We start from the raw sequence: 46,877 nt of genomic DNA, 5'->3' as shown, positions 1-46,877 counted from the left end.
GGGCGGCAGCGTGGCGAGGATCTCGTCCGGGGTGGGGCGGCGCTCCGGCTCCTTGGCCAGGCAGGACTCCGCCAGGTCCCGCACCAGTCCGGACAGGCCCGCCAGGTCCGGCGGCTGCCGCAGGACGCGGTAGAGCAGGGCGTGCAGCCCGTCGGCGCCCGAGCTGAACGGGCGGCGGCCGGTGGCCGCGTACGCCAGCACCGAGCCGAGGCTGAACACGTCGCAGGCCGCGGTGACCTGACCGCCCTGGACCTGCTCGGGAGCCATGAAGGGCGGCGAGCCGACCAGGGCGCCGGTCCGGGTGGCGACGCTCGCGTCACGGCGCGGGCGATCCCGAAGTCGATCACGCGGGGGCCGTCGTCGTCACCAGCACGTTGGACGGCTTGAGGTCCCGGTGGATCAGGTAGCAGGCGTGCACGGCGCGCAGCGCGCGGGCGAGCCCGTCCGCCAGCGCCAGGACGGGCGCCTCGGGCAGCGGGCCGTGCTGTTCGACGGTGTCGGCGAGGGTGGGGCCCGGCACGTAGCCGGTCGCGACCCACGGGTTCGCCGAGCCGGTGCTGGCGTCCAGGACGGGCGCCGTTTATTTGCCGCCGACCCGGCGTGCGGCCTCCACCTCGCGGCGGAACCGGCGCAGGAATCGTCCGCGCCGACGCCGGCGGCGGTTCTCTGCGACAGAGCCATTAGCTGGACAGACCCGACGGTGACGGCCAGGGCCCCGTAGATCGGCCGGTTGGCGACCTGCCCATCGCGGATCCCGTGCAGACCCGCTTGACCTCGCCACCTGAGGTGATGTCTCGGTAGGGTGACATTCCTGCTTCGGTGACATTCTGAGTGCTGGAGACGTGGGGCGGTGTGGTGATTAGTCCGTATGTGCGGCGGTTGAGGCTTGCTGCGGAGTTGCGGGAGCTTCGAGAGCGGGCCGGTGTCTCGGCTCAGGAGCTGGCCAAGAGGTCCGGGGTGTACCGGCAGATGGTCAGCAAGTTGGAGAACGCGCACGTTCCGCCGGGTCAGGAGGACGTCCAGAGGCTGCTGGAGACCTTGGGTGTCGAGGGTGACCAGTGGACGCAGCTGGTGCGGATCACCTCTGAGGCGGCGTCGCATGGGTGGTGGGAGTCGTCGGGCATTGGGGAGCGGCAGGCGCGGTTCGCCAACCTGGAGGCCGGCGCCGCGGTGATTCGGGAGTACCAGCAGAACTTGATCCCGGGGTTGCTGCAGACCGAGGAGTTCATCTCTACGCGGTTGGCCAACAGCGAGTTGCCGTTGCCCTCGGACGCCGAGGTGAGCGGGGTGCTGAAGGGCAGGGTCGGGCGGCAGCGGATGCTGCATCGCCCGAACGGCCCGGCGTACGAGGTCATCCTGGATGAGGTGGTGTTGCGGCGGCGGTCGGTTCCGCCGGAGGTCTTCCGGAGGCAGATCGAGCGCATCATCGAGCTGGCGGACGAGAAGGAGCAGATCACGGTTCGGGTGTTGCCGGTGGATGCTGAGATCCCCGGCTACAACATTCCGGAGTGCTCGTTCTCGATTTACACCTACCCGGATAGCGGTGATCCGGTCGTGGTTGGGCTGGAAGCGGTGGCCACTGATCTGGTGCTCACGGATCGGGAGCAGACTGGGCAGTTCGAGATGGTGTACACCGGTTTGGTGAGTGCGGCGCTTTCGGTGGAGAGGTCGCGCGAGATGCTGGCGCAGGTAGCGGAGTCCCTGCCGTCGCGTTAGGAAGGCGACAATGAGCGGTCCCGAGCGTTACACCGGGTGGCGCAAGTCCTCGTACAGCGGTACGGGCAACAACTGTGTTGAGGCCGGGCGGGCCTTCGGACGTTCAGACGTTGGTGTCCGGGACTCGGCGCTCGTCGCGGGCGGTGCCGTGCTGGAGTTCAGCGTGGGTGAGTGGGGCGCCTTCATGGTCGCGATCAAGGAAGGTCGATACCGCCTGCCGTAGTCGGCGAGTGCTCGTGTGACGGGTCGGCGCATCTCGCGCCGGCCCGTTTTTTCGCATTTGTGTAATGACTTCTTTGCGGACTGTCGCCAAAGCCCTTGCCTAATGACGGGGACAGTCTCAGACTAGTGACTGTCATGGAGATGGGACTGTAAGTAGTCAGCAGGGGTGTGCACCTTGCTCTGCGTCTCTTCTCCGCTGCGGTGACCAGTCAGGAGTCTCAAGAGATGTCCGTATCAACTACCGCTGTCCGGCGTCGCCGGACGGTTCCGGCCGGCAGGCGACCGCCCGACCACGACGGCGGTGACGACTACCGAGACAGCATCGGCATGGCCGCGCTTTCCACCTCGATCCCCCTCGTCCGCTCCTTTGCGCGGGCCAAGCTCGTCTCCTGGGGGTTGGAGACCGCCTATGGCTGGCAGTGCCAGCAGGTGCTTTCAGAGATGGCGACGAACGCCTTCGACGTCAGCGGCCAGGCGGCTCCCGCGGAGCTGAGCGCTCTGGACGATCGTGCCTTGGCGATGATCCTCGTCCAGCTCCGCGTCTCGGCGGGCCACCTCATCGCGGAGGTCCGCGACCCCAGCGATGCCCGCCCTGAGCTGGTCGCTCCTGGCGTCGACGATGAAGGCGGGCGGGGACTGCACCTCGTCGAAGCCCTGGCCACCACGTGGGGCTGGTACCCCGTCACCAGCGGAGCCACAGTGACCGGCAAGGTCGTCTGGGCATCGTGGCTGCTCGCACCAGAGACGGACGCATCGTGAACTGGTTCCGGCTCCACTGGCGCCGACGCGGCGGCAAACAGCGATCATGCGAGCCGCCGGCGACGTTGGCGCTGCTGCTCCCTGACGACCTGACCGAAGGCGAGTTCGCCGATGGGATTCAGCGGGCACTCGTCCACTCTCGTGATGCTCTGGCCGACCAGGCGCGCCACAACGCCGAGCTGGCCGAGCAGGAGCAGCAGGACGAGGTTCGTCGCGCTTACCTGATCGGCGGATCGGAGGCGTTCAGCGAGGCCGCTGCCCGTATTGACGCCGCTGTCGCTGGCGTTTTCGAAGTCAGCGCTCAGCGTCCGGACCGGCGCTGAAAACAGTGTGTGGGCTGGGAAGAAGCGAGCCCCAGCCCACACCCAACCTGCCGCTCTCAGGGCGCCGAACCGAGTGCACGGAGCCTGACGATCGCCTGGTCACGCGTGAGCAGATGTAGGTCGTGGGCGGGTGGACGCCGAGGGCCATCGGTGTCGATGAAGTGGGTAGGGCCGTACGGCCACGGCCCGTTGAACAGCGTGACGAGGTCGGTCGCGGGCTGGCTTTCCAGCGTCTGGTGGACGACGTCGGCGTCGGCTCCCGGCGTCGCCAGCCACAGGATCGGAAACTGCTTCTCCGGTCCGGTGGCGCTGATGTGCCGTGGTCTGCTTTCGAGGTGTTCGATCGCGTCCTCCAGAGTGCCGGTCACATGCAGGACGGAGGCGAAGCGCGACGGGAGCCGGGAGGACGCGGCGCCGAGCAGGCGCTCCAGGTCATCGCGCGCGATGACGACCTCGCATCGCTGCGTGCGGGCGGTCAGGGCGTCTACCAGAACAGAGCGGAGCAGCCGCTGGGCGCCGGGCCCGATGACGCCGGCCCCTTGGGGGTGGCTGAAGGCGCGCGCCAGGACGGGCTCAGGAACAGGCTTGCCGCGGCGCGGGTTGCGTCGCTGGACGGTGAGGCTGGTAAGCCGACGAGCCAGGTGCGCGTGGGTGGCTCTGCGCAGTCGATTCATATCTCACTCCGGGTCGATCGGTGGCGGGGCACCTTGATCAAACCGGGAACTGCCAGGTCACAGGCCTGATTGAAACGCCTCATGGTCGCAAGTGACCAGCGTTCGGCAACGCGATCCAACGATGCTGGAGCACCAGAAACCGCCTACGCCAGCGGTCCCTGAGGGCCTCAGGCTCGGTAGCCGGGGGCGATGGCGACTTCGCTCATTGATGCCAAACGCTCATCCACCATTCTGGCGACGCTACTCACTTGCGTGGATACTCTCTGTCACGGGAGGTGTGGGTGAGTACGGAAGCCGAACAGACAGCCACCGGTCTGCTGAAGGGGATCGTTGCCGATGAGTTGCTCGGTCCCTACATCCAGCTGCTGGCCTCGGACGGCTGTCTGCCCTCGGAAGCCGCAGACATGCTCGGCGGGCCTCAGATGGTAGAGGCGTTGAAAGAAGCCGGGCTGGCTTATGTCATGCCGTTGGGGATGGCGGTTTCACCGCGGTTGGTCGCCACCGCTCCGGATCTCGCTCTGCAGGAAACACTTGCGGCCTTGTCCCGCAAGCTGGTCGCCGACCAAGAGCGACTACTGGACGGTCAGCGCCGCATGGTCGAGATGCATCCCTTCCCCGGAGTCATGGAAGGACAGGCCGGTCAGCTGGTGCGGATCCTCACAGACCGTACCGAGATCACCGACACCTCTCGCTCACTGCTGGGAACGGCACGGCGGCACTGGCTGACCCTGGAGAACTTCGCCATGGAGCGTCCCCTGGAAGAACTGGCCGGAATGCCGCCCCTTCCCGCGTTCGAAGGCAATGTCGTGAGCCGGACCGTCTACCAGGCGTCCTGCGCCGAACACCCCGTCGGCATCAAGATCATCCAGATGCACGTCGAGGCCGGTGAAGAGGCCAGGATCCTGCCCGAGATCGGTATGAAGATGAAGCTGGCCGATGAGGCGGTCGCGTTGCTGCCGCTGACTCCGACCGGATTGCCGGGTGCACTGCTGATCAAGTCCCCGGTGATCCTCGCCGCATTGCGCGAGTACTTCGAACTGCTGTGGCAGCGCGCGGTTCCGCTCGGCGAGGCCGAGCCGGAGATGCCGCTCAAGCCCGTCGAGATGGCGGTCCTGCGGATGCTGGCGCAGGGAATGAGCGACGACGGTATCTCCCGGCGGATCGGTCAGAAGACCAGCAGCGTGCGACGGCACGTCAGCGCGATCGGCAAGCACCTCGGCACCACCAGCCGCACCGCGATGGGCTCTGCGGCCGCCCGACGCGGCTGGATCGATTGACCCCGACCCGTCTTAGAGAGCAGGAGCGATGCCCGACTACCTGGATTTCGTGCCCACCGAGCGTTTCCGCGGGCAAGTGGTCCTGTCCCCGGACGCCAAGACCGTCGCCTACTGCAGCAACGCCACAGGGTCCTTCGACCTGTGGACGATCCCGGCTGCCGGCGGGGCACCGCACCGGCTGACCCAGCTCGAAGACCGGGCGGTGCGGCAGATCGCATGGTGGCCGGACGGCAAGAGCCTGGTCTTCACCGCCGACCGCAATGGCGACGAGGAGTACCGCATCTACTGCGTCGGCTCAGACGGCCATGACCTCACCGAAATCAGTACTGGCCCAGACTGCCAGCGGGTCTTGGCCGACGTCCCGTTCGATGCAGCAGGGCGGTATCTGTTCTATGCGGCCAACGACCGCGACCGCACCGTGCAGGACATCCTCATCCGAGACCTGGTCGACGGCACCGAACGCCGCATCATCCCTCCGGACGGAGTCAAGTTCAGCCCGACCCGCACTTCTCCCGATGGGCGGTGGCTGCTGGCCGTCGGCATCCGCTCCAACACGGACATCGCCACCTATCTCATCGACCTCACCAATCCCGATGCAGAAGCCGTATGCGTTACCGCCGAACACGGGAACGGCTACTTCGTCCCAGGACCGTGGACACCGGACTCGGGCGCCTTCTACCTGTGCACCGACATGTGGGGCGAGTTCACCTCCATCGGCCGATACACCCTGAACAACGCCTCCCTGGCGCGCATCACCGCTGACGACTGGGACGTCGAGCACATCGAAGCTGCTGGCGACATCCTCGTCTGGTCCATTAACCACGGCGGACGCTCCGTCCTGCGGGCCGCACGGAACGGAACCGAGGTTGCGCTTGCTGACGTCCCCCAGGGAGTCATCGATGCGATCGCACTCAGCCCGGACGGCGAACGGATCGTCCTGGAGATCGACACAGCTGCCCGGCCCAGCGAGATCGGCGTGCTCGACCCGGCGGCTGGTTTCCGCTACCTCACTGACGCCCGCCCGCCCGCGGTTCAGGTGATCGATCCCGTCGAACCCGACCTGATCACTTACCGTGCCTCCGGCGGACGTAACGTCCACGCCCTGCTCTACCAGCCGCACACGCCCGGCCCCCACCCAGTCCTGCTTTCGGTGCACGGTGGCCCAGAAGCCCAAGAACGTCCCGAGTACGCCTATTCCGGCCTCTACCAGTACCTCCTTCACCAGGGCATCGCGGTGTTGGCGCCCAACATCGCCGGCTCTACCGGATACGGGCTCACCCACCAGAAACTCATCTATCGCGACTGGGGTGGGATCGATCTGGACGACCTGGACCACGCCGTCCGCCACCTGCACACTCTCCCGGGCATCGACGCCGACCGCATCGCCGTCATGGGCGGCTCCTACGGAGGGTTCGCCGCCCTGTCCTGCCTGTCGCGGCTGCCGTACCGGTGGGCGGCCGGTGTGTCCTTCTGCGGCCCGTCCAACCTGGTCACCCTGGCCCAGGCCTGCCCACCCACCTGGAGACCGACCGTTGACGCAGTCCTCGGCAACCCCGACACCGACGCCGAAGAACTCACCCGCAGGTCCCCGATCACCTACGCCGACGCCATCACCGCGCCACTACTGGTCATCCAGGGCGCTCACGATCCGCGCGTCCCCCAGGACGAGTCCGACCAGATCGTCACCAGGCTCCGCACCCGCGGCGTCGACGTCCGCTATGACATCTATCCCGACGAAGGCCACGGATTCACCAACCGCACCAACGAGATCAAGGCCTACGGCGACATCGCGCAGTTCCTACTCACCCACTTGACCAGGGGGTAGGAGCCGCCATGTCCGGTCTGCTATCGCCGCTCGCCCTGTTCCGGAACCCGTCCGTGGCACCCCTGTTCATCTCACGCGTCCTGTCCAGCGCGAGCGTCGGATTCGGGCAACTCGCCCTGGCTTGGGGCGTGATGAACCTGGGCTACGGTGCCAGAGGCCTGTCGCTGGTCATGGCCTGCAACGCGTTTCCGGCCCTGCTCATCATCTGCGGCGGGGTCGCCGGAGATCGCTTCCGTCGGCACCACGTGCTCCTGGGCGCCGAGACGCTGGCCAGCCTCTCTTGGCTGGGCATCGGTGTCGCATTGTTCACCGGAAAGGCGCCCCTGGCGCTGTTGTGCGCGCTGGGCGCCATCGGCGGCGTCGCCACCGCGATGTTCCTGCCCACGCTGCGCGGCATCATCGCCGATCTCCTCAACTCGCCGGACCGGCCGGCCGGCAACGCCCTGGTCAACCAAACCCAGTCGATCGGCCTGCTCATCGGCCTGATCTCGTCCGGAGCCATGGTTACCGCTGTAGGCCCGGCTTGGGCGGCCTCGATGCGGGGCGTCCTGTGTGCGCTGAGCGCCGTGCTGCTTAGCCGGCTGGCCACCTCGCGTCCCAGCAAGCCCGGCACCGGACCTCTGCGTGACTTGTGGGACGGATGGCGCGAGTTCGGGAGCCGCCCATGGGTGTGGATCATGACCTTGCAGTACACGGCGATTACCACCGCGGTGGTCTGCTACACCAAGATCGCGGGCCCGCTCTACGCCACCGATGGGCATGGTGGCGCTTGGGCCTGGGGCCTCATCCGCGCTTGCGAGCCCCTCGGGGCAGTGATGGGCGCATTGGTCGGCGCCCGGTGGCAGCCCGGCCGGACGATTCCCGTGGCCGCGCTGCTGCCCATGTCGGTGGCATTGCCGATGCTCTTGATGGGAAGTGGAGCGCCCTGGCAGTTGATCGCCGTCGCAGCAGTGATGCCCGGGGTGTTCCAAGCCATCTACTACGTCCTGTGGACAACAGCTTTGCAGGAACGATTCGCCCCAGACGTACTCGTTCGCGTCAACAGTTGGAACATGGTCACCAGCTACGTACTCATGCCATTGATCATGCTGGCATCCGGGCCACTGGCCGGCATCTTCGGCCCCGAGAAGCTTGCGTTCTGGTCAGGAGCCACGGCTGTCATCGCAACGCTTTCCACGTTGGTCGCCTTGCGTCTCCTTCATCAGAAGCCCTTGGCGAGAGGCGAAGGCGAAAAAGCTATCGCATGAGCCTCTAAGATTGGCTGATATCGACGTATCGGATATGAACACCTGCCCAAGAACGTGATTTGAGGTTGCCGCTTGCGTTCTCTCGAAGAGAAGGCCTTTCGTCTACTCAGCGGCGTCGTGGAAGCTGATCTCCTCCATTTGTACCTCCGGCTCCTCGCTACAGGCGGATACCCGGCCGACGAGGCCTCAGGTTTCCTTGGAGGAACGGACGAGGTAAGCAGCTTGGTCCACGCTGGCATGGCCCAGGTCCATGAACCAGCAGCCGACCATCCATCCCGCCTGATACCTGTCCCGATGGACGTGGTGCTGCAGCACACGCTCGTCGGCCTCGCCCAAGAGGCACTGGCCGACTACGAAAGGCTCCTGGGTGGATACCAACGAATGTGCGATCTCTCGGCAACCACGAGCCCAGTGGCAGAACCGTCAGTGGGGCAACTGGCGAGGCTCATCACCGACAGCGACGAAGTCAGCAGGCTGACCAGCACGCTCCTGGGCTCAGTGCAACGCGAATGGCTGACCCTGAGCAACCACACGCCGACTGAAGCCGTGGAAGGAGTCAGCGGCGCCGTGGCGCCCTCCCCCATAGAACGCGGCGCCCGATGCAGAGCGATCTACGACGCTGACTTCCTGCAAGAAGCAGCCACACGCGACAAATTGGAGGTAGTAGCCGAGACGGGGACGCAGGTCCGAATACTTCCGCGTGTTCGTATGAGCCTGGCACTCGCCGACGAGGCAACCGCGCTTCTTCCTCTCACGTCGTCCGAGACAGCTGGTGCGCTTTTCGTCCAGTCCCCAGTGATCGTGGGTGCACTCCGCGAGTACTTCGAACTCCTCTGGGAAAAAGCCATCCCCTTTGGCGGAACCGGACGCAACAGCACTGGCCTCCCAGAGATCCACATCAAAATCCTGCGGCTCCTCGTGCAGGGCCTGTCAGACGAGGCCATCTCAAAGCGAGTGGACTTGAGCCTTAGTACCGTCCGCCGACACATCAAAGCCCTTCGGGAAAGCCTCGGAATCAAAACGCGGTTTCAGTTGGGAGTAGTCGCCGTCCAGCAAGGCCTGGTGGACTGACTCCAAGTGCCAACGAGACGGCCGCCTGCGGTTGAAGGTATTGCTCAGGGTGCTGGAGTGCTGGTCGCCGACTTGGCGGCGGTGTCGTAATGGGCTCCGGGACCAGTGGCGTCGAGAAGAGAGAGGGGAACGCCCTGCCGTGACCGGCGGCGGTCAGGCGCAGCTTCTTGATCTTGCGGTGGTGCACCACGAGGGATCCAGCACCGCCGATCCCGCCACCAGCCTCAGGTGCGTACGTCCTCGGCATTGCCCTGTGAGCGACGATCCGGAAGTCTATCCTGCGGGTTACCCCAGGCTCTGGTTCAGCGGACCGGTGCAGAACTGGCACCTGACTTAGTGATGTGGGGTCACAGTCTTCAGGGCGAAGCGCCTGTTCAATGGACCTGTTAGGCGTGACTTGTGTCCGGTGCCTGGACCTTGATCGCCAGCCGGGGAGGCGGGTCTACGGGGTGGAGCCCGAGGACGTACCGCCTTTTCGGCATGTCAGCGGACCTACCGATCTTCCTTCACTGCGGGCTATTTTCCAAGATAACTCGCTGTCTGTCGCGCGCCGGAGGGCCAAGGAGGCTCCACCCTCCGATTCCCTCAGCACCTGTGGGCATCAGCGGCGGGTCAACCCCGCGTCCGATTGTCCAGGCACCGGCACAAGAGGAGATCGCCCTTGGCCCCACAGGATCCGAGCATGGGCGTGGTCATCGCCGTCATAGTCATCGCACTGGGGCTCTTCGCGCTCATCGGTTTCATCGTGCACCGCGCTCTCACCGCACCGGCACTACGGCCGGTAGCGGTACTCACGGCCGCCGCCGCCGTCCTGACAGCGGTCGGCAGTGTCATCGCCGTTCTCCCGGTCATCATCCGCGCCCTCAACGGCGGCTAAATGCCTGAGGGGACCTCACACCAGGGAGGACGCGGACGCGGCCCTGCGGACGCGTCCTCCCTCCGGCGCGGATTCTGGTTTGCGCTCGATTCCGAGCAGCGAGCCGCGCTTGGCGAGGCGGCGCGCTCACGCTCCTACGCTCCTGGTTCACCCTTGGTACACCAGGGCGACGAGTCCAATGACGTGACCATCATCGAGGACGGTTGGGCTAAGGTGACCTCGACCACCGAAGACGGTCATGACGTCGTCCTGGCCGTTCGCGGGCCGGGGGATCTCATCGCCGAAAGTGTGGTCTTGGGTGGCCGGACCCGTTCGGCGACAGTAACGGCACTCTCCCCGCTCCGCGCCCTGATGTTTCCCGCGGCCCGATTCACTGCCTTCTTGAAGTTCCACCCCGAAGCATGGCGATTGGTCAGCGGGACGTTCGTCCAACGACTCGATGAAGCCGACCGACGCCTAGAAGCACACCTAACCAGCACAGGGACCCAACGTCTGGCACTGCTGCTCGTCGACCTAGCTGAGGAATCAGCCCTGCGCAGCCCGGCAGGCGCAGACGGCAGCATCGATATCGCGCCAACTCTGTCCCAGACGGAGATCGGCAGTTGGGTCGATGCCTCCCGCGAAACCGTCGCGCGAGGCTTGGCGCTCCTACGCCGCAGAGGCTTGGTCCGCACCGGCCGGCGGAAGATCACCGTAGTTGATCAACATGCGCTACGGGCCTTCGCTCAAGGCATTCCGACCGCGAGTCACCATGACGATCACTAAAACCACCTGTCGACTTCCCCGTACCGCGAATTCCACGAGCCGCTGCTGGCCCCCGCAAGATCATCCGTCGACTGCGTGCCGGAGACTCCAAGACGTCCGAGGACGAGGAAGGACGCCCCTCCTTGCAGGACCTCATCGCGAGACGACACGCCGATGGGCAAGCTGGTCGCCCGCGTGATTACAGGGCAGTATGGAGCGTAAACAGTCTTACATCGCCTGACTGGGCGCCAAAGACTGTGACCTGACCCTTATGGAAGGAGTGCTGCATGGTCGAATCCCTTTCGACGTTGGAGAGCACCTCACGTGAACGATCACGAGACCCGTACCAACGAGGACATCGAGCGACTCGCCGGCGAGTTGCATGAGCGTGTCCGAGCCCTCAACCACGCGACGCAAGGCTCGCCGGGGCTGTCCGAGCCTGCCGCGGCGTACACGGTGCTGGGGAACCTGGCGCAAACCTCCTTCCGCCTGGCGCAGACGGCCGAGCAGATCGACGCGTTCCTGACGCGGGAGCTCGACGCTGACAGGCTCGGACATGACCGCGGTGACGATCCCATTCCCGCCGTGACGGCGGCGCACAACGCGCTCGGGCGAGCGACTGAGCACGCGGCCGACCTCGGTGAGAGCCTCCGGCGAGCGGCCAGCGCACTTGCCCCCGTCCACGCCGTGGACGATGGCGAAGAGCCGTCCCTGGACCAGCACGCCGTGGCGAACCTGTCGGAAGGGGAGGAGCCGCAGGTAGGTCCTGCGAGTGAGGACTTCCCTAAAACGATCAGCGAGGTTCTCCCGAATCCGACGCCCGCCGAGGACGTGCCACCAGAGCTTCGCTCGCCACCACAACCGCCGTCGCCGCGCCGCGGCCGGTGAGCCGGGGACGTGCTCGACGGCGCGGACGCGTCCAGGTGCCGGAGGCGGCACGCTGCACTGCACGAGGAAGAGTAGATCTGAATGGCGCCCGTCAGGCGCGTTCAACTCACTCTCCTTTTCGGTGTGCAGTGCTCGCGACAGCGCCCCCGGGACGTGGCCCAGCTCGAGGATGCCTACGGATGTCCGACATGCCGAGCTGCAGTCCGCAAGGTAGGTCGGAATGGCGATGGCTCGGGAAGCCCGGACCTACCTTGGGTCTTCGGTGCGGCTGTCCAGGTATTCGATCAGCCGGACTTCGCTGCACTTCAGCCGCTCCCGCTGTTCGGGCGGGAGGGACGCCAGCACATCGGGCAGCGTTCTGTTGCGCGGCACATGGACCATCGCGCCGGTGTAGATGCGGCAGCCGGAACACCATGAGAACCCGATACACCGTTCATAGTGCGGAGACTCGGCCGGGTAGAAGCGGTACTGGTACGAGCGCACGGCCGTCCGGCAGACGGCGCAGACCCAGCGGCCCCCTCGCGGACGGTGTCCCACGTGCTGACCTTGCGCCAGCGCTGCGGGCCGGAGGACGCTCTTCAATTCGCCATGTGAGGCATTATCCCTCAGCCGGCCGCTAGGTCGACGTGGACTCCGCAAGGGGCGTGCAGGCCAGCCGGTGGACCACGTCGACCTGGCCGTTGGCAATGAAGAGCTGAACGCGGCGTCCGCGCCGTAGGCGCAAGTCCGGATCGCAAGGGTTCGCGTTCGCGCCGGTGAACAACGTGCATGAGCGCAGGTGTCCGCCGGGCTCGGCTGGCGCGGAGCAAGAAATGGAAATCCTAAGGATTTGGCATGTGGACCGGGCGCGGTCCACATGCCGGCGGCGGATCGAGCGCGATCCGAGTGGAGGCCAATGACAGAGGATGCTGAGGGCTCGTCGCCCCAGAAAGCGACTCGACGGAACCGTAGGGCGCACCGTACGCCGAGGCGTGGTCGGGCGTTGTTCGTCGCGTTGTCTGACGACGAGCATGCCTTGCTGGTGGCGACTGCGGGACGGGAGCGGCTGGCGACGGGAGCCTGGGCGGCCCAGGTGCTGCTGGCGGCCGCGGGCGATATGGAGCGGGTCGAGTACGTCGAGTTGCGGGAGACGCTGGCGACGGTGATGCACGCGGCGGGGCAGGCTCGGCGGATCGGGGTGAACCTCAACCAGGCGGTTGCAGCATTGCATTCGGGGGAGCCGCCGCCGCAGTTGCGGTGGTATGCCGAGGCGGCGGCGCGGACCGTCGGGAAGCTCGATGACCTCGCTGACGACCTGCGTCGGCGTCTTCCTTAGCGTGGCGGCGAGCGTTGATCGGGAAAGTGCAGCGCGGCAAGCGGGTGCAAGGCCTGGTCCGGTACCTGTATGGGCCCGGACGGTGTGAGGAGCACCGCGACCCCCATATCGTGGCCGGGTTTCGGACCCCTGGCGAGTTGGAACCGGAGTTGCGGGCGGATGGCCGACGGGATTTTCGCCGCCTGGACGGTCTGCTCACTCAGCCCCTTGCTCTGCTGGGGGAGCGGAACTACCACAAGCCGGTGTGGCATGTATCGGTGCGGGCGGCGCCGGAGGACCCGATCCTCAGCGATGGGCAGTGGGCCGAGGTCGCGCATGAGTTGATGTCCCGCACCGGATTGGCCCGGGACGGAGACGAGGACGCCGTCCGCTGGGTCGCCGTGCGGCACGCCGACGACCACATCCACGTCGTTGCCACATTGGCGCGCGCGGACGGGATCCGGCCGGAGGTCTGGAACGACGGCTACCGGATCCGGGACGCCTGCCGGGAGGTGGAGCGGCGGTTCGGGCTGCGGTCCACGGCTCCGGCGGACCGGACGGCGGCGCGGCGGCCCAAGCGCGCTGAGATCGCGAAGGCCGCCCGTGCCGGGCGCGATGAGCCGGTGCGCGGTGTCCTGCGGCGGCATGTTGCCGCCGCGGCGGCGGGTGCGCGGACGGAGGCCGGTTTCTTCGCCGCGCTGGAGGCTGAGGGCGTTGGGGTGCGCAAGCGTTACAGCACGCGGTTCGCCGGACAGGTCACCGGTTACGCCGTCGCGATGCCCGATGACGTGGGGCCGTCCGGTCAGCCCGTGTGGTTCGGCGGCGGGAAGCTCGCCAGCGACCTGACCCTTCCCAAACTCCGATGCCGATGGAGCGTGGAGGGGCACGGTCGTCCAGGGCCTCGTCCGCTGTCTGGACGGCATCTGTCGGCGCGGACGGCCCGCGCCGTTGTGCGGACGACCGTCCGCCGCGCGGCGGACGAAGCCCGAACGGCTGAGGAGTTCCTCGACCTGCTCCAGCGGCAGGGTTTGCTGGTCAAGCCTCGTTACAGCCGGCTGGAACCCGATCAGATCACCGGCTACGCGGTCGCGCTGCCCGACACCGAAGAACCTGTCTGGTACACCGGGGGCCGACTCGCTGAGGACCTCAGCCTGCCTCGACTCCAGCACAGGTGGAGCGCCCAGGAGCGGGGCACCGGTATCGAGGAGGGCGAGCTGACATTCGAAGAGCGTCAGGCGTTCTACGACGATGCCGCCCAGGCCGCCGCATACGCCACGTCTCAACTCCGTCGGCACCTGGCCACTGATCCTTATAGGGCCGCGGATGCCTGCTGGGCAGCGTCCGATGCCCTGCACGTGGCCGCCAAGGTCACCGGCAACCCCCATCTCGGGCACGCCGCCGACACCTACGACCGTGCAGCCCGCGCCCCCTACGGCCGTATCCCTCGTGCCAGCGCGGCGGGCAACGCTCTGCGCACCACGGCCCGGCTGCTGACGCTGGCGGGGACGCAAGATCGCGGCACCGTATCCATCCTGCTGCTGGTCAGCCGGTTGATCACTCTCCTGGACACCCTCGCGCAGCTGCGGATACTTCAACAGCGTCAGGCACAAGCCGACGCGGCACGTGCCGCGAGCCAGCACCTGAGCCGTGCGGCGGCGGACGCCGGGCCGGCGGCATGGCACGAAGATCTGGTCCAGCCGTCGCAGTTCCAGTTGGCCATGGCGGCCTTCCCGAACCCATGGGCTCCGGCGAGCGGAGTCGCCGCCGACGGCTTGGGCCCGGCTGCAACGCGCCCGCCGACAAGTCAGCGCCGCACCCTCTGAACCCGGTTGATCGCTCATAATGGTTCAACACGCCGATCACGTCTTTTGATTGACGGACGTCGCCACGTGATGCATCTTCGTGGTCAAGAACTTTAGTTGATGGCCACTCGGGTCGTCGGCTGACATCACCGGGGGACGCGATGCAGACGCAGGCAATGACCACGCAGGCTGAACTGGAAGAACGGCGTGCCCGTCTCCTCCGGCTCCACTACGAGCTGCGGCGGCTCGGGGCCTGCGCACGAGCCCGCAAGCCCCGCAACGGACGCTGGCGTCTGCGGATCCGTCACAACGGGTGGTCGGAGACCGTCCTGTGCGCCGGAGCCGACGGCGCCTACGCCTACGTCACCGCCCACGGCCGGCTCCTCGGCACCACCGACGAGGCCCGGCACGTCGCCCGAGTGCTGATCTGGATGGTCGAGAGGCGCCTTCGGTGACTCCGCTCCGGCAACCAGAAGCAACCACACGCGCCAACGCCCCGAAGGAGGCTGCGCGAGCGCCTCGGGACACCGGGGTCGTCAAATGGGTGGCCGCCGGAGTCGCTCCACTGATCGCAGCGCTCGCGGTACTCGGCGGACTCGGTTCGTTCACCACCATCCGGGAGATGGCCGAGCCGCACTTCGGAGGACTCGCGTGGATCGTCCCCGTCGGCATGGACGTCGGGATCCTGGTCCTGCTGGCCTGGGACCTGCTGATGGAGTACCTCGACCTGCCATGGCCGGTCCTGCGCTGGGTCGCCTGGCTCTACATCGCCGGGACCGTGCTGGTGAACGTCGCGGCCGCGCACGGGAACTTCGCCGCCAGCGTCATGAACGCCGCCATGCCCGTCCTGTTCATCACGGTGGTCGAAGCCGTGCGGCATCTGATTCGCCAGTGGGTCGGCCTCACCTCCGCCAGCCGAGTCGAACGGGTACCTGCGGCACGCTGGGCGCTCGCTCCGGTCTCCAGCCTGCTGCTGTGGCGCCGCATGATCCTCTGGCACATCACCGAGTACCGGCAGGGCCTCGACCTGGAGTACCGCCACCTGATGGCTGTTTCGCAGCTGCAGCAGGAGTACGGCAGGTGGTCCTGGCGGTGGCGGGCACCGCTGGACGAACGGCTCGCGCTCAACCACCTCCCGTCCCAGCACACCGCGTACGGCGCTCCCGGTGAGGACGAGGCGGACGACAGAGAGCAAGAAGATCAGCTGATTGCCATCGCCCGGCAGCTTCAGCGCGAAGTAGAACGCGAAGGCGTCCAGCTCAGCCGAGACCGACTCGGCCGCCGCCTACGCGAACTCGGCTTCACGATCGCCAACCACCGGCTCACGCAGATGATCGCCGCGGTCCGCGACGAGGCCGCCAGGCAGGAAGCGCCATGACGACTTCGGCCGGGGACGATCTGCGCGCCCAAGAAGAGGAGCAGCAGCGCCAGCTCGGGGTCCTCCAAGGAATTGCCGACCATGCTGTCGCTCGCGTTGCTGACGGGCGTCTGCGATGGGATGTGTGGCTGGAGCAGGCGAGCCGTCATGGACGCTATGGATTCACCAACACCCTGCTGATCCCGGCCCAGCGTCCCACGGCGAGCGACGTCCGCTCCTACGACGCGTGGCAAAAGCAAGGACGGCAGGTCCGCCGCGGAGAGACGGGGATCCGGATCATCTCCACGCGAGGGAAGCCGCGCACCGTTTTCGACATCGCGCAGACCGACGGCCACACGATCGAGAGGCCTGAGCTCACTCCGGCAGAGGGGCTGCGGCGGCTCTCCCAGCTCGCAGCCGACCTGGACTTCTATGTCGACCGCGGACAAGGCTGGACCTACCTGGGACGCCCCGGGCGGCGCATCAAGGTCGCTCCGGAACTGGACGACACCATTGCGGCGACAGTACTCGCTCACCAGCTCGCCCACGCCCTACGACCTGGCGGACGCATCGACCCGGTCAGTGACTACTCCGCCTCATGCCACGGCGTTCGGCGGGTCTTGGCAGATTCGGTCGCCTACATCGTCCTCGCCGAGCTTGGGCTGGACATTTCGCGTCTGTCCTTTCCACCGTCCCAACGGTGGGCGGGAAAGGATGCTCGTACAGACTCGTTCGCAGCCATACGCGCGGTCGGAGACCAGATCGTCCGGACGAGCACCCGACTCAAGCGACGGCTCCACGACCTCTCCGAGACGGCCCCGCCCACGGCCGCGCCGAGGGAAACCGCGAAGCCCGACCGCTCCCAGATGTCCTCCCCACCGGCCGAGTCCCCACAACAAGCATCGGCCGGCTCCACATCGGAACTCCACGCCGCGCTCGCCGACACCCACCGCTTCTACCGGCGGAACCTTCAGGGAAGCTGGGGAACCCGCTACCTCGCAGGGCGGGGCTTCACCTCGGCGATGCAAGAGCAATGGGAGATCGGTTTCGCACCCCGAGCTTGGCGTTCGCTGCTTCGTCATTTGCGGGAGTTGGGGCACAGCGATCAGACGCTGATCGAAGCAGGCTTGGCGAAACAGAAGGACGGCGGTGAGCCCTTCGACCTGTTTCGAGACCGAGTCGTGTTCCCCCTCCGGGACAGGGGCGGAGAGGTTATCGGCTTCATCGGCCGTCGCCGTGACGACGCCCAAGGCCCGAAGTACCTCAATACTCCCGAGACGGCGCTCTTCCACAAGGGCGACGTGCTCTTCGGCCTCCATGAGGGCCTTCCACAGTTTGCACGTACCGCGCGTCCCCTTCTTGTCGAGGGGCCGCTCGATGCGATCGCGGTCAACGTCGCTATGCCGGACCTATATGCCGCCGTCGCGCCCTGCGGCACAGCGATCACCGCAGAACAGATCAAGGGAATCGGCGTCCACACCGACCTGGAAGCTTCCGGATTGGTGATCGCGCTCGACGGTGACCCTGCTGGACGAGTCGGGGCAGTCCGAGCCTGGCGCACACTCCACCGCATCACAGGCCCAGTCGAGGCGGCTGTTCTTCCCCAGGGGCAGGACCCGGCCGAGCTTCTGTCGCCGACGAGCCACTCAGGTGTACGCGAGGCGTTACTATGTGTAACTCCCCTTGCTGACCTGGTCGTAGATGAGAGTATTCAGCGATCCGGGGGAGCGCTGGAGTTCGTCGAGTCCCGCCTGGCCGCCGCCCAAGCCGCCGCAGCATTGATCGCCGAGCTGCCACCCGATCAGATCGCCCGGCAGGTAACCCGGGTCGCCGTTCGCACGGGCGTGGACCCAACCGACGTCACCACCTTCGTCGCTTCAGCGATTAGCCCGGACCCATCTGCGGACGCCTGGTCACCTCAGCTTCCCAGCCCTGACAGGCAGAACACCGAGCGCCGAAACCCTTCTCACCCGGCGTCACCCAAACGCACCAATCGGAGGACGACATGAGCCAGCAGCACCCCGACCCGATCGGCGAAGGACTCCAGCACGGAGGACAACGACTCGTTCAGATCGTCTCGGCCGCCGTGGGCGTCCAACAAGCGGTCGCCCGGCGCCGGCACCGGTTGAAAGCGCTCCAGCAAGCTAAGGACGAGCAGGCCCAACGGGCAGAAGCGAAGGCTCAGAGGGCAGCAATGGCAGAAGCCCGCTCGCGTTGGGGACGCGCCCACGACCGCAAATGGCTACGTCAGGCAAACCTGTTGGACGTCGCCGAAGCGTGGGCAGCAGCCGTCCCGCACGCCTCAGGCAACGCTTCCGCCGCTCTGGCCGCCCGCAAGTGTGAGGAACGGCTACGCCACCTGCACCCACACGCGATGAGCCACTACGACCGGTTCCGCAGCGAAGGCAAGGACCCGCTCGACGCAATGACCGAGGCAGCCCCCTTCTTCACCCGAGACCCGAACGTCCGCACCGGTGACCCGGCTGCCCAACGCGGAGAACTGCTTGAAGGCACGGGCGCAGAATGGGCGTCACGATTCCACGGCCCCGAGCGCGGCGACTGGGAAGAGGCTCGCCGGGAGCAGCGCGCGAACCAGATCGCGAACGAACTCAGGACCAAGCTCCGCCTCCACGGGCACGAGCCCCAGCCCGAAGAGCTGCGCACGGTTCTGGAGATCACCACGAACCTGCCCGAACACATCATCGCCAAGGCCGTCCCGGCGAGCCCACGCCCAAGCCGAGGCTCAGATGTAGGGCGCGCTGCAGAGGACTTCCCGCTCTCCATCGACGAGGCGCTGGAGATGAGTTCAAATCAGTCTTCAGGGACACCGGCCACTCACCGGACACCCACCCAGGCACCCGACCGGAACCGTCGGCGAAACCTCTGAAGGAGGAAGAGAGATGACCGCACTACAGAGCAGCGTGTTCGTCTGGCTCGCGCTGATCGGCTTCCTGGTGTTCCTCGCGGTGCTGCCGACACTGATCGCGATCGGCCGCGGTGTCGACGACATCGGCTACATCGTCCTGGTCAACGTGATCTGCTGCGCGACCGTCTTCGGCTGGCCCATCGCTCTGATCGCCGCCATCATGTGGCCACGTCGCTATCCGCGTCCGTCGCGGCGGCCGCCGCATCCTCCGCCCCCGCCTTCACTCGACCGTTTCCGGAGCCGCCTCCAGGAACGAGGTCCGAATGCGTGATGCCACCGCCATCGACGAGCCGCGCCACCCTGCGTCAACGGCGGCCTAATTCGGGCTCTAGTACACATTCCGGTCGGTCACGACGGCGGCGCCGCACTCGTCACCCCTGACACCATGGTCGCGATCAGCGAGGAACGCCTCAACCGCCACCGCTACAGCCCCGGCTGGCAGGCCGCCCTCCTGTACTGCCTGCGCGCTGCGCAAATGACCCTGGCCGACATCGACCTTGTCGTGGTCAGCGGCATCGGCCGTGTCCCGCCCGACCCCGCCGACACCGGGCTGCAGCACCTGGGCATGGACCCGTCCCGCATCGCCATCGTCGACCACCACCTGTCCCACGCCTACACCGCCTACTGCCTCGGCCCCTACGACGAGGCGACGATCCTGGTCGCCGACGGAGCGGGCAACAACGCCGACACCGAAACCCACTACGCCGCCACCCCCGACGGGATCCAACGGCTCAACGGCCACGACCCGACCCGAAGACGCGCGAGCGGGATCGGCGCCACCTACGAAGCATTCACCGAATACCTCGGCTGGTCCGCCCAAGAGGCCGGCAAGACCATGGCACTGGCCAGCTCCGGCGACCCGAACGCCTTCCCCGAACCGCTATTCGACCTGAACGGCACCCGCGTTCACGGACGGCTCACGGCCACCCACGCCATCGGCGTCGTCGACCTGGCCGCGCGCACCGGCTGGGACTTCGGCCCGCCCAGCAGCAAAGGCGGCCACCAGCACGGCATCGACGCCGCCGCCTACCTGCAGTCCCAAGTCGAGCAGACCCTGTCCGCCCTCGTCGAAAACGTGATCGCCGAGACGGGGATACCCAACCTGGCCATGGCGGGCGGGGTCGCCTTGAACTGCGTCGCCAACGACCGGATCCGCCGCCTGCCGTCAGTGTCCGGCCTGTTCGTCCCGCCCCCGCCTCCGACCGCGGACAAGCCCTCGGCTGCGCCCTGTACGGGCTTCATCAACTCACCGGACAGCTCCCACGCCGCCCCATCGCCGACGACTGCTTCGGCCGCCCCTACACCGACGACGAGATCGAACTGGCGCTGAACCGAGACCCCCGCTCCGGCCTGCTCGAACGCGCCGCTACTCCCGTCAGATGGAGCAGGGAGAGCGACATCGCCCAGACCGCAGCGCAACTCCTAGCGGACGGCAAACTGATCGGCTGGCACGACGGCGGCAGCGAACTCGGCCCCCGCGCACTCGGCCACCGCTCCATCCTCGCCGACCCGCGCACCGCCGCCGCACGCGACGCCCTCAACCACCGGATCAAGCACCGCGAACCCTTCCGCCCGTTCGCACCCGCCGTCCTGGACTCCGACGCCACCGACTGGTTCGACCTGGACGCCCCCTCACCCTTCATGCTGCTCGCCCCAACCCGTCCACCACGACCGCACACACCTAGTCCCCGGCGTCGTCCACGTCGACGGAACCGCCCGTGCCCAAACCGTCGATCCCGCCGCCAACCCGCGCTTCACCGCGCTCATCCGCCACTTCGGGACCATCAGCGGCGTCCCGGTCATGCTGAACACCAGCTTCAACGACCGCGAACCGATCGTCGAAACCCCTGCCGACGCCCTGGCCACCTTCCAAGCCACCGACCTGGACGCCCTCTGCATCGGCGACTACCTCGTAGAAAAGAAGCCCTGACCAGCAGAAGGCGACCTGCGAAAATAGGCCCATGGCCACCGCCCGTACCCGCGAAGCCGCCCGCGTGATCGTCCTCAACGACAACGATCAGGTCCTTCTCCTGCGCTACGACGAAGGCACAGGCGTGTTCTGGGCGACCCCGGGCGGCGCCCTCGAACCCGGCGAGACCGGCGCCCAAGCCGCCCGCCGCGAACTCCACGAAGAACTCGGAGTCCAACACATCAGCCTCGGCCCGCAACTCGCGACCCGAGCCAAGGAACACCTCGTCCACGCCGAAGCCGTCCGGCAGGTCGAACGGTACTACGTGGCCCGCATCAACATCGCCGAAGTCGACCCCACCCAGGCCACCCAGACCGACGACATCCTCGCCTGGCAGTGGTGGTCCCTTCCCGACCTCGATCAGACCCAGCAAACCGTCTACCCCCTGGGCCTCACCACGCTCATCCAGCGCTACCTGACAGACGGAGCTCCAGCCACCCCGGCCGCACTTCAGGGATAGCTGACCCCGGTCCAATGCCCGACGTTCCCGCCGATGTCCAGGCCACCTACCGGCACCCTGCTGGCAGCCGGGTTCGACAGCCGCCCTGTGCGGTGACCATGACGCCCCATGACCCGTGGAGCACGAACCATCAGTTCGTCCCGTTCCCACATCTATTCATCAAGACTCCGACAAAAAGGGGTGGATGCGGATGCCAGCTTTATCTCTCATCCGCTGCTGCCGCCTCGTCGGTACGGCTGAGGCGTTCGAGCACCGCCCGTCTGCCGTCCCACAGCCAAGAGGAGTCCGGCAAGATCTTCAAGCTCTCGTCGTAGCAGGCCAACGCCTCGTCCAGCTGTCCGAGTGTCGCCAAGGCGGCGCCCTTCTGCCCCCAGGCCCAGCCCGTCCAGAAGTCATCGGGCTCCGCCGCGGCGAGGGCACGGTCGGCGCAGGTGAGCGCTTCCTCGTGCCGGTCCCACGCGCGCAGCGCGAACGACTTCTTGGCCCAGCTCATCGCCAACCCCGGATCCAGCTCGATGGCGTGGTTGTAGCATGGCAGGGCCTCGTCCGGACGGCTGAGCTCACGCAGGCTGTCGGCCTTGTTCAGCCACGGCTCCGGCACACTCGGGTCCAGCTCGATCGCGCGCTCATAGCAGGCCAGCTCCTCCGCATCGCGCCCGTGCAGCCGATAGTGGATCAGACCCTTGTAGACCAGCAGGTCGCACCAGTCCTCGCCCGTCCGCTGAAGGTCCACGCAGCATTTCATGGCCCGTTCGTAGCGCCCGAGATCGAATGCCGCCCGCAGGATGTTCCAGCACACATCCCGGTTGTCCGGCTCGATCTCAGCCGCCCGTTCCAGGGCATCCATGGCGTCGGCCGGACGCGACAGCGCTAGTAACACGCATCCCTTTTCCAGGAGGGCCGGGGCGTAGCGAGGCGCGACAGAAAGGGCCCGGTCCAGATCCACCAGCGCGTCGGCCTGCCGATTCTGCCGCCGCCGCAGCAACGCCTGGCCGAGAATGTTGTTCTCGTTGCGCGGGTCCAACTCCAGAGTGCGGGCGTACGCCTGCTCCGCTTCCTCGAAGCGATCCAGTTCCCGGAGCGCCACCGCCTTGCCGTTCCACACCCTTACGTCATCTGGCCAGATCACCAAGCCCTCGGTGTAGCAGGCGAGTTGGGCCTCGTGGCGGTCCAGTTGGCCCAGCACCCAGCCGGTGTCCAGCCACGCGTTGACGTCCGTGGGGTCGAGCTCTCGCCATCGCTCGAAGCACGGCAGGGCTTTCTCGAAGTGGCCGAGCTTGATCAGGGTCCCGCCCTTCTGAGCCCACGCCGTGGGGTCGTCGGGCAAGGCATCTATGGCACGGTCGATCCAGGCGAGCGCCTCCTCGTGTCGGCCCAGCTCCCGCAGTGCGCGTGCCTTCCAGTTCCAGGCCCGGACGCCGCCTCGATTGAGTTCGACGGCCCGGTCGTAGCAGGGTAGGGCCTCCTCCAAGCGGTCGAGCACGTGCAGTGCCTCGGCCTTTTGTGACCACGCCCAAGCCCTCATCGGATCGAGTTGGATCGCGCGCTCGTAGTAGGCCAACTCCTCCTCGTCGCGCCCATGCAGATTGCCCTGGATCAAACCCTTGAACACAAGCAGGTCGGCCGTGTCCCCACTCTGCCGATGAGCCTTCTCCCAGTACTCCAAGGCTTGCTCGTAATGCCCGAGATCGAATGCGACCCGCAGGATGGTCACGCAGACATCCCGGTCGTCCGGCTCGATCTCAGCCGCCAGCTGCAAGACGCCAAGGGCCTCGTCCGGACGCGACAACTCCAGCAGCGTGATTCCTTTGTTGTAGAGCGCATCAGAAAAGCGGGGTGCGATGGCCAACGCCCGGTCGAGGTCCACCAGCGCATCGGTATGCCGTTTCTGCCGAATGCGCAGCACGGCCCGGGACAGCAGGATGTTCTTGTTGCGTGGGTCCAGCTCCAAGGCTCGGGCGGCCGCGTCCTCCGCTTCCTCGAAGCGTTCCAGCTCACCCAGGGTGCTCGCCTTCTGTCCCCAGGTGACACTGGTGTCGGGTCGGAGCCGCAGAGCGCGGTCATAGCACTCCAGAGCTTCCTCGCGCCGCTCCAAGCGATAATTGAGAAGGTTTCCCCGGACCAGCCACGCACTCGGCTCGTCCGGGTTCAGCTCAACCGCGCGGTCGTAGGCGGCCAGCGCTTCGCTAGGCCTGTCCATGCCGCGCAGGGCCATGCCGCGCACTTGCCACAGCTTGCTGCGGGTGACATCACTGTCTCCGTCCTGCTCGGCCGTCTGCAGGCCGTGCTCTACCGCCTCCAACGCCTCGTCGTCGCGGTCCAGTCGCTCCAGCCCCACCGCCCTGGATACCCAACCTTCGGCGGTCAGGCGTGCCGGCTCGGGGGGTGCCGGTGCCGGGCGGTCCAGCACCTCGCGGTACACCCCGTCCAACAGTTCACGCACAGCCACGAAGTCAGGCGGGCGGTTCTCCCGATCCGGATCGGTGCACGCTCGGACCAGTTGGTAGAGCCGGGTGCGGCGGGTGCGGCGGTCGATGGTGCGGTCGATGTACGCCTTGGCCCGCCCGTTTGCGGGCGGCAGCACGCCGGTGACCATCTGGAAGAGCACCACGCCAAACGCGTACACGTCAGCGCGGGTGTCCAGAACGACTCCGGGGACGAACTGCTCGGGTGCCATGTAGCGCGGCGTGCCAGCCACCGTCGTATACAGGGCCCCCGCCTCGGCAGGCAACTCGTCCAGACCAGAGAGACCCGCGTCGTCGGACTCGAAAGCACGGGCCAGACCGAAGTCGGTCACCCGCAGCGTGTAATCCTCCGTCAGCAGGCAGTTCGCCGGTTTCACGTCCCGGTGTACCAAGCCCAACTGATCGTGGGCGTGGCGCAGCCCGTCGCACAGGTGCCGGGCAAAACGCAGCGCCTTCGCGGGCGGCAGCGCGCCGTCCGCCATCAGGCCTGCCAGGTCGCCGCCCTCGGCGTACTCGGTGACCACACAGGGCAGCCCCTCGATCCACTCCACGTGGGCGGCGGGAGCGATGTGCCGGTGCGGGCGCAGCCGTACCCAGGTCAAAGCCTCACGCTCGAACCGTGTCCGGTCCGCCTCACTCCACAACAGGCGGGTGTCGTAAGTCTTGAGCACCTTGCGCTCGCCAGTGTCGCTGGCGCGGACCACGTAGACGACACCGAATCCACCGCGGAGCACCTCCAGCACGGTCCAGTGGCCGATGTGCCGACCGCTGCCCAGCCGCTGGCCGACCCGGAAGTTCTCCCGTCCCTGCTGGCCTGGGAGCATGCCGCGCAAACCGGCCTCGGCGCCCGAACAGGACGGCTCGACGGACAGCGCATGGGCGTAGGCGCGGCGCGCCATCTCGGTGCGGCCGAGACCACGCAACGCGCCAGCGAGTTCGACGTGTGCCGCCGCCCTGTCCGGCCGCAGGGCCACGGCCTCGCCCAGCAGACGGCTGGCCTCCTCGAACCGGCCGGCAGCCAGCGCCGCCCGGCCCAACGCAACGTAGCGTCCGTAGTCAGCTTCGGCGTCGACGGTGTCCATGCCCTCTACTCCTGCCGCACCGACCCGGTCTGCTCGATCTACTCAGCGCCGCCGCGATCCAGAACCCAATACGAATCCATCAGCCCGCGTCCTCGCGGCTCCGGCGCTGGCCACCCCTCCCACTATGCGGGACCCAGGCCTGCCGAACCACCCTAAGCGCAGAACTCGGTGCATCCGGTACCCCGACAAACTTGGTGTGACGTTGCCGACCCACCTAAATCAGAGGGCTGCTCCGGATCCGGCTTTCCAGCAGCGTCGCTCCAGGAACACCACGGCGCTTGTAAATGCTGAGGGTAGAACGGATGGACACCAACGCCGACCTGCTCCGTGCGGAGGCCATTCCTTCGGCCAGATCCATCGCTCGGCTCCATGCCGCTACCGCCTCGTTGGCCCGCACTGTGTGGCGAGGCAGCCCCCGAGGTCCATAGGGGTGAGTAGGTGCACGTGGGGAAAGGCGGCCGGGTCCCAGGAGGTGAAGGCGGCGCAGTGCCGTACCTCGGTGCCAGCGTGGTCTCCGAGTTCGGTCAGGGTCCTGGGGGTGGGGGTCCATGGTTCCGGCGGCCGGTCCCTAGTAGCGAGTATGTGGGCTGAGGTTCGCCGTCTCGGCCGAGGGCGTCTTTGGCGGCCAACAGTCTGTGTGCAGCTTGGGAGTTCTTGCCCAGGCCGCGTACGCCCAGGGCGCAGCGTTGATCTCCGCCATGAGTGTCGCTGCTGATGGTCTTCGTCCAGCCAACGGTCGAGACATAAGACCCGGAATCATGATCGAGAATCTATTCGATTGTGGTCTTTCTGGGTCAGATCGCGCGCCACCGAGCACCTCGCGGCCGTCGACGACCTAGTCCTGCACTGACGAAGTGGGCCCCGGCCGGCACTGTGGTTGCGAGGTTCATCGGGGTGCTAAGTAGTGGTGTAGCTGCCAGCGATGTCGGGGCGGCCTACCGGCGTCGGGGACCAGCGAGAGCGCGACAACATCGCACGAGACACGTCGGCTTATGATCCGTCGTGGCGTTCACTGGAGAGTGTCTCGTCGGTCTTGATCAAGACTCCAGTGTCGGTGCGCCGGTAGGTGCGGGTGGCGTTCTTGGCGAGTTTGGCCTCTACGGCGTCGTCGAGGTCGATCCCGCGCATTTCGGCGATGCTGACGAGGAACAAGAGTGTGTCGGCGAGTTCTTCGCCGAGGTGGTCGGGGTTCTTGCGAGCGGCTTCGAACGCTTCGGACAGCTCTGCGTGGGCGAGCGCGAACTCCAAGGGCAGGTCTGTGGTGTTGAAGCCCTTGGCGACCTTGTTGTCCCACGTCAACTTCTGGATGTCACGCAGCTGCATCGGGGCCCCTGGAGTGCTGGTGATGCTCTCGGTGCGGTTGGGGACCGACCCTACAGGCGCGACAAGTAGCGAGGGTGTGAGTTGGGTGAGATGTGTTGTTGAGCAGGTCAGGCGCGGATCAGGGGACGATGGTAGTGGTGGGAGCGTGCGTCGTGAGCTTGGCGAAGACCTCGTCGTAGCTGCTCACGATTGCGGTGAGAAGGGTGATTTCGGGGGCGATGCCATCACGTCGGCGGAGGCGGTCCGCGATGACTTCGGGCGGGGCGGTCACGTGGACGAGGAGGCCTCCCCGGGAGCCGACGACGGCGGCAAGGTCGCGCGCCTGGGCGAGGGTGAGGCGGGACCGGCCGTGCAGGAGCGGCCCGTACACCAGTTCGCTGATGAAGGAGCGGTCCAGGACCAGCCGTCCGGGCAGGGCGAGGAGGTTGTAGTAGCGCTCCGCCAGGTCGATGCCGTCGGGGGTGCGGGTGGCGTGGGTGAGGTGGTATCCGTGCTGTTGGACGAGCTTGCCGGCCAGAGTGGTCTTGCCGACGCCGTCGCAGCCTTCCAGGACGATGACTTCGTGGCGGGCGGCCCAACCCGCCAGGTTCGCGCTCATCGCCCCGCAGTCAGGAGCAGGAGGTCTTCGGGTTGCTCGAAGGTTACTGTGAGCCCGTATTGGATCATCAGGTTGCGGTAGTTGGGTTCGCGGCCGTCGGCGAAGGTCCACCAGCTGCGCGGGGTCGGCGCGTAGACCGGCCGTCCCGCCGCCGCGCAGGCTCCGATGACCAGGGCCGCTCCGGGTGGCGTTTCGGGTCCGCGCACGTCCACGATCGCGATGCTGGACGTGGCCAGGGCCGCCCAATCTGATTCAGCGCGATCTAGGGTGCTCCCGCCGTCTTCGAACCGGCCGGCGAGGTGGATGCCCCAGCCGGCGCTTTGCAGAAGCTCGGCGGTGTCGAGTACTCGGGCGTCCAGGCTGTAAGGGGACGGTTCGAGGTAGGCGGTGCGCCGCCTCCCGTCGCCTTTGGGGAACGGTGACCGGGTCTCGGGTGGTGTGTGAATGGCGTGGACGGTCTGGTCTATGAGGTCGTCGACAGTGGCCAGGTTCTGGGCGAGGAAGGCGGCGTAAGGAGCGGTCCGGGGGACTGGTGCATGCCCGAGACGGTGCGCTCTGATGACGGCACAGGTGGTGACCGTCAGGAGCGGGTCAGGGAAAGGTAAGCGGGTGCGGCCGCCGGGGGAGGGCCCGTGGGTGATGAAGTCGCTGGTGACGGCAATGACGGGGATGCCGCGGGCGGCGGCGTAGCCGATCTCCATGCAGACGCCGTCGTCGAGGCTGGGCCCGTGGAGAAGCGCGGCCATCGCGGTGATGTCGTCCAGGCGTTGGGTGTCGAGTTCGAACAGCCGCCGGCCTTTGACTTCGGCGATGAGGTTCTCCTCGTCGGTGTCGCAGAACGGTAGGAACACCGAGCCGGGTCCGTGTTTCTCGGCCAGGCGTTGGGCGAGGGCGGCGGCCAGGGCCCGGTCGTGGGCGGCGAACAGTCGGTGGGCGACGTAGTACCGGGTCACTGGGGGAGTCCCTTCAGGTGCGATATCGAAGACCTGGGGATGCGGCGCGGTGGGAGGCAGCGGTGACCGCGCCGGTCAGTGCGTCGTGGTCGCTGGCGCCGGAGGCTGTGAGGGCGAGGAAGGTTCCGGTGAGGGTGTCGCCGGCTCCGGTGACTTCCCGTGTCGAGATCGTTGGGGGAACAGCTGTCGCGGTCTGCGTGCCGTGCCGGCGCAAGACGGCTTCGTGTGGACCGTCGGACACCACCACGGCGGGCAAGGTGGCGAGGTCGATATGGCGGGCCAGAAATTGCTGTTCGGCGGTGTTGACGAAGACCATCCGCGCGAAGGGAATCACTGCCTGGGCGGCGGCTATCTGCTCGTCCGCGCTGGCCAGGTGGAAATCGACGCTGAACTGTCGCGCGAGCTCCAGCAGCCGGCGCAGGATTTGGATGGTGTCGAGAGGGCGGCGGCAGGCGACATGCCACTGATCGACCTCCGCGTCTTCCAACGCAGTCAGCGCGTGGCTGGTCAGGTCGGCGGCAACTCCATAGTCGCTGTGCACGCTGACGACCCGGCCGTCGCGGTCGTAAGTGAGGTCGAACCGGCAGTCCAGGCCACGGACGGTTGATACGTGGCGTAAGTCCAGGCCGTCCAGGCGGGGATCGCTGCGCAGGCGGGCGAGACCGTCGCCGACGATCGCGACTGGCCGCGCGAGCAGGTCGGCGCGTGCGGCGGCGAGCGCGACGTACAGGGCTGCGCCGCCGAGAAGGCGGTGCGTGCGGCGGCCTGGGTAGCGGGCGGTGTCGATGGAGATGTTCCCGATCACGCCCAGGACGGTCATGGGATCGGTCCGGTGTGGCGGCAGTCCAGGAGATCGGGACAGACCGGCCGCCGAGTGCACAGGCGGACGCTCGTTGGTTTGTTGAGGTAGAGGCGCTTGAAGTAGATGAGGACCAAGTGCAGCCACCAGGTTGGTTCCGCCTGCTCGGGCAGCGTGACCGCGTAGCCGTGCTGGGTGATCAGGGCGCGGTATCGGGGAGCGTGGCGGGTGGCGCAGGCTTCCAGCAGGCCCCGCATGCGTTCGTGGGCGTGGGGTACCTTTTCCAGCCGAATCCCGAGCGTGGGGGCGAGTAGATCGACCATGCCGGAGTCGACCGGGATGATCCCGCAGTGATAGCCACGGGAGTACAGGGCGGCGCATTGGGCGATCTTGTAGGAGGCGCCGGTCACGTTGTCCGCAAAGTCATTGATGAACTCGGCGGCGGGTCGCCTTAGCGCCTCGTCGAGGCCTCGCTCGTCCAAGAATCGGCGCAGGGAGTGCAGGTAGCCGATGCGCGTTTCGGTTAGACCGATGGATCGGACGACCGTGGTGATACGGGTGTCGTCCATGGCGGTCAGCTGGTCCCAACCGTGGGAGTCGGCCGCCTTCACCACCGCGGCGTAGGTGTCGATCATCGTGTAGGAGACGCGGCTGCTCCAACCGGCGACCAGCATCCGTATCCGCGGGTCGGTGACGAACGTCGGCCACCACCGGTTGTCGTCATGGTTGGCCTCTACGGCCCCTCGCACGTCCCGCTGCGCGGCGGCCACGGTGACCATGTCGGTCACCCGCTCGGCCAGGTCCGTAGAGAACGTGGTCGGTCGCTGAATAGGGGTCATGGTGCCTTCCTGGTGGCGTGCATGCAGATCGCGAGGTTCGAGGAGATGAGCGGGCGGCCCAGCGTGCGACGAAGCTGCTGCAGGGCGATGCGCGTCGGCCAGGCGGTGCAGGACAGGACGACCGCGTCCGCTCTGTCCACGGACCCGTCGATGAGGCCGTGGACCAGATCGGTGATCTGAGCGGGGGCGAGGTCGGCGTACCCGTCGTCCAAGTCGAGAGACGCCGAGCCGGTAACCGTGATTCCTGCTGCACTGAAGGCCTCGACCTCGATCGCGGTGACCTGTTCGGGGTAGGGGGTGGCCAGCGCAATGGAGCGAGCCCCGAACTGGTCGAGTGCGGCGAGGAGCGCGTCGAACGCGGTGATGACCTCCACTGGTGCGCTGGCCGTCGCCTGCTTCACCGCGTTCTGCTGGGTGAACGATGCCGACGTGCAGGCCAGGTAGATGCGCTGGAGCGGTAGCCGGGACAACTGGTGGAGCCCGCCCGGTGTGGCCTCGATCAGCCCGGTCAGGAAGTCGCCGGTCAGCGCGGTCTCCTTGTTTGGTGGGGCTAGGCGGGCGTAGTGCCATACGACCTGCCTGTCCGTCCAGTCCGGGAGCTCGGTCTCCACCATGACGTTGGCCCACGGCACCAGCACCCCCATGTGGTCGACCGGGCCTTGCGGCCTGCGCCGCGGGCGACGCAGGTTGTCAGGCCGCGGCATCGCCGACCCGTTCCTGTGGGCGGCCATAGAGGAAGCGAGGCCCGTGCCCGGTGACGACCATGTCGCTCGGCGCGTAAAGCGGCCACGCTTGATCGGGATCGATGATCTGGATGGAGTACGAACCCAGCCGGCGGTGCCAGGTCCCAAGATCGTTGACGAAGAAGGCGTGGGTGCCGGCGATACGCTGCCCCGTCGGGTAGACGCGCTTCTTCATGGGGGCGTCGAAGACATGGGCGATGTCGGCATTCCAGGTGGCGAAGTGCTCGGCCGACGGCGGCGGCTGTAGGTCGTTGAGCGCCGCGAGCGGGGTCCCGGGGTAGGCCCGCGCTTTACGTACGTTGATGCGGTGGCACATCAGCCCGGCATCCAGGATCCCGGTCAGGCCGGCGAGGTTCTCGTAATGGGTGCGGTGGGTCTCCCCGGGCAGCCCGTAGATGAGGTTCAAGCCGGGCAGCAGCATCGGGAGCCCACCTGGCCCCATCTCGGCACCGACGGTGTTGACGTGCTCGATCGCGCGCTGGAGGATCTTGGGGGTGCAGGTGAGGGTGTTCGCCTCGATCACCACCGGGTCGAATGACTCGATGCCCATCGGCGCGCAGTTGCCCTCGCTGCAGTACCGCGTGACCAGCCCGGCGATCTTCGCGCCCGCCGGGGACGCCACCGCAAGCGGATCGGCGTTGTCGATGTGCAGCACCTCCAGCTCCGGCGCGGTCTGCCGGATCCCGGCCAGCAGCGACTCGATCACCACCGGATCCCGATGGGCGTAGGAGAAGAAGCAAGTCTGCTGTCCCAGCCGGAAATGCCGCACCCCGGCGGAGTACAGGGTGGCGACCTCGGCCAGGACGTCGTCGACCGATCGGAAAGCGACCTGGGCGGCCTTGACCGGCTCGTTGCAGAAGTCGCAGAAGCGGCGCCGGGTGCAGCCGCGGTAAAGCTCCACCTCGGCCACCGGCGTCCAAGCCAGCTGGCTGATCAGTCCGTCCAGCGGTAACCGATCGGCGGCGAGCTGCTCATACAGCGCGGCCTGACGGCTGCCCAGGAGCAGGTTGCCGGAGGTGACGGTGTGGGTGTGGACGGCGTCGAACAAACCGCCGTAGGCAGCGGGATTGTCCAGAACGTAGGAACCGAGCGGACCGAGCAGGACCCTGCGACCGCGAGTGCAGGCCAGGGCCCGAGCGATCTCATCGGTGGAGCCGTTGACCGCTTGAAGGTGCACCGACGGAACTGCGTCACCGCCGATGACCACGGTCACCTCGGCGTCGGCGAGCAACTCCAGCGTCTGCTCCCGGTTTACGGTCGCCGAGTAGGTCAGTGGATCCGAGAGCGGCGGCTCCGTGAACGCGCGGCCTCCGTTCAAGGTCCAGCGCACGTCATCGATCGTCAGATAGGCCACAGCTGCACCAGGGTGCGCGGTGGCCAATGCTTGGTAGGCGGTGCGGGAGTAGGTCGACAGGTAAGGCGGGACACCGAGCCCCGACGGCTCGACGGTGTAGCAATCGAGAATCACACACGTCTGCGGGTTGGTCGGCATGAGTGTTCGCCTCTCATCCGGTTCACCTGGTGACCGCGACGGTACGCCGGGTGAGCCCCGGTGGTATCGGCTGCATTGAAGAGTTGGCGGATTGGCCGTTTGCTGCCACCGCGATCACCGCGTGGATCTGTGCAGTGCTGAAAGCACGTCGTGAAGATTGATGTCGGTATGGTCTTTGAACGACTCCCACGCGTTGAGCGTGTCGGCAACTGCGGCGATAACCTCGGCGGGCAGTCCCACTTCACTGAGCGCTTGAGCGGTATCGCGCATCTCTGGCTCCCAGCGCCATGCACGGCCAGCGAGAGCCGGAAGCCTCGTAGGTTCGGCTGCGGGGTGCGACCACCCCTGGACGCTCTCGGTCAACGCCTCGCCCACCCCATAGTCGGCAGCTAGGGCGTGACCGAGGGCGGCGAGCACACGGGAGCCTTTCTGAACTACCGCTTGCGCTGTCTTCAACCCAGACGCCTGGCCAATCTGCGGGCCGAGCGTACGAAACTCCACAGCCGTACCGGCGAAGAGGTCACCGAGCAGTGCGAGGGATTCTTCCGGGCCAGAGGCGAAGAAGCGGGTCGGCGCGGCGGGATGGCGCTCTACTGGGGGTGCACCAATCACGCAGCCATCCACGACCTTAACGTCGGTCATTATTGAGGCGATGGCTTCCACTCGACCAGGCTTGATCGCATTTGCTTCGACATAGACGCCTTTGAAGTCCTCAGCCCGCACGGCTTGGGCTGTTGCTTCGGCGTAGGCAGGCGGCACGAGCGAGACGATCACCTCACTGGCCTCGACCAACTCCGTCAACGATCTTGCCTCAAGTCCCGCCTCACGGGCCCGGTCCAGCGATGCGTCGCTGCGCCCGTCGGGGCACCACAAAACACGCGACCCACCCAAGCGAAGCTGAGCGCCGATGGCGGCACCCATCTGCCCTGGGTGCAGCAGGCCGATAATCCTCGTCACGCGTTGACCTCCGCCTGGGGCAGGCTCAGGCTCTGCCGAGAGTAGTGGATGTAGTCATGCAACTCCTCGCGAACTTCACGCAGTGGCTGAATAGCACGACAGGCCGGTTGCTCCAGAATCGCGGTGAGTTGCAGCATGCGTCGCACTATGATCTCGATGCGCCTTCGCTGCATGGCAGAGAAGACAGGACGCAAGTTCGCCTCGATCCCATCGTGTTCACCACGCAGAAGCCGCGCGGTGGCCAGATCTAGGAGGGTTAGACTCATTTCTCCACTGCGTCGACGCTCGTCCGCTTCTACTCCGTAGAGCTCCAAGGCGCTGAGTGCAGCGTCTTCGGCTTGGGCGGCACGTTCCCTCATCCCCAAGCCGATGTGCGCGGAGGCGGTCCAGAACCATGACTTCGCTTGGGGGAAGGTCAGGATACCCGGAAATTCATCGCGTTGATCGTCCTGGCGCAGCTCTTCGACTTTGCGCAACGAGGCATCGGCCTTGCTTATCTCGCCCAGCTGCGCCAACGCGCGGGCGCGAATGCCATAGGCGCGAAGCAATGTTGTTCCCTGTGCGCCGGTGAAGCTGCAGGCATATGCTGCATGTTCTGCTGCATCGTGGGGGCGACCGTCCCAGTAGGCGATGAGCGCGTGCAAGCTCCTTGACCATGCGCGCAGGGTTGCATCCCCCACTAGTTCGGCGTGGAGGTCGGAGACGCGAAGGTGGGTCTGCGCTGCGGCCATGCCACCAAGATCAAAGCTGGCGTTGGCCATGACGACTGACAACCAGCCCGCGATGCGGTGCAAGTCATGGATCTGCATGGGTCTGTGGCACTGCTCGCGCAGGGTCCACGCCCGTAGACGCAGTTCCTTTGCCCTCATCAGTGTCGGCAGGACGGGGGTATAGGGGTAGGCGCCGGCCACGGCATGCAGCGCGGCTTCCAACTCGTCGATGGTGTAGGACCCGATGGGGGTGTCCATGCGGGCCCCGTAGCGTTGGGATTCCTCGGCACACACCGCCACGGCCTGCTCGGGCATCAACGGCCGCGCATGTTCCTGCCGAACAGACTGGGCCTCTACTTGGCGGTAACTGGGAGCAAAGCCGAGACACACAGCATCGCTCGCAAAGAAACGCGAGAGCAGGTCGAGGTTGTGCGGCCCCGGACGGCTGCCGGCCTCCCAGTTCTGCCAGCTCCGAATGTCAAGCCCGGTTGCAGAATGTCCTTGCTCGATCTGCCACCGACGAATGGCGTCTACCGCGTCATCGACGCGCCGCCAGCCGTGGGCCAGCCGCATCGATTTGAACCGCGTGTGATGACAGTGCTGTCGAATCTGGTCAGCCAGCCCGTGTGGATCAACCTCCTCCTGCCCGCGCTCGGCTAGGACTCGTGCGCGCAAGTCCAGGGCGCACTGGATCGGGTGCGGCTCACGGCTGCTGTCGGACATCATCCTCGCCTTCGCCGGAGGTCAAGGCCACGACCAGATTCTACTTCGAAGAGCCTCATTCCGCATCTACTGAAATAATCATTCACCACTTGTGAACTATTTTTTCGCCGAGAGCGCGAACGATCTTCACCCCTCTGGAAATTAACTCTCGCTAGATGCCCTCAGAGCACACCTGGTCTAATCCTTGAGAATCAGGCATCTCCGCAGCAGAGAAGGCGGTCTCATGGGTCCCCGAGCCAGGACGTTTGCTGGCAGGCCGGTCAGTTTTGTCTCGGCTCGTCAACGGGGTGTCGACGTTCTGCGTGAAGTGGACTGTGGCGATGAATCACTGGAGGCCGCCGCCCACCCTTCGCAGGGCCACTCAGGGCGAGCGCGGCGTCAGGGAACCGTCCTTAAGAACCGCCCCTCTCGGGTCCTTCGCTTCGTCCGTATTGAGGACCCGACGATAAGTCGGTTCCCGTGCAGAAACCGCTCCGCCATCGACGCCGGCCAGCCGAGCGTGGGGCCTGTATGTGGCTTTCTGCTCGGCGGCAAGGGGCAACTACCCGCCGACCGCAAGTTCGTGGAGCTCACACTCACTCCGGCTAATCCGCCTGCGGCCGTCCTCGCAAGTCCGGTCCTGTCGGTATCCCCACACTCACCAAGAGAAGCATCCCGCCCCGCGCGGAAGTGTCACTGGGTGTGCTCCCTCCCCTGGATGGGCCGTTCGCACCAGGCCCGCACGTTGCCGTGACCTCTCCACGCCGAAATCTACATAGGAACCGCGTCATGCCCGCACTCAAACTCCTCTCCGTGGACGTCGCCAAGGCTGTGCTGAGGCAGGATTTCCCCGGCTGGCGGATCATCGTGTCCGACGAAGGCCGCTGGTGGGGCCAGCTCTGGCCGTTGCCCCGCGACCAGTTCAACCGTGTGAACCTGGTCGACGCCGACACCGCCGAGGGCCTTCGCGCCGAACTCGCCCGGGCCGTGGCCGGGAGCCCACGGTGACCGACCAGGAGTTGACGCCGGGAGGGGCGCTGGATTTCTCTCAGGCCAGCCCGGCTCGGACCTACAACGCGCTGCTGAAGGGCCGGACGGCGTACGCGGCGGACCGGGAGGCGGCCGACAAGGTGCTCGCGATGGCGCCCGACGCGCAGCTGGTTGCGCGGGAGAACTTCCGGTTCGCCGGCCGTGCTGCTGCATGGGCGGTGGCCGAGTTCGGGATCGGGCAGGCCGCCGATATCGGGGTCGGTGTCTTGGACGCCGATATCGAGCTGCCCAGCGTGGAGGACTGCGTCCGTCAGGTTGACCCCGAGGCCCGGGTGGTCGCCTTTGACAACGATCCGGTGGTCCTGGCCCACGCTCGCAGCGGCCGCAGCTACGGGCGCGTTCTGCACGGTGATGTCACCGACCTGGACACCGTCTTCGGTAACCCCGAGCTGGGCGATGCCCTGGACCTGTCGGCCCCGCTGCTCGTGGTGCTGGCCGCGGTACTTCATTTCGTCGCCGAGCCCGCCGCGGTGATGGCCGAGCTCGGGCGGCGGCTGGCGCCCGGCAGTGTGGTGGTGCTGTCCCACGCGACCACGACCGACACCGAGACGCGCCGTGTCGCCGGCATGACCAAGGCCTACGACAACGCCTCCAGCCATATCCGGTTCCGGCCCGAAGAGGAGATTGTGGGGCTGGTCGATGGCTGGGACCTGGTCGATCCTCCCGGGCTGTGTGATGTGGCCGAATGGGGGCTGCCCGAACCGCACGACGGCCAGGTGGGTGAGCACGTCCGGGTTGTCGGCCTGGTCGCGGTCCGCCCCGACCACCACGGCCAGGGGCGGAAGCGATGACGCCCCATGCTGACCACCAGCCGGTGCTCGACGACGAGTCCGTGGTCGTGACTTCCGCCAGGGTGTGGAACTACCTGCGCGGCGGAAACGACGACTACCTCATCGACCGCAATCCGGTCGATGAGGCCTTGGGGGCGTGCCCGGAACTGCCGGAGGTTGCAGTGCACTCCGGGCGGTTCGTGGCACGCGCGCTGGATCATCTGGTCGGCCGGTGCGGTGTCGGGCAGGTGCTGGATGTCGGTGCGGGCATTCCGTTGGGCGACGCGCTGGGGTCGTGCACGCACCGGATCGCGCAGCGGATCAATCCGGCGGTGCGGGTGGTGTATGTCGACACCGATCCGCTGGTGCTCGCCTCCTGCCGGGCTTTGTGCTGCGGCGATACCGGTCGCGGTCCGGTCAGCGCGGTCGAGGCCGACGTGCGTGATCCGCGGGAGCTGTTGCGGCGGGTGGAGCGGGTGCTGGATCTGGCCGAGCCGGTCGTGGTGGTGGCGGCGCATGTGCTGACCCATCTGTCCCACGAAGGTGCGGCAGCGGTCGCCCAGGGGCTGGTCACCCCGTTGGCCACGGGCAGCTATCTGGTGGTTGCTGAACCGATGGCCGGGCTGCAGGGAGAGCCGGTCCAGGCGGCGCTGGATGCGATGGCCGCATTCGGTGCGCCCGCTGCTTACGCCCGCACGCTGTTGGAAGTGCGCGAACTGCTCCCGGGGCTGCGGCATCTGGACCCTGGCGTGGTGCCGGTGTCGTGGTGGCGCCCTGACCAGCCGGTGGAGCAGGAGCCCTTCGTCCCGGCTCTGGGTGGTGTGGGGCAGCGGATGCCGCGCGGGTGGTGGCGATGACCGCCGGCCGGTATGACCACCAAGAGGGCGCCCGCATCACCGACACCGACCAGGCGCGTCACCTCGTCGACTGGTGGGCGCACTACCTGCCGGCCGGGTCCTGCATAGCGATCCGCGGCGGCGCCGGGGCGGGGAGGGGGTCATGACCGGTGGCGCGTATTTCAGCTGGGACCCGCATCTTCCCGACACTCCCGGTTTCGACTGGGCCGCGGCCAAGCGTGACCTTTGCGGCTTCGATACCGCTACGCCGTCAATGAGCCGTGTCTGGCATTTCTGGCTCGGGGGGAAGGACCGCTATTCGGCTGACCGGTGTTTCGGCGAGTACGCCGAGGCGCTGTATCCGCAGATCGTGGACGTGGCGCACCACCGGATCGCGTTCCGGGCGCGTGCGGTGCGGGCCATGGTCGGCGAGTACGGCATCGGCCAGATCCTGGTGGCCGGGGTCGATCTGCCGTTGCGGGATGAGGTCCACGACATCGCGCACCGGCTCGATCCGCTGGTGCGCGTGGTGTACGCCGATGCCGACCCCTGGGTCATGGTGCATGCCAGGGCGTTGCTGGATTCTGGCTGGGCGGACGGTTGCGTGCACCTGGACGCCGGGCCGGCCGATCCTGAGGTGCTGCTGAGCAGGGCCGCGGAGGTTGTGTACTTGGCCGAGCCGGTCGGGGTGCTGCTGATCAACAGCCTGGACGGTCTGGATGACCCCGTGGCCGCGCACGTCATCGGGGTGCTGGGCGGTGCGCTGCCGCACGGGAGCTGTGTCGCGATCTGTCAGCTGACCGGTCAGACCGGTGAAGGGCTGGCCGCCCTGGGGTCTTTGGGGGCCAGGCGGATTCCCGGTCTGCCGCATGCCCGCACTCCCGCCGGTGTGCGGGCGCTGTTCGCCGGGTTGGAGCTGGTCGGGCCGGGCGTGGTGTCGGCCTCGCAGTGGCGGCCCGAGCCCTCCCCGTGGCAGCCGGGGCCGGTCGATCTGTGGTGCGGCCTCGGCCGGGTTATGCGTGATCGGGCCCACTGGCCCGCTACGACCTCCGGAGCGATGCGATGGTGACATCAGACTCTGCCAATCTCGTCTCCTCCAGCGGCGGCCGGGAGCTCGTCCAGCAGCCCGAGCACGCACATGCGCTGGCCGATCGCCTCACCGCCCGGGGCCTGCGCGCCTCGGGCGCACCGCACCGGGGGAGCCCGGCGGGTGCGATGGCCGTCTCGGCGCAGCGCGTGGACGTCCACCCATACGCGGGGCGATTGGTGGTGCTGCTCCCGGGCCCCCGCGATGACGATGGCCTGTTGTGGCATTGGCCGCGGCTCTACACCAGGTACGAGCACACCGGGGCGCACTGGTTCCAGCCGTTCGCTCCGGCCTGGGCCTATGACGCCACCGCCGCATTGATCGAGGCGGCGATCGAGGCGGACCTTCGCCGCCGTGGCCGCTGGGAGCACACCTCGGCCGCGGGGGCGGGTGAGGACGCTGAGTTCGAGCGGCAGTTCCTCGCCCGGATGGGGCGGCCGCTGCATCTGCTGATCCACCGCACCTTGGTGTTGCTGGACTCGGTGGAGCGGGAGGTGGAGGACACGGTCCTGCTGCACGAGCTGTTCAAGATCGATCATTTGACGACGCGGGCTTTGCGGGGGGTGGAACGCCAGGCGGTGCTGGGTGGTGCGACGGCGCGGCAGGTGAACCAGCCGCTGCTGCTGGGCAAGGTGATGCGTCAGGCGGTCGCGCAGATCGAGCAGTACGGGCGGGTGCGGGTTCAGGTGCCGCCCCCGCAGGTGGAGGCGGACCTGCCGGGGTACGCCGGCCCGGAGATCGGGCTGCTGCTGGCCGAGCTGGTGGAGAACGCCACCAAGTTCTCTCCGCCCGGTACCCAGGTGCAGATGGTGGCGGTCCCGGCCGCCGACGGGGTGAGCATCGAGATCACCGACCGGGGGCCGCTGGCGATGTCGGCCGACCAGTACGCGGCGCTGAACCGGCTGCTGGCCGACCCCGACACCGTCGGTCTGCGCGAGCAGATCATCGCCGGGCCGATCGGGCTGCTGGTGGTGTCCCGGCTCGCGCAACGCCACGGCATCCAGGTCACGCTGCGCCCGGCCGAGCCGGAAGGGACGCAGGCTACGGTCACCATCCCGGCCGCGCTGCTCACGGCGCCCCGGCCCGCCGCACTGCGGCCGGCCACCGCTCCTGCGGCCGCACCTGCCGGGAACAGCGGCGCCCGCGCGCACCTGCCCCGCGGTACCGTCCGGTCACCCCTCGGACCGGCGACCTCCCCCCCGACCGCTCCGCCGGAGGGCGCGGTCATACCGCCGACCGCGCCCCCGGACATCCACGACCTCGCCCCCGCCCACAGTGAGGTCGAGGCACGGCCCGTGCTTCCCCAGCGCTCTCGACGGCGCCGTCCGGAGGGCCCGGCGGAAGCCGAGGACGGCCAACAAACCGCCAGTCACGCGGCCACGAGTCAGGCGGGCGGGCAGGGCCCAGAGCGGAAAAGCGGGCCCAAGCGGGGACCGGTGCCTGGCCTGCTGGCCGACTTCGCCGGGGCGGCCCGCCCTCGCCCGCAGGCCGATGACCCGGCTGACCAGGGACCTGGGAACTCCGCGTCCCCAAGCGCCCAGCCCGCCACCCCGCCGGTCGACCCGCCGGTCGACCCGGCGGTCGACCCGGCAACCGGGCATCCGCCGATATGACCACGCGACCAGTAACCCGTCCCCCTGCTGATCGGCCGCTCCCAGCCGTATCCGCCGACCTCTACCAGGAGAGTTCCTCGATGACGATCCCCCCGACCACTGCCGCGTCGCCTCCGACCGCTCTCGCCGGACCCGGGAGCGCGCCGGCGGGTGTATTGAGACAGGACCTGGGATGGCTGCTGGACAACTTCCGCGCCGAAGTGACCGGTACCCAGGCCGCGTTCCTGCTGGGGCGGGACGGGTTGGTGCTCGCGGTCTCCGGCCTGACCACTGACGAGGCCGACGTTGCCGCCGCGGTGTCCGCGGCGCTGTACTCCGCCGCCGCGGCTTCCGGAAAGATCACTTCCCTGCAAGACGACGACGTCCAGCAGGTCGTCGTCGAGCGCAATGCCGGATACACGATCTTGATGAGAACCCCCGGCCAGCACCCCGACGCCCCGGCCGATCGCGGTACCGGCGCCGCCGGGGATCTGACGGCACCGCAGGCCGAGCGTGCGGTGGTCGGGTGCGTGCTGGGCGTGCTGGCCGAACCCGACGCCCACACCGGCCTGGTCGCGAACGGGATGGCCACCTTGATCGGCAGCGTCGCCCGGCACCTGGGCACCGCGACCCGCCCCAGCACGCCCAGCACCGACACCCTCTTCACGCCGGAGAACTCCAGCAACGCCCCGGTGGAAGCCGCGGGCGAGAACGGGGGGTCCGGCGATGAGCAGTGACCCCCGCCCCGGCGCACAACCGGGCGCCCAGGCGAGTGCCCGGCGCGGTGCTCAGGTGTCGCCGGTCTCCCAGGCGTGGGTCGATCAGGATGTACAGCAGCTCCGGCCCTACGTGGTCGTGGCCGATGGCCGCGCCGCCCCCCGGCACCAGATGCGGGTGGACACGGTACTGACCGCCACCAACACCGCCAGAACCAGCACCGATCGCACCGGCACCGGCGGGGCGGGGGGCTTGGTGCCCGAGGCCGCGCACGCCCTCGGGCTGTGCCGCGCGGGCGGCTGCTCGGTCGCCGAGATCGCCGCCACCATCGACCAGCCCATCCTGGTCACCAAGACGCTCCTGTCGAACCTGATCGACGACGGCGCACTGGTCATCGCGCTGCCCGCCGCACAGCCCGACCTCGACACCGGACGCCCGAGCCCGCACCTGCTGCAGGCGCTGCTGGAGGGCCTGAAAGCCTCATGACCTCACTGTCACCTGAGCGGGCTTGCGCGGGCGACCGGATCGCGCTGAAGATCCTCATCACCGGCGGTTTCGGCGCCGGGAAGACGACCATGGTCGGCGCGCTCAGCGAAATCACGCCGCTGAACACCGAGGAACGCCTCACTGCCGCCAGCGCGCACGTCGACTCGCTGACCGGGGTGGACGGCAAGACCACCACCACGGTGTCGCTGGACTTCGGTCGCCGCACCTTCACCAAGCCGCTGCCGATGACGCTGTTCCTGTTCGGCACCCCCGGCCAGGACCGGTTCGACTTCATGTGGGACGAGCTGGCCTGCAACGCGGTCGGCGGGGTCGTGCTGGCCGACACCCGCCGCCTGGCCGATGCCTTCCCCGCGCTCGACTTCTTCGAACAGCGCCGCGTCCCGTTCGTCGTGGCGGTCAACCAGTTCGACGGCGCCGCCTTCCACTACCCCGCCGATGTGGTCCGCACGGCGCTCGACCTGCCCGCCGAGGTACCGGTGGTGGACTGCGACGCCCGCGATCCCCACTCGGCCAAGACGGTGCTGATCACCTTGGTCGCCCACGCCCTGGCCGCCCGCACCTGAACCCCGAACCCCCCTTTCTGGGAGCCACCTGTGCCTGACGACACCCCCACCGGCACCACCGGGGCCGACACCGAGCTTCACCAACGGATCCAGCTGCTGACCGACCTGGGCCTCGGCGAGGCCACCGACAGGTTCGACGCCTTCGCCGCCGACCTGGCCCGATCGTTCGCCGCCCAGCTCGGCGCAGGCGCCGAAACCCCCTACGCCATGGTCAACCTGGTCACCCACGAACAGCAGTTCATCGGGCTGCACTGCCCGGCCGGCAAACCCCCGGTCGGGCGGACCATGTCCCGCGAGCACGGCTACTGCCCCGAAGTCGTCGAACGCCGCAACGCCCTGGTGCTGCCCGACGTGTACGCCCACCCCCGCTTCGCCGGCAACCCCGTGGTCGACCAGATCGGGATCCGCACCTACGCCGGCGCTCCACTCATCGATCCACTCACCGGCATCCTCCTCGGAACCGTGTGCACCGTCGGAACCACCGGCCTGCCCCTGGACACCGGGGAACCCTCTCGCGTCCTCATCAAAGAGCGCGCCGCCCGGTTCTTGAAATTCATCGGCCGCACCATTACCCCCAGCACCCGCCGGCACGCCAACCGCCATTCCAACCGCGGCACCGGCGACCCAACCAGCCACCCAACCGGCCACGGCACCACCGCCACTCCAGCCCCTGGCTAGCGGCGGCAACCAGGGGTGATGACGTCTGCCGGGTCCGACCGTCCGGCAGCAAGCTCCACGACGGAAAGGGGACGTCCGTGTTGTTCGAGACCGATGACCACCAGCGACTCCGCCAGCAAGTGCGTGACTTCGCCGAGGGCGAGGTCACGCCCCACGTGGCCCGCTTGGAATCCTCCGCCGCCGTCGACACCATCCTGCCCACCCTGATCGCCGAGCAAGGGTGGATCGGAGTGACCATCCCCCGCGAGTACGGCGGCATGGCCGCCGGGCACCTCGCCAAAACCATCATCATCGAGGAGCTGTCCCGGGTGAGCGGAGCGGCGGGCGCCATCGCGCAGGCGTCACAGCTTGGCGTCGCCAAAATCCTGCACTTCGGCACCGAACAGCAGAAACAGCAGTGGCTGCCGAGGATCGCCGCCGGCACCTGCCTGCCCACCATCGCCACCACCGAAGCAGGATCGGGCGGCCACGTGCTTGGGATGCAGGCCACTGCCCAGCGCGATGGCGACCACTACATTCTCAACGGCTCCAAGAAGTTCGTCGGCAACTCCCATGTGGGCCATGTCCACGGCGTCATCGTCCGCACCGGCGGCGCCGACACCCGGCCCTCCAAGAGTCTGTCGGCGTTCCTGGTCGAGGCCGACCGGCCCGGCATCCGGCTCGTCGAGCACCAGCCCGCGATGGGCCTGCACGGGTTCTCCTTCGGAGACATCGAGTTCAACGACGTCGCCGTCCCGGCAGCCAACCGGCTCGGCAACGAGGGCGACGGCCTGCACGTCGCCTACTCCTCCAGCGTCCTGTACGGGCGCCCCAACCTGACCGCGGTCTCGCTCGGTATCCACCAGGCCGCTCTGGACTCGACCGTCGCCTTCGTCAAAGAACGACGCCGCTACGGCGCTCCGCTGGCCGACCTGCCCACAATCCAGCACAAGGTCGGGCTGATGCACCACCGGCTCATCACCGCGCGGCAGACCGCCTACCACGCCGTGCACCTACTCGATCGGGGCGACCCCTGCGACGGCAAGCTGATGAGCAGCAAATACGGCAACGTCGAGGCCGCGATGGACTCCGTTCGCACCGCGATGGAAGTCCACGCCGCCGCCGGGCTGCGCACCGACCGGCCACTAGAGCGGTACTACCGCGACGCCGCCTGCATCTACGCCCCCGCTGGAACCGGCGACATCCAACTCCTGCGCTTGGCCGAAACCGCTCTCGGTGACGACCGCGGCCAGTGGTCCGAACGCCTCGCTCACCTGACCGCCTTGGCCCCGCAGGCTCCACATTCAGCCACCTCCACAGCCACCAGGGAGCACGCCGCATAAACCCACGCCTCGCACCTACCCACTGATCCATCGGCCCGGAGAGACCCACCACAATCCGCCGCCGAGCCGAGCCGCCGTGTGGCCCGCAGACCGAAACCAGACCCCACCCGGTCCCGGGCCGCACGGCACCCCCCACCCATCGAATCTCGACAACGAAGCACAACGAGTCCATGACTGCACCTGACCTGCTCACCCCCGCCGAAGTCGCCGATCTATTCCGCGTCGACTCCAAGACCGTCACCCGTTGGGCCAAGCGACACAAACTGACCTCGATCCAAACCCTGGGCGGCCACCGCCGCTACCGCGCCGCCGAGGTCTACGCGCTACTGGACAGCGAACGCTGGTCGGGGCGCCAAGCCCCGGTGACGACGCTGATCGATACCCACTACGACGGCGACCCCGAACGCGCGCTCAGGGACCTGGCCCGCCGTTACGGCATCGCGATCGCCGTCCTGGACCGCGCTTGGTTCACCCAGATCACCGGACGCGACCTCACCGACGGCGAGTGGGCGCTCATCACCGCCGAACTCGCCGCATCCAGCGACGCCCTGCCCGAGGTGTGCGCCGAGCTGATCACCCACCTCGCCACAGCATCAGGCGCAGCACAAACCTCCGCCGAGCCGTTCCAACCAGCCGACCCGGACCAGGCTGTTCACCGGCCCGGTGCCGCAGACGACGCCGATTCAGCACACCCACCCGATACGCCTGCTCTCCGCGCGTCCTGGACTCGGCCGGGCATCCCGGCGGTCAGGGGCACGGCCCCTCCTCCTGACCCGCCACGCCACCGACCCCACCACCCGGCGTACCACGGTGGGCATCCCACCGTCCATGCCTCACGGCCCCATCGGCGCCGCCCGCTCCCTCGACCCCGGGACGCCCCCGCGTCCTGGCCGTTCCACCAAGAATCCGACCAAGAAAGAGACACGTGACCCCTCGATCAACCCCCCGACGGCTGGCCGCCGGCCTTGCGGCCGCAGCCCTGCTGGCGGCCGGTGCCGCCATGGCGATCGGGACCGCCGCACCCGCAGACGGCACCCCGGCGAACGGCGCACTGGTGAACGACGTCTCCCCGCGGCCCATGCTGCTGGACCGCGGGCTGATCTCCACGCTGGACATCGCCGCCGACCCGGCCACGCCGCGCGCCGGCACGACAAGCCGCACCATCACCTCGACCACCACCCCGGCGCCCCAATCGGAACCCCAGTCGGTGGCCCAGCCGGTGCCGCCGTCGCAGTGCCTGGAGCTCTACGGCACTACGGGCTGCTACGGCCCGCCGCAGATCAACCGTGCCTACGGCGTCGACCGGCTCCACCGTCGGGGCCTGACCGGCGCGGGCCGCACCGTCGTGGTCCCGATCTGCTACCACAACCCCCACCTGCGCACCGATGTGGCCGCCTACTCGCGGCACTGGGGACTGCCCCCGGCCAACCTGGAAGTGCTCCAATACGGCGACGTGCCGACCGCCGACCCCGGCGACCTCGGGCAGGCCGCATGCGCGGCCGAGGCCGCCGTCGATGTCCAGTCGGTGCACGCCATCGCCCCGGCCGCGCGCATCATCGTGGTGGAGACCGGTGTCAACCAGACCGGCGGAACCGCCGGGCTGGACGAGCTGATCGGCGCGATCGGATGGGTCACCCGGCACCGCCGAGTAGACGCCGTCACCATGTCCTGGGGCGCCTACGAGGCCAACTTCCCCGAGCAGGCCGGACGGAAGGACGACTACCGGCTGCTCACCGACCTGCGCGGCCCCCTCAAAGCGGCGCACCGGTGCGGGGCCACGCTGATCGCTTCCTCGGGCAATACCGGACCGACCGGACCGAACCTGACCGGAACCGCGCTCTACTCGCACCCCACGGTGGCTTGGCCCGCGTCCGACCCGCTGGTCACCGCGGTGGGCGGCACCCGCGTCCACCTCGACGACAACGGCCGCCGCACCGCACCCGACCAGGTGTGGGACGACGAAGGCGGAGTCGCCACCGGCGCCGGACGCTCAGCGGTGTTCCCCCGCCCGGCCTACCAGCGCCGCGTCGCCCGCGTGACCGGTGACCGGCGCGGCAGCGTCGACGTCGCACTGAACGCCAGCGGCAAGGCCCGCGAATGGTTCTACAGCACCTACAACCCCCTGGCCGGACAGGAGCCTGGATGGATCCGGGTCGCCGGAACCTCGATCGCCGCACCCAAACTCGCCGGGATCGTCGCGCTCGCCGCCCAGCGCGCCGGGCACCCGCTCGGTGACATCCACCGCGCCCTGTACGCCGCGCCCGGCTCACCCCGGCACGGCCTACACGACCTGACCACCGGCACCAACACCGCCAACGGTGTGGACGGGTTCGCCGCCCGCCGCGGATACGACCTGCCCTCCGGCGTCGGAACCATCGCCAACGCTGGCCGCCTGGTCAACGCCCTCGCCCGCACCGCCCACTGACGACCCTGTTTCGCATCGCACGACCGGCCGCGCCTTCCGCGGCCGGTCCTGCGGCCCGCACCCCCGGACCGAACACCACCTAGCCCTTCAGTCCCTTTGGAATGAGAGCCCGGTATGGCCAAACCGCGTTCAACGAGCAAGCCCGGCATCCGCACCCGGTGCCAGGAAGTCATTGACGTCACCGTCGGTGATCACTTCAGGGGTTACGAGGCGTTCGCCGCGCTGCTGGCCCGGCCCGACTTCCCCAGTACCGGGCCGGTGATGGCCGAAGTCTTCGCCGATTCCATCCAGCGTGGATGCCGGGCGCTGGGCGCCGTCACCAGCGGCGGTCTTCCCGACGTGGACCGGTTTCTGCCCGACGAGCGCAAGAGTGCCGCGCTCGCCAGCGATGCGGTGGGCGGCATGCCGGCACAGACCATGAGCGAGGTCCGCAGGATGCACCGCACCAACGCCCGCACCACCCGGGAACTGGTCGAGGCTTTCGCCGCGCACGGCCCCGAACAAGCCAGCAAGCTCTACCGGCAGGCCGCCGCCGAAGGCAATGGCGAGGACCTTCTGATGATGCTGTGGGCGGCCGCGATCACCGTGCAACGCCAGGTGAAAGCCGCCAATGCGGGCGGCGCGCAGAGCTAACGGAGCCCCCAGGCCCCCGAGCCGCTGGTCACCCGAACCGCATCCCCGTCAGGAAGACCGTTCCGCATATGAGCCAGGACCTTCACCACCAACCCGTCACCCCCCGCGTCCGTATCGGCGTCTTCTACGACGGAGCGTTCCTCGCGCCGCTAACGCACTACTACCAGCACCACCACCAGACGCGACGGCGCATCGAACTGGAAGGACTCCACGAAGAACTCTGCCGCTACGCCTCCACGCTGGTCGGCCACCCCATCGCCGAGATCGACGTCGCCGAAGCCCACCACTTCCAAGGGCTCGGCCAGCCCGCCCCGGCCGCGTTCACCGCCGTGCTGGACCGGCTGAAAATCCAGCGCCACGAACTGCCGTTCAACCACGGCAGGAACGGCGGCGAACCCGAGGGCCTGGCCGTGGAGTTCGCGCTCACCTGCTACGAAGCAGCCACGGAGATACCCCTCGACATGGCGGTCTTGATCACCGGCGACCCCGGCTACGTCCCCCTGGTCACCTGGCTGACCGAGGACGACGTCCCCGTCGTCATCCCCAGCGTCCACCTGACCTTCCCCAGCCGCAGCGGGCACCCGCAATACCTGGCCACCGCCC

At 67.8% G+C, this 46,877-nt stretch carries 48 protein-coding genes and 2 pseudogenes; 36 read left to right on the top strand and 14 right to left on the bottom strand.

The annotated features are described in order from the left end of the window. A partial coding sequence (locus E1285_RS48150; protein ID WP_279510059.1) for a protein kinase occupies nucleotides 1-288 on the bottom strand: 288 nt, incomplete at its 3' end. Between the two features lie 55 nt (nucleotides 289-343). Continuing rightward, nucleotides 344-568 carry a hypothetical protein gene (locus E1285_RS48145; protein ID WP_279510058.1) on the bottom strand — a complete coding sequence of 75 codons (225 nt, stop codon included), beginning with the start codon at nucleotides 566-568 and terminating at the stop codon, nucleotides 344-346. A 263-nt stretch (nucleotides 569-831) separates the two neighbouring features. Between E1285_RS48145 and E1285_RS12490 the strand changes: the two genes are divergently transcribed. From E1285_RS12490 to E1285_RS12475, 4 genes are all read left to right on the top strand, one after another. After that, nucleotides 832-1,716 carry a helix-turn-helix transcriptional regulator gene (locus E1285_RS12490; protein WP_132151371.1) on the top strand — a complete coding sequence of 295 codons (885 nt, stop codon included), beginning with the start codon at nucleotides 832-834 and terminating at the stop codon, nucleotides 1,714-1,716. Between the two features lie 10 nt (nucleotides 1,717-1,726). Continuing rightward, on the top strand, nucleotides 1,727-1,939 hold the full coding sequence (locus E1285_RS12485; protein ID WP_132151369.1) for a DUF397 domain-containing protein: 213 nt from the start codon (nucleotides 1,727-1,729) through the stop codon (nucleotides 1,937-1,939). A gap of 326 nt (nucleotides 1,940-2,265) precedes the next feature. Then, nucleotides 2,266-2,697, top strand: a complete 432-nt coding sequence (locus E1285_RS12480) for an ATP-binding protein (RefSeq protein WP_165966588.1) — start codon at nucleotides 2,266-2,268, stop codon at nucleotides 2,695-2,697. Then, the gene (locus E1285_RS12475; protein ID WP_132151365.1) at nucleotides 2,694-3,020 is read left to right on the top strand and encodes a hypothetical protein; all 327 of its coding nucleotides are present in this window, start codon (nucleotides 2,694-2,696) and stop codon (nucleotides 3,018-3,020) included. The genes E1285_RS12480 and E1285_RS12475 overlap by 4 nt, the downstream gene beginning before the upstream one ends. A gap of 56 nt (nucleotides 3,021-3,076) precedes the next feature. Here E1285_RS12475 and E1285_RS12470 read toward each other — a convergent pair whose 3' ends face one another. Beyond that, nucleotides 3,077-3,694 carry a hypothetical protein gene (locus tag E1285_RS12470; RefSeq protein WP_132151363.1) on the bottom strand — a complete coding sequence of 206 codons (618 nt, stop codon included), beginning with the start codon at nucleotides 3,692-3,694 and terminating at the stop codon, nucleotides 3,077-3,079. A 281-nt stretch (nucleotides 3,695-3,975) separates the two neighbouring features. Between E1285_RS12470 and E1285_RS12465 the strand changes: the two genes are divergently transcribed. The 7 genes from E1285_RS12465 (at nucleotide 3,976) to E1285_RS12435 (ending at nucleotide 11,623) form a co-directional block, all read left to right on the top strand. Then, a complete protein-coding gene (locus tag E1285_RS12465; RefSeq protein ID WP_132151361.1) occupies nucleotides 3,976-4,971 on the top strand; it encodes a LuxR C-terminal-related transcriptional regulator in 996 nt (331 codons plus the stop codon). Between the two features lie 28 nt (nucleotides 4,972-4,999). Further along, nucleotides 5,000-6,796, top strand: coding sequence for a S9 family peptidase (locus tag E1285_RS12460; protein WP_132151359.1), 1,797 nt, complete (start codon nucleotides 5,000-5,002; stop codon nucleotides 6,794-6,796). 8 nt (nucleotides 6,797-6,804) lie between these two features. Continuing rightward, nucleotides 6,805-8,043: an MFS transporter gene (locus E1285_RS12455; RefSeq protein WP_132151357.1), complete on the top strand. Its 1,239-nt coding sequence runs from the start codon at nucleotides 6,805-6,807 to the stop codon at nucleotides 8,041-8,043. 72 nt (nucleotides 8,044-8,115) lie between these two features. Further along, nucleotides 8,116-9,114, top strand: a complete 999-nt coding sequence (locus E1285_RS12450; RefSeq protein ID WP_132151355.1) for a helix-turn-helix transcriptional regulator — start codon at nucleotides 8,116-8,118, stop codon at nucleotides 9,112-9,114. Between the two features lie 661 nt (nucleotides 9,115-9,775). Beyond that, nucleotides 9,776-9,991 (top strand): hypothetical protein, encoded by a 216-nt coding sequence (locus tag E1285_RS12445; RefSeq protein ID WP_132151353.1) that lies wholly within the window; start codon nucleotides 9,776-9,778, stop codon nucleotides 9,989-9,991. Further along, on the top strand, nucleotides 9,992-10,756 hold the full coding sequence (locus E1285_RS12440; RefSeq protein WP_132151351.1) for a Crp/Fnr family transcriptional regulator: 765 nt from the start codon (nucleotides 9,992-9,994) through the stop codon (nucleotides 10,754-10,756). Between the two features lie 303 nt (nucleotides 10,757-11,059). Continuing rightward, complete coding sequence (locus E1285_RS12435; RefSeq protein WP_132151349.1) at nucleotides 11,060-11,623, top strand: hypothetical protein; 564 nt, start codon at nucleotides 11,060-11,062, stop codon at nucleotides 11,621-11,623. Nucleotides 11,624-11,869: 246 nt separating this feature from the next. On the opposite strand, the gene E1285_RS48140 is transcribed toward E1285_RS12435, so the two are convergent. Continuing rightward, on the bottom strand, nucleotides 11,870-12,004 hold the full coding sequence (locus tag E1285_RS48140; protein ID WP_279510057.1) for a hypothetical protein: 135 nt from the start codon (nucleotides 12,002-12,004) through the stop codon (nucleotides 11,870-11,872). Nucleotides 12,005-12,605: 601 nt separating this feature from the next. Between E1285_RS48140 and E1285_RS12430 the strand changes: the two genes are divergently transcribed. The 10 genes and pseudogenes from E1285_RS12430 (at nucleotide 12,606) to E1285_RS12385 (ending at nucleotide 21,431) form a co-directional block, all read left to right on the top strand. Next, nucleotides 12,606-12,938 (top strand): hypothetical protein, encoded by a 333-nt coding sequence (locus E1285_RS12430; protein ID WP_165966587.1) that lies wholly within the window; start codon nucleotides 12,606-12,608, stop codon nucleotides 12,936-12,938. Nucleotides 12,939-13,180: 242 nt separating this feature from the next. Continuing rightward, entirely contained in the window at nucleotides 13,181-14,740 is a 1,560-nt protein-coding gene (locus E1285_RS12425; RefSeq protein ID WP_132151345.1) for a hypothetical protein, read from the top strand. A gap of 140 nt (nucleotides 14,741-14,880) precedes the next feature. Beyond that, nucleotides 14,881-15,174 (top strand): hypothetical protein, encoded by a 294-nt coding sequence (locus tag E1285_RS45545; protein ID WP_165966586.1) that lies wholly within the window; start codon nucleotides 14,881-14,883, stop codon nucleotides 15,172-15,174. Continuing rightward, a complete protein-coding gene (locus E1285_RS12420) occupies nucleotides 15,171-16,097 on the top strand; it encodes a DUF2637 domain-containing protein (RefSeq protein WP_347814075.1) in 927 nt (308 codons plus the stop codon). The genes E1285_RS45545 and E1285_RS12420 overlap by 4 nt, the downstream gene beginning before the upstream one ends. Further along, nucleotides 16,094-18,085 (top strand): toprim domain-containing protein, encoded by a 1,992-nt coding sequence (locus tag E1285_RS12415; protein WP_132151341.1) that lies wholly within the window; start codon nucleotides 16,094-16,096, stop codon nucleotides 18,083-18,085. Before E1285_RS12420 ends, E1285_RS12415 begins: the two co-directional genes overlap by 4 nt. Beyond that, the gene (locus E1285_RS12410; RefSeq protein WP_132151339.1) at nucleotides 18,082-18,963 is read left to right on the top strand and encodes a hypothetical protein; all 882 of its coding nucleotides are present in this window, start codon (nucleotides 18,082-18,084) and stop codon (nucleotides 18,961-18,963) included. Before E1285_RS12415 ends, E1285_RS12410 begins: the two co-directional genes overlap by 4 nt. A 13-nt stretch (nucleotides 18,964-18,976) precedes the next feature. Then, nucleotides 18,977-19,273: a superinfection immunity protein gene (locus E1285_RS12405; protein WP_132151337.1), complete on the top strand. Its 297-nt coding sequence runs from the start codon at nucleotides 18,977-18,979 to the stop codon at nucleotides 19,271-19,273. Between the two features lie 114 nt (nucleotides 19,274-19,387). Then, nucleotides 19,388-20,332: a carbamoyltransferase N-terminal domain-containing protein gene (locus E1285_RS12400; protein ID WP_132151335.1), complete on the top strand. Its 945-nt coding sequence runs from the start codon at nucleotides 19,388-19,390 to the stop codon at nucleotides 20,330-20,332. A gap of 336 nt (nucleotides 20,333-20,668) precedes the next feature. After that, a pseudogene (locus E1285_RS48135) lies at nucleotides 20,669-20,932 on the top strand (carbamoyltransferase C-terminal domain-containing protein); the annotation flags it as partial. Nucleotides 20,933-20,963: 31 nt separating this feature from the next. Further along, nucleotides 20,964-21,431 (top strand): NUDIX domain-containing protein, encoded by a 468-nt coding sequence (locus E1285_RS12385; protein WP_132151331.1) that lies wholly within the window; start codon nucleotides 20,964-20,966, stop codon nucleotides 21,429-21,431. A gap of 199 nt (nucleotides 21,432-21,630) precedes the next feature. Here E1285_RS12385 and E1285_RS12380 read toward each other — a convergent pair whose 3' ends face one another. From E1285_RS12380 to E1285_RS12330, 10 genes are all read right to left on the bottom strand, one after another. Continuing rightward, nucleotides 21,631-24,978, bottom strand: coding sequence for a serine/threonine-protein kinase (locus E1285_RS12380; protein ID WP_132151329.1), 3,348 nt, complete (start codon nucleotides 24,976-24,978; stop codon nucleotides 21,631-21,633). 990 nt (nucleotides 24,979-25,968) lie between these two features. Then, on the bottom strand, nucleotides 25,969-26,301 hold the full coding sequence (locus tag E1285_RS12370; protein ID WP_132151327.1) for a MazG nucleotide pyrophosphohydrolase domain-containing protein: 333 nt from the start codon (nucleotides 26,299-26,301) through the stop codon (nucleotides 25,969-25,971). A 118-nt stretch (nucleotides 26,302-26,419) separates the two neighbouring features. Further along, nucleotides 26,420-26,899 (bottom strand): AAA family ATPase, encoded by a 480-nt coding sequence (locus E1285_RS12365; RefSeq protein WP_132151325.1) that lies wholly within the window; start codon nucleotides 26,897-26,899, stop codon nucleotides 26,420-26,422. Next, nucleotides 26,896-27,852 carry a nucleoside 2-deoxyribosyltransferase gene (locus tag E1285_RS12360; RefSeq protein WP_132151323.1) on the bottom strand — a complete coding sequence of 319 codons (957 nt, stop codon included), beginning with the start codon at nucleotides 27,850-27,852 and terminating at the stop codon, nucleotides 26,896-26,898. Before E1285_RS12360 ends, E1285_RS12365 begins: the two co-directional genes overlap by 4 nt. 13 nt (nucleotides 27,853-27,865) lie before the next feature. Further along, complete coding sequence (locus E1285_RS12355; RefSeq protein WP_132151321.1) at nucleotides 27,866-28,672, bottom strand: carbohydrate kinase family protein; 807 nt, start codon at nucleotides 28,670-28,672, stop codon at nucleotides 27,866-27,868. Beyond that, on the bottom strand, nucleotides 28,669-29,490 hold the full coding sequence (locus E1285_RS12350; protein ID WP_207946556.1) for a hypothetical protein: 822 nt from the start codon (nucleotides 29,488-29,490) through the stop codon (nucleotides 28,669-28,671). Before E1285_RS12350 ends, E1285_RS12355 begins: the two co-directional genes overlap by 4 nt. Next, a complete protein-coding gene (locus E1285_RS12345; RefSeq protein ID WP_132151319.1) occupies nucleotides 29,487-30,194 on the bottom strand; it encodes an aspartate/glutamate racemase family protein in 708 nt (235 codons plus the stop codon). The genes E1285_RS12350 and E1285_RS12345 overlap by 4 nt, the downstream gene beginning before the upstream one ends. Next, nucleotides 30,181-31,725, bottom strand: coding sequence for a radical SAM protein (locus E1285_RS12340; RefSeq protein ID WP_132151317.1), 1,545 nt, complete (start codon nucleotides 31,723-31,725; stop codon nucleotides 30,181-30,183). The genes E1285_RS12345 and E1285_RS12340 overlap by 14 nt, the downstream gene beginning before the upstream one ends. Before the next feature lie 114 nt (nucleotides 31,726-31,839). Then, nucleotides 31,840-32,526, bottom strand: a complete 687-nt coding sequence (locus E1285_RS12335; RefSeq protein ID WP_243722737.1) for a DUF1932 domain-containing protein — start codon at nucleotides 32,524-32,526, stop codon at nucleotides 31,840-31,842. Nucleotides 32,527-32,678: 152 nt separating this feature from the next. Further along, a complete protein-coding gene (locus E1285_RS12330; RefSeq protein ID WP_132151313.1) occupies nucleotides 32,679-34,115 on the bottom strand; it encodes a hypothetical protein in 1,437 nt (478 codons plus the stop codon). Between the two features lie 768 nt (nucleotides 34,116-34,883). Here E1285_RS12330 and E1285_RS45535 point away from each other — a divergent pair. The 15 genes and pseudogenes from E1285_RS45535 to E1285_RS45520 form a co-directional block, all read left to right on the top strand. After that, entirely contained in the window at nucleotides 34,884-35,102 is a 219-nt protein-coding gene (locus E1285_RS45535) for a hypothetical protein (protein ID WP_165966584.1), read from the top strand. After that, on the top strand, nucleotides 35,099-35,935 hold the full coding sequence (locus tag E1285_RS12325) for an SAM-dependent methyltransferase (protein ID WP_165966583.1): 837 nt from the start codon (nucleotides 35,099-35,101) through the stop codon (nucleotides 35,933-35,935). Before E1285_RS45535 ends, E1285_RS12325 begins: the two co-directional genes overlap by 4 nt. Before the next feature lie 23 nt (nucleotides 35,936-35,958). Then, nucleotides 35,959-36,771 carry an SAM-dependent methyltransferase gene (locus E1285_RS12320; RefSeq protein WP_165966582.1) on the top strand — a complete coding sequence of 271 codons (813 nt, stop codon included), beginning with the start codon at nucleotides 35,959-35,961 and terminating at the stop codon, nucleotides 36,769-36,771. After that, complete coding sequence (locus E1285_RS45530) at nucleotides 36,768-36,917, top strand: hypothetical protein (protein WP_165966581.1); 150 nt, start codon at nucleotides 36,768-36,770, stop codon at nucleotides 36,915-36,917. Before E1285_RS12320 ends, E1285_RS45530 begins: the two co-directional genes overlap by 4 nt. Further along, the gene (locus E1285_RS12315; RefSeq protein WP_132151307.1) at nucleotides 36,914-37,819 is read left to right on the top strand and encodes an SAM-dependent methyltransferase; all 906 of its coding nucleotides are present in this window, start codon (nucleotides 36,914-36,916) and stop codon (nucleotides 37,817-37,819) included. The genes E1285_RS45530 and E1285_RS12315 overlap by 4 nt, the downstream gene beginning before the upstream one ends. Continuing rightward, nucleotides 37,813-39,450 carry an ATP-binding protein gene (locus tag E1285_RS12310; protein WP_132151305.1) on the top strand — a complete coding sequence of 546 codons (1,638 nt, stop codon included), beginning with the start codon at nucleotides 37,813-37,815 and terminating at the stop codon, nucleotides 39,448-39,450. Before E1285_RS12315 ends, E1285_RS12310 begins: the two co-directional genes overlap by 7 nt. A gap of 155 nt (nucleotides 39,451-39,605) precedes the next feature. After that, on the top strand, nucleotides 39,606-40,166 hold the full coding sequence (locus E1285_RS12305) for a roadblock/LC7 domain-containing protein (RefSeq protein ID WP_165966580.1): 561 nt from the start codon (nucleotides 39,606-39,608) through the stop codon (nucleotides 40,164-40,166). Next, the gene (locus E1285_RS12300) at nucleotides 40,156-40,632 is read left to right on the top strand and encodes a DUF742 domain-containing protein (protein WP_132151301.1); all 477 of its coding nucleotides are present in this window, start codon (nucleotides 40,156-40,158) and stop codon (nucleotides 40,630-40,632) included. Before E1285_RS12305 ends, E1285_RS12300 begins: the two co-directional genes overlap by 11 nt. Further along, on the top strand, nucleotides 40,629-41,216 hold the full coding sequence (locus tag E1285_RS12295; RefSeq protein WP_132151299.1) for an ATP/GTP-binding protein: 588 nt from the start codon (nucleotides 40,629-40,631) through the stop codon (nucleotides 41,214-41,216). Before E1285_RS12300 ends, E1285_RS12295 begins: the two co-directional genes overlap by 4 nt. A gap of 30 nt (nucleotides 41,217-41,246) precedes the next feature. After that, on the top strand, nucleotides 41,247-41,894 hold the full coding sequence (locus E1285_RS12290; RefSeq protein WP_132151297.1) for a GAF domain-containing protein: 648 nt from the start codon (nucleotides 41,247-41,249) through the stop codon (nucleotides 41,892-41,894). Between the two features lie 77 nt (nucleotides 41,895-41,971). Then, nucleotides 41,972-43,216: an acyl-CoA dehydrogenase family protein gene (locus E1285_RS12285; protein ID WP_132151295.1), complete on the top strand. Its 1,245-nt coding sequence runs from the start codon at nucleotides 41,972-41,974 to the stop codon at nucleotides 43,214-43,216. Nucleotides 43,217-43,386: 170 nt separating this feature from the next. Further along, nucleotides 43,387-43,545 (top strand): annotated as a pseudogene (locus tag E1285_RS12280) (BldC family transcriptional regulator); the annotation flags it as partial. Between the two features lie 596 nt (nucleotides 43,546-44,141). Continuing rightward, nucleotides 44,142-45,641: a S53 family peptidase gene (locus tag E1285_RS12275; protein ID WP_132151293.1), complete on the top strand. Its 1,500-nt coding sequence runs from the start codon at nucleotides 44,142-44,144 to the stop codon at nucleotides 45,639-45,641. 114 nt (nucleotides 45,642-45,755) lie between these two features. Continuing rightward, nucleotides 45,756-46,274, top strand: a complete 519-nt coding sequence (locus E1285_RS45525) for a hypothetical protein (RefSeq protein ID WP_165966579.1) — start codon at nucleotides 45,756-45,758, stop codon at nucleotides 46,272-46,274. Nucleotides 46,275-46,342: 68 nt separating this feature from the next. Continuing rightward, nucleotides 46,343-46,877, top strand: a 535-nt coding sequence (locus tag E1285_RS45520; protein WP_165966578.1) for an NYN domain-containing protein, incomplete at its 3' end; no start/stop codon positions are given.

It is taken from the genome of Actinomadura sp. 7K507, from assembly GCF_004348425.1.
In the GTDB taxonomy this organism is placed as follows: Bacteria; Actinomycetota; Actinomycetes; order Streptosporangiales; family Streptosporangiaceae; genus Spirillospora.
Note: the sequence above shows the minus strand (reverse complement) of the source record. Positions and strands in the feature narration are given on the sequence as shown.

Coding starts and splice junctions, on each gene's coding strand:
- E1285_RS45525 (WP_165966579.1), top strand. CDS start 45,756: ATGGCCAAACCGCGTTCAACGAGCAAGCCCGGCATCCGCACCCGGTGC.
- E1285_RS12440 (WP_132151351.1), top strand. CDS start 9,992: ATGCCTGAGGGGACCTCACACCAGGGAGGACGCGGACGCGGCCCTGCG.
- E1285_RS12340 (WP_132151317.1), bottom strand. CDS start 31,725: ATGCCGACCAACCCGCAGACGTGTGTGATTCTCGATTGCTACACCGTC.
- E1285_RS45535 (WP_165966584.1), top strand. CDS start 34,884: ATGCCCGCACTCAAACTCCTCTCCGTGGACGTCGCCAAGGCTGTGCTG.
- E1285_RS12365 (WP_132151325.1), bottom strand. CDS start 26,899: ATGAGCGCGAACCTGGCGGGTTGGGCCGCCCGCCACGAAGTCATCGTC.
- E1285_RS12485 (WP_132151369.1), top strand. CDS start 1,727: ATGAGCGGTCCCGAGCGTTACACCGGGTGGCGCAAGTCCTCGTACAGC.
- E1285_RS45545 (WP_165966586.1), top strand. CDS start 14,881: ATGCAGACGCAGGCAATGACCACGCAGGCTGAACTGGAAGAACGGCGT.
- E1285_RS12295 (WP_132151299.1), top strand. CDS start 40,629: ATGACCTCACTGTCACCTGAGCGGGCTTGCGCGGGCGACCGGATCGCG.
- E1285_RS12470 (WP_132151363.1), bottom strand. CDS start 3,694: ATGAATCGACTGCGCAGAGCCACCCACGCGCACCTGGCTCGTCGGCTT.
- E1285_RS12460 (WP_132151359.1), top strand. CDS start 5,000: ATGCCCGACTACCTGGATTTCGTGCCCACCGAGCGTTTCCGCGGGCAA.
- E1285_RS12400 (WP_132151335.1), top strand. CDS start 19,388: ATGGTCGCGATCAGCGAGGAACGCCTCAACCGCCACCGCTACAGCCCC.
- E1285_RS12345 (WP_132151319.1), bottom strand. CDS start 30,194: ATGCCGCGGCCTGACAACCTGCGTCGCCCGCGGCGCAGGCCGCAAGGC.
- E1285_RS12415 (WP_132151341.1), top strand. CDS start 16,094: ATGACGACTTCGGCCGGGGACGATCTGCGCGCCCAAGAAGAGGAGCAG.
- E1285_RS12480 (WP_165966588.1), top strand. CDS start 2,266: ATGGCCGCGCTTTCCACCTCGATCCCCCTCGTCCGCTCCTTTGCGCGG.
- E1285_RS48140 (WP_279510057.1), bottom strand. CDS start 12,004: ATGGTCCATGTGCCGCGCAACAGAACGCTGCCCGATGTGCTGGCGTCC.
- E1285_RS12330 (WP_132151313.1), bottom strand. CDS start 34,115: ATGTCCGACAGCAGCCGTGAGCCGCACCCGATCCAGTGCGCCCTGGAC.
- E1285_RS12300 (WP_132151301.1), top strand. CDS start 40,156: ATGAGCAGTGACCCCCGCCCCGGCGCACAACCGGGCGCCCAGGCGAGT.
- E1285_RS12355 (WP_132151321.1), bottom strand. CDS start 28,672: ATGACCGTCCTGGGCGTGATCGGGAACATCTCCATCGACACCGCCCGC.
- E1285_RS12310 (WP_132151305.1), top strand. CDS start 37,813: ATGGTGACATCAGACTCTGCCAATCTCGTCTCCTCCAGCGGCGGCCGG.
- E1285_RS45530 (WP_165966581.1), top strand. CDS start 36,768: ATGACCGCCGGCCGGTATGACCACCAAGAGGGCGCCCGCATCACCGAC.
- E1285_RS12350 (WP_207946556.1), bottom strand. CDS start 29,490: ATGACCCCTATTCAGCGACCGACCACGTTCTCTACGGACCTGGCCGAG.
- E1285_RS12455 (WP_132151357.1), top strand. CDS start 6,805: ATGTCCGGTCTGCTATCGCCGCTCGCCCTGTTCCGGAACCCGTCCGTG.
- E1285_RS12380 (WP_132151329.1), bottom strand. CDS start 24,978: ATGGACACCGTCGACGCCGAAGCTGACTACGGACGCTACGTTGCGTTG.
- E1285_RS12385 (WP_132151331.1), top strand. CDS start 20,964: ATGGCCACCGCCCGTACCCGCGAAGCCGCCCGCGTGATCGTCCTCAAC.
- E1285_RS12315 (WP_132151307.1), top strand. CDS start 36,914: ATGACCGGTGGCGCGTATTTCAGCTGGGACCCGCATCTTCCCGACACT.
- E1285_RS12405 (WP_132151337.1), top strand. CDS start 18,977: ATGACCGCACTACAGAGCAGCGTGTTCGTCTGGCTCGCGCTGATCGGC.
- E1285_RS12370 (WP_132151327.1), bottom strand. CDS start 26,301: ATGCAGCTGCGTGACATCCAGAAGTTGACGTGGGACAACAAGGTCGCC.
- E1285_RS12410 (WP_132151339.1), top strand. CDS start 18,082: ATGAGCCAGCAGCACCCCGACCCGATCGGCGAAGGACTCCAGCACGGA.